Source organism: Thiococcus pfennigii (assembly GCF_016583835.1).
Lineage (GTDB): Bacteria > Pseudomonadota > Gammaproteobacteria > Chromatiales > Chromatiaceae > Thiococcus > Thiococcus pfennigii.
The window spans coordinates 114401-170440 of the sequence record NZ_NRRW01000001.1 but is presented as its reverse complement, the minus strand read 5'-3'; the positions used below and the strand labels follow the sequence as shown (position 1 = coordinate 170440).

49 protein-coding genes and 1 pseudogene (2 of these 50 only partly in view) are annotated in these 56040 nt (G+C 69.8%); 28 read left to right on the top strand and 22 right to left on the bottom strand.

What is annotated here, in order from left to right:
* From CKO41_RS00730 to CKO41_RS00715, 4 genes are all read right to left on the bottom strand, one after another.
* Window positions 1-642, bottom strand: the 5' portion of a protein-coding gene (locus CKO41_RS00730; RefSeq protein ID WP_200251119.1) for a protoporphyrinogen/coproporphyrinogen oxidase. The gene continues 552 nt to the left of window position 1, outside the view; only the first 642 of its 1194 coding nucleotides appear in the window; it begins with the start codon at window positions 640-642; the stop codon falls past the left edge of the window.
* 167 nt (window positions 643-809) lie between these two features.
* On the bottom strand, window positions 810-1337 hold the full coding sequence (locus tag CKO41_RS00725; RefSeq protein WP_200251122.1) for a hypothetical protein: 528 nt from the start codon (window positions 1335-1337) through the stop codon (window positions 810-812).
* A 44-nt stretch (window positions 1338-1381) separates the two neighbouring features.
* Window positions 1382-1960, bottom strand: a complete 579-nt coding sequence (locus tag CKO41_RS00720; RefSeq protein ID WP_200251125.1) for a Tll0287-like domain-containing protein — start codon at window positions 1958-1960, stop codon at window positions 1382-1384.
* A gap of 289 nt (window positions 1961-2249) precedes the next feature.
* Window positions 2250-3026 (bottom strand): DUF2189 domain-containing protein, encoded by a 777-nt coding sequence (locus CKO41_RS00715; RefSeq protein ID WP_200251127.1) that lies wholly within the window; start codon window positions 3024-3026, stop codon window positions 2250-2252.
* Between the two features lie 107 nt (window positions 3027-3133).
* Between CKO41_RS00715 and CKO41_RS00710 the strand changes: the two genes are divergently transcribed.
* The 6 genes from CKO41_RS00710 (at window position 3134) to CKO41_RS00685 (ending at window position 7054) form a co-directional block, all read left to right on the top strand.
* The gene (locus CKO41_RS00710) at window positions 3134-3898 is read left to right on the top strand and encodes a YwaF family protein (protein WP_200251129.1); all 765 of its coding nucleotides are present in this window, start codon (window positions 3134-3136) and stop codon (window positions 3896-3898) included.
* A gap of 75 nt (window positions 3899-3973) precedes the next feature.
* A complete protein-coding gene (locus CKO41_RS00705; RefSeq protein ID WP_242463841.1) occupies window positions 3974-4453 on the top strand; it encodes a Tat pathway signal sequence domain protein in 480 nt (159 codons plus the stop codon).
* A gap of 307 nt (window positions 4454-4760) precedes the next feature.
* Window positions 4761-5450, top strand: coding sequence for a MotA/TolQ/ExbB proton channel family protein (locus CKO41_RS00700; protein ID WP_242463853.1), 690 nt, complete (start codon window positions 4761-4763; stop codon window positions 5448-5450).
* Window positions 5440-5832: an ExbD/TolR family protein gene (locus CKO41_RS00695; protein WP_200251133.1), complete on the top strand. Its 393-nt coding sequence runs from the start codon at window positions 5440-5442 to the stop codon at window positions 5830-5832. The genes CKO41_RS00700 and CKO41_RS00695 overlap by 11 nt, the downstream gene beginning before the upstream one ends.
* Entirely contained in the window at window positions 5829-6251 is a 423-nt protein-coding gene (locus CKO41_RS00690; RefSeq protein WP_200251134.1) for an ExbD/TolR family protein, read from the top strand. The genes CKO41_RS00695 and CKO41_RS00690 overlap by 4 nt, the downstream gene beginning before the upstream one ends.
* Window positions 6251-7054 carry an energy transducer TonB gene (locus CKO41_RS00685; protein WP_200380955.1) on the top strand — a complete coding sequence of 268 codons (804 nt, stop codon included), beginning with the start codon at window positions 6251-6253 and terminating at the stop codon, window positions 7052-7054. Before CKO41_RS00690 ends, CKO41_RS00685 begins: the two co-directional genes overlap by 1 nt.
* Here the strand turns inward: CKO41_RS00685 and CKO41_RS00680 are convergent.
* The gene (locus CKO41_RS00680) at window positions 7041-7499 is read right to left on the bottom strand and encodes a hypothetical protein (protein WP_200251137.1); all 459 of its coding nucleotides are present in this window, start codon (window positions 7497-7499) and stop codon (window positions 7041-7043) included. The genes CKO41_RS00685 and CKO41_RS00680 overlap by 14 nt on opposite strands.
* 9 nt (window positions 7500-7508) lie before the next feature.
* Window positions 7509-8375 (bottom strand): diacylglycerol/lipid kinase family protein, encoded by an 867-nt coding sequence (locus CKO41_RS00675; RefSeq protein ID WP_200380954.1) that lies wholly within the window; start codon window positions 8373-8375, stop codon window positions 7509-7511.
* Between the two features lie 508 nt (window positions 8376-8883).
* Here CKO41_RS00675 and CKO41_RS00670 point away from each other — a divergent pair.
* A complete protein-coding gene (locus CKO41_RS00670; RefSeq protein ID WP_200251062.1) occupies window positions 8884-9582 on the top strand; it encodes a response regulator transcription factor in 699 nt (232 codons plus the stop codon).
* Between the two features lie 191 nt (window positions 9583-9773).
* Window positions 9774-10229, top strand: coding sequence for a DUF1842 domain-containing protein (locus CKO41_RS00665; protein WP_200251064.1), 456 nt, complete (start codon window positions 9774-9776; stop codon window positions 10227-10229).
* A gap of 27 nt (window positions 10230-10256) precedes the next feature.
* Here CKO41_RS00665 and CKO41_RS00660 read toward each other — a convergent pair whose 3' ends face one another.
* The 5 genes from CKO41_RS00660 to mutS form a co-directional block, all read right to left on the bottom strand.
* On the bottom strand, window positions 10257-11366 hold the full coding sequence (locus CKO41_RS00660) for an ATP-grasp domain-containing protein (RefSeq protein ID WP_200251066.1): 1110 nt from the start codon (window positions 11364-11366) through the stop codon (window positions 10257-10259).
* Window positions 11367-11661: 295 nt separating this feature from the next.
* Complete coding sequence (ppsA, locus tag CKO41_RS00655; RefSeq protein ID WP_200251067.1) at window positions 11662-14034, bottom strand: phosphoenolpyruvate synthase; 2373 nt, start codon at window positions 14032-14034, stop codon at window positions 11662-11664.
* Window positions 14035-14325: 291 nt separating this feature from the next.
* Window positions 14326-15687: a TrpB-like pyridoxal phosphate-dependent enzyme gene (locus CKO41_RS00650; RefSeq protein ID WP_200251068.1), complete on the bottom strand. Its 1362-nt coding sequence runs from the start codon at window positions 15685-15687 to the stop codon at window positions 14326-14328.
* 147 nt (window positions 15688-15834) lie between these two features.
* Window positions 15835-16638: a PGAP1-like alpha/beta domain-containing protein gene (locus CKO41_RS00645; protein WP_200251069.1), complete on the bottom strand. Its 804-nt coding sequence runs from the start codon at window positions 16636-16638 to the stop codon at window positions 15835-15837.
* A gap of 216 nt (window positions 16639-16854) precedes the next feature.
* Window positions 16855-19422, bottom strand: a complete 2568-nt coding sequence (gene mutS, locus CKO41_RS00640; RefSeq protein ID WP_200251070.1) for a DNA mismatch repair protein MutS — start codon at window positions 19420-19422, stop codon at window positions 16855-16857.
* 224 nt (window positions 19423-19646) lie between these two features.
* On the opposite strand from mutS, the gene CKO41_RS00635 reads away from it, so the two are divergent.
* The 5 genes from CKO41_RS00635 to CKO41_RS00615 all read left to right on the top strand — a co-directional run bounded on the left by CKO41_RS00635 (window position 19647) and on the right by CKO41_RS00615 (window position 25375).
* Window positions 19647-22244, top strand: a complete 2598-nt coding sequence (locus CKO41_RS00635) for an ATP-binding protein (RefSeq protein ID WP_200380953.1) — start codon at window positions 19647-19649, stop codon at window positions 22242-22244.
* The gene (locus tag CKO41_RS00630; protein WP_200251072.1) at window positions 22241-22534 is read left to right on the top strand and encodes a J domain-containing protein; all 294 of its coding nucleotides are present in this window, start codon (window positions 22241-22243) and stop codon (window positions 22532-22534) included. Before CKO41_RS00635 ends, CKO41_RS00630 begins: the two co-directional genes overlap by 4 nt.
* On the top strand, window positions 22534-23193 hold the full coding sequence (gene grpE, locus CKO41_RS00625; protein WP_200380952.1) for a nucleotide exchange factor GrpE: 660 nt from the start codon (window positions 22534-22536) through the stop codon (window positions 23191-23193). Before CKO41_RS00630 ends, grpE begins: the two co-directional genes overlap by 1 nt.
* A 104-nt stretch (window positions 23194-23297) precedes the next feature.
* On the top strand, window positions 23298-25028 hold the full coding sequence (locus CKO41_RS00620; protein ID WP_200380951.1) for an Hsp70 family protein: 1731 nt from the start codon (window positions 23298-23300) through the stop codon (window positions 25026-25028).
* On the top strand, window positions 25028-25375 hold the full coding sequence (locus CKO41_RS00615) for a hypothetical protein (RefSeq protein ID WP_200380950.1): 348 nt from the start codon (window positions 25028-25030) through the stop codon (window positions 25373-25375). The genes CKO41_RS00620 and CKO41_RS00615 overlap by 1 nt, the downstream gene beginning before the upstream one ends.
* A gap of 161 nt (window positions 25376-25536) precedes the next feature.
* Here CKO41_RS00615 and CKO41_RS00610 read toward each other — a convergent pair whose 3' ends face one another.
* Window positions 25537-26550, bottom strand: a complete 1014-nt coding sequence (locus CKO41_RS00610; protein WP_200380949.1) for an MlaD family protein — start codon at window positions 26548-26550, stop codon at window positions 25537-25539.
* A gap of 389 nt (window positions 26551-26939) precedes the next feature.
* On the bottom strand, window positions 26940-27356 hold the full coding sequence (locus CKO41_RS00605) for a calponin homology domain-containing protein (protein ID WP_200251083.1): 417 nt from the start codon (window positions 27354-27356) through the stop codon (window positions 26940-26942).
* 239 nt (window positions 27357-27595) lie between these two features.
* Here CKO41_RS00605 and CKO41_RS00600 point away from each other — a divergent pair, with 239 nt between their 5' ends.
* From CKO41_RS00600 to CKO41_RS00590, 3 genes are all read left to right on the top strand, one after another.
* Window positions 27596-27928 carry a 4a-hydroxytetrahydrobiopterin dehydratase gene (locus CKO41_RS00600; RefSeq protein WP_200380948.1) on the top strand — a complete coding sequence of 111 codons (333 nt, stop codon included), beginning with the start codon at window positions 27596-27598 and terminating at the stop codon, window positions 27926-27928.
* A 118-nt stretch (window positions 27929-28046) separates the two neighbouring features.
* On the top strand, window positions 28047-28637 hold the full coding sequence (locus tag CKO41_RS00595; RefSeq protein WP_200380947.1) for a hypothetical protein: 591 nt from the start codon (window positions 28047-28049) through the stop codon (window positions 28635-28637).
* Window positions 28638-28886: 249 nt separating this feature from the next.
* Window positions 28887-29696, top strand: a complete 810-nt coding sequence (locus tag CKO41_RS00590) for an SDR family oxidoreductase (protein ID WP_200380946.1) — start codon at window positions 28887-28889, stop codon at window positions 29694-29696.
* A 33-nt stretch (window positions 29697-29729) separates the two neighbouring features.
* Here the strand turns inward: CKO41_RS00590 and CKO41_RS19075 are convergent, their stop codons facing one another.
* Window positions 29730-30254, bottom strand: coding sequence for a ChaB family protein (locus tag CKO41_RS19075; protein WP_242463840.1), 525 nt, complete (start codon window positions 30252-30254; stop codon window positions 29730-29732).
* Between the two features lie 273 nt (window positions 30255-30527).
* Here CKO41_RS19075 and polX point away from each other — a divergent pair, with 273 nt between their 5' ends.
* Complete coding sequence (gene polX / locus CKO41_RS00580; RefSeq protein ID WP_200380945.1) at window positions 30528-32264, top strand: DNA polymerase/3'-5' exonuclease PolX; 1737 nt, start codon at window positions 30528-30530, stop codon at window positions 32262-32264.
* Between the two features lie 14 nt (window positions 32265-32278).
* On the opposite strand, the gene gpmA is transcribed toward polX, so the two are convergent.
* Window positions 32279-32983 carry a 2,3-diphosphoglycerate-dependent phosphoglycerate mutase gene (gene gpmA, locus CKO41_RS00575; RefSeq protein ID WP_242463851.1) on the bottom strand — a complete coding sequence of 235 codons (705 nt, stop codon included), beginning with the start codon at window positions 32981-32983 and terminating at the stop codon, window positions 32279-32281.
* A gap of 412 nt (window positions 32984-33395) precedes the next feature.
* Here gpmA and CKO41_RS00570 point away from each other — a divergent pair, with 412 nt between their 5' ends.
* The 4 genes from CKO41_RS00570 to CKO41_RS00555 all read left to right on the top strand — a co-directional run bounded on the left by CKO41_RS00570 (window position 33396) and on the right by CKO41_RS00555 (window position 36302).
* Complete coding sequence (locus CKO41_RS00570) at window positions 33396-33797, top strand: encapsulin-associated ferritin-like protein (RefSeq protein WP_200252334.1); 402 nt, start codon at window positions 33396-33398, stop codon at window positions 33795-33797.
* A complete protein-coding gene (locus tag CKO41_RS00565; RefSeq protein ID WP_200252332.1) occupies window positions 33797-34597 on the top strand; it encodes a family 1 encapsulin nanocompartment shell protein in 801 nt (266 codons plus the stop codon). Before CKO41_RS00570 ends, CKO41_RS00565 begins: the two co-directional genes overlap by 1 nt.
* A 254-nt stretch (window positions 34598-34851) precedes the next feature.
* Complete coding sequence (locus CKO41_RS00560; RefSeq protein WP_200252330.1) at window positions 34852-35526, top strand: DUF4396 domain-containing protein; 675 nt, start codon at window positions 34852-34854, stop codon at window positions 35524-35526.
* Complete coding sequence (locus CKO41_RS00555) at window positions 35523-36302, top strand: TrkA C-terminal domain-containing protein (RefSeq protein WP_200252328.1); 780 nt, start codon at window positions 35523-35525, stop codon at window positions 36300-36302. Before CKO41_RS00560 ends, CKO41_RS00555 begins: the two co-directional genes overlap by 4 nt.
* A 17-nt stretch (window positions 36303-36319) precedes the next feature.
* On the opposite strand, the gene CKO41_RS00550 is transcribed toward CKO41_RS00555, so the two are convergent.
* Window positions 36320-36763 carry a hypothetical protein gene (locus CKO41_RS00550; RefSeq protein WP_200252326.1) on the bottom strand — a complete coding sequence of 148 codons (444 nt, stop codon included), beginning with the start codon at window positions 36761-36763 and terminating at the stop codon, window positions 36320-36322.
* 86 nt (window positions 36764-36849) lie between these two features.
* On the opposite strand from CKO41_RS00550, the gene CKO41_RS00545 reads away from it, so the two are divergent.
* Window positions 36850-38217: an MgtC/SapB family protein gene (locus CKO41_RS00545; RefSeq protein ID WP_242463839.1), complete on the top strand. Its 1368-nt coding sequence runs from the start codon at window positions 36850-36852 to the stop codon at window positions 38215-38217.
* A gap of 115 nt (window positions 38218-38332) precedes the next feature.
* On the opposite strand, the gene CKO41_RS00540 is transcribed toward CKO41_RS00545, so the two are convergent.
* Entirely contained in the window at window positions 38333-39382 is a 1050-nt protein-coding gene (locus CKO41_RS00540) for a sodium:calcium antiporter (RefSeq protein ID WP_200252325.1), read from the bottom strand.
* Window positions 39383-39728: 346 nt separating this feature from the next.
* Here CKO41_RS00540 and CKO41_RS00535 point away from each other — a divergent pair, with 346 nt between their 5' ends.
* A complete protein-coding gene (locus tag CKO41_RS00535; protein WP_200380944.1) occupies window positions 39729-41192 on the top strand; it encodes a glutamate synthase subunit beta in 1464 nt (487 codons plus the stop codon).
* Between the two features lie 190 nt (window positions 41193-41382).
* On the opposite strand, the gene CKO41_RS00530 is transcribed toward CKO41_RS00535, so the two are convergent.
* Together CKO41_RS00530 and CKO41_RS00525 are read right to left on the bottom strand one after the other, a co-directional pair.
* Window positions 41383-41574: a hypothetical protein gene (locus tag CKO41_RS00530; protein ID WP_200380943.1), complete on the bottom strand. Its 192-nt coding sequence runs from the start codon at window positions 41572-41574 to the stop codon at window positions 41383-41385.
* Between the two features lie 173 nt (window positions 41575-41747).
* Window positions 41748-42647 (bottom strand): EamA family transporter, encoded by a 900-nt coding sequence (locus CKO41_RS00525; protein WP_200380968.1) that lies wholly within the window; start codon window positions 42645-42647, stop codon window positions 41748-41750.
* Window positions 42648-43220: 573 nt separating this feature from the next.
* Between CKO41_RS00525 and CKO41_RS00520 the strand changes: the two genes are divergently transcribed.
* The 3 genes from CKO41_RS00520 to CKO41_RS00510 all read left to right on the top strand — a co-directional run bounded on the left by CKO41_RS00520 (window position 43221) and on the right by CKO41_RS00510 (window position 46536).
* Window positions 43221-43562, top strand: a complete 342-nt coding sequence (locus CKO41_RS00520; RefSeq protein WP_200380942.1) for a lysozyme inhibitor LprI family protein — start codon at window positions 43221-43223, stop codon at window positions 43560-43562.
* Between the two features lie 308 nt (window positions 43563-43870).
* Window positions 43871-44617, top strand: coding sequence for a glycosyl hydrolase 108 family protein (locus CKO41_RS00515; protein WP_200252317.1), 747 nt, complete (start codon window positions 43871-43873; stop codon window positions 44615-44617).
* Between the two features lie 329 nt (window positions 44618-44946).
* The gene (locus tag CKO41_RS00510; protein ID WP_242463838.1) at window positions 44947-46536 is read left to right on the top strand and encodes a choice-of-anchor I family protein; all 1590 of its coding nucleotides are present in this window, start codon (window positions 44947-44949) and stop codon (window positions 46534-46536) included.
* A 549-nt stretch (window positions 46537-47085) separates the two neighbouring features.
* On the opposite strand, the pseudogene CKO41_RS19230 reads toward CKO41_RS00510, so the two are convergent.
* Window positions 47086-47451 (bottom strand): annotated as a pseudogene (locus tag CKO41_RS19230) (hypothetical protein); the annotation flags it as partial.
* 279 nt (window positions 47452-47730) lie between these two features.
* Here CKO41_RS19230 and CKO41_RS00500 point away from each other — a divergent pair.
* Both CKO41_RS00500 and CKO41_RS00495 read left to right on the top strand, forming a co-directional pair.
* A complete protein-coding gene (locus CKO41_RS00500; RefSeq protein WP_420826415.1) occupies window positions 47731-48936 on the top strand; it encodes an efflux RND transporter periplasmic adaptor subunit in 1206 nt (401 codons plus the stop codon).
* Window positions 48933-52070, top strand: coding sequence for an efflux RND transporter permease subunit (locus tag CKO41_RS00495; protein ID WP_200380940.1), 3138 nt, complete (start codon window positions 48933-48935; stop codon window positions 52068-52070). The genes CKO41_RS00500 and CKO41_RS00495 overlap by 4 nt, the downstream gene beginning before the upstream one ends.
* Window positions 52071-52155: 85 nt before the next feature.
* Here the strand turns inward: CKO41_RS00495 and CKO41_RS00490 are convergent, their stop codons facing one another.
* Both CKO41_RS00490 and CKO41_RS00485 read right to left on the bottom strand, forming a co-directional pair.
* On the bottom strand, window positions 52156-53076 hold the full coding sequence (locus tag CKO41_RS00490; protein ID WP_200380939.1) for a GGDEF domain-containing response regulator: 921 nt from the start codon (window positions 53074-53076) through the stop codon (window positions 52156-52158).
* Window positions 53069-56040, bottom strand: partial view of a hybrid sensor histidine kinase/response regulator gene (locus CKO41_RS00485; RefSeq protein ID WP_207143564.1) — the 3' portion only. 508 nt of this gene lie beyond the right edge of the window; the window shows 2972 of its 3480 coding nt (coding positions 509-3480); its start codon lies off the right edge, out of view; it ends in the stop codon at window positions 53069-53071. The genes CKO41_RS00490 and CKO41_RS00485 overlap by 8 nt, the downstream gene beginning before the upstream one ends.

Below are 56040 nucleotides of genomic sequence, written 5' to 3'. Positions count from 1 at the left end.
GTAGCCCGGACCATCGCGGACGATGGCGACGACCTCCTGGCCGGTGCGCACCTCGATGTCGGCCTGGCCGGCGAGGGCGGTCGGGATCTCGGAGAGGCCGGTCGGCATCGTGAACTTGCGCAGCACGTCCTTGCGCCGCGGCTTGCGGCGGAACAGGAGCTCGGCTGGGTAGTCGTCGGCCGGCTGGCAGATCAGGGCTTGGAAGGCCGGGCCGAGCAGATCGCGGTAGTTGCGCCGGCCGATCCCGCGACCGTAATACTCGGCGACGCTGGCCCCGGTCTTTCGTGTCGTGAAGAGTCGCGGCAGCGAGACGGCCGCCTCCAGCGGATGCAGGGCCGAGGTGACCTTGGCGAGCCGCCCGTTGCGCCAAAGCCGATAGGGGGCTTCGTCCTTGGCCGTCAGACGAGCCATCTGATCGAGGTCCTCGAGGACCGACAGCAGGGTGCCGTAGCTGTTGAAGCCGGTATGGCTGCCGGCCTCGGTCCAGAAGTCGCCGCAGCGGGCGAATCGGTGACTGTGGATGCAGCCGCCGATGCGCTCGCTGCGCTCGAGGACGAGCGATGGGTGGCCGGCGCGGGCGGCGAAGTGGGCAGCTCCAAGCCCGCTGATGCCGGCGCCGATGACGATGTGGTCGTAGTCCATGGGCGTATCACCGATAAATACAGGTGCGACGGCTGTCGCGATTACTTTCGAGGGGCGCCGCGGCCGCGCGACGGCGTCCGCTCTCGGGAGGCGAGCGCCGAGGCACGGGAGATCCGGCAAGGTGGCCGCGTGTTCATCCCCGGGGTCGAGAAGGGCGTCCTCCGGCGTTAGATGATCGGCTCGTCCGCGGCGGTGTGGCGCGGCTCGATCGCCTCCATTGCCAGGTGGGGAGTCTCCGGTGGGGTTGGCGCGGTCCGCGGCGGGGCACAGTCCGCGAGGTCCCAGTCGTCGCCGGCGACGAGAGTCAGGTGACTGGTGTCGGGCGCCGGCGCGCGGGCGGTGGCGAACCTTGGTACCTCACCGAGGACGGCGCCGGGTGGCGCCAGCGACAGGTGCTGGGCGTTCGGAGCGACATCGGCCTGCGTGGTCGGTGGCTCGGGTTCGGCCGGACCCTCCGGGGTGCTCACCGGGACGATCTGGAGCAGGGCGCCGGCGACGCGGAAGCGCTCGCGATACCGTGCCGCCGTCTCCTCGTCGACGTTGCGTTTGACGGTCACTCGCTGGCCGCTGAAGAGGCGGTAGGAGGTCTCATCGGTCAGCCGGAACAGTTCCTGGAGGCGCTGGCGCGCCTCCTGAAGGTCCGTCCCGGGGACGAGCGCACCACTGAAGAGGAGATCGAATCGCGCGGGGCTCATGGTCTTGGGTCCAGCGGCGGGAGGTCAGGCCGCGCGGTCGGCACTCAGAGCGGCTTGCTCAGGCTGAAGGCCCCACGGACCTCGCCGACCTCGTAGCCGCGGGCCTGATCGTCCGGGTAGGCGGCGTCGAGCGCCTCGGCAACCTTGGGGGCGACGTCCTGGCCATGGCACGCGAGGCAGATCTCGGCGGTCGGGATGGCCTTCATGAACCGGAACCGCTTGCCGTCCTCCCCGTCCACGACCTCGGCATAGGCCATCGTCTGGACATCCTCGCCAGCCGCCTGTCGGGCATCGAAGCGCGCGAGGACCTCGGCCTCCCAGGGATCCGGGCGATTGTGCGCGACATTGCGCGTCTTCAGGCTGGTGCGGCCCACGGTCCAGCCGGTCTGGGCCGACAGTTCCTCGGCGATGCCGGGGGCGCGCTCCTTGCAGACCTCGATGGCCTGGACCGGGCCGCCCTCCTGCATCGCCGCCTGGAGCTCGCCCTGGAGTTCTGTGGCGAACTGCTGGATGATGCCCTTCGCCTCGGCGACGTTCGGGTTGGGTGCCTCGTCCGCGGCGCTCGCGAGGCCGCAACAGAGGGTGAGCAGGGGCAGGCTGCCGATCAGGTGGCGGGTCTTCATCGACTGGGACTCCTCGTCATCGTTGGGTTTCGGGATGGCCGGGCGCAAGATCGTGCGATGGCAAGGCCCCGCGGGTGTCGATCCGGTTCGCCGGGTGCGCCTCGGGATTCCGCCGCGAGGTCTCCGGCATACGGCCGGCCATCGCCGAGTGCGGACGGTGCAGCTCGAAGCCGTCGCCCCCTGGCGAGCCGACGGCTGGCCTGGTCGTCGTTGCCGCCGAAGTCTACCCCAAAGGGCGTGGGCCAAGGAACCGCACGGCGCCCCGCACGGGCCTTGGGCGGGTGTGGGCTCAGGCGATGAGGGCGCGGTAGCTGTGCCAGGTCGCATAGCCGAGGATCGGGAAGATCACGAGCATTGCGGCGAAGGCGGTCGAGATCCCAATCAGGGTCGCGGCCGTGATCAGCGCTGCCCACAGGAGCATCGCACGCCAGTTGCGCATCACCGCCCGGGCGCTGATGACGATGGCCGTCACCGGGCTCTGGTCGCGATCGACGATCAGCGGTACGGCGATGGCGCTGCAGACGAAGACCGTCAGTGCCAGCGCGAAGCCGATGAGGATGAAGAAGCCGAGGACGATCGGGTCGGCGCGGCCGGAGAAGATCCCGAGAAGCCCATCGATCGGCGGCGAGAGGGTCGTGAACATAAAGGCGAAGAGGAGCGAGGAGAGGCGGACCCAGGCGGTCATCACCAGAACGAGGAAGACGGCGAAGAAGGCGAGATTGGTGGCGCGGCTCCGCAACTGCGCGAGGGCCGCGCCGATGCGGATCGGCTGGCCCTGGCGGTGTTGTTCGGCGGCCGGGTAGAGACCGGCAGCCAAGTAGTGGCCGATCAGTAGCAGGCCGGTCACGAAGGTGATCGTCAGCCAGGGCAGCTGGCGAGTCAGCGCGATTGTCCCCAGGCAGGCGAGGGCGAACAGGGCGCCGTAGAGTAGGCTGTAGAGTGGGGCGGCGACGAAGGTGCGCAGGCCGGCTGCGAGCCAGGCGAAGGGCGCGGCGAGGTCGATCTGGCGGATCTCGGGCGGTCCCGGGGACTGGGCCGAGGCGGACGACAGCGGGTGGGTGGCCATGGTGTCCTCCTTATCGTGGTGGCCGGCGGGACGGCCTCTCCGCTTAATCGAGCCTCGGGGCGCGACCTTCAAGGCGCATGGTCTGAACGCACACGAGGGGCAAGGCGATGCATACGGCCGAGGCATTCACCCTGTTCGGGGCCGCCCACCTGGCGACGCTGGCAGGGATCGCCGCCGTCGCCCTCGGCGTGGCGCTGCTCGCGCGACGGGTGCTCACGCCGGGTTGGCAGCAGCGCCTGGGGGTGCTGATCGGGGTCCTCCTAATCGTCCACGAAGGGCTGACGATCTGGCTGCAAATCACCCTCTATGGGCGCGCCTGGAACCATGTGCTGCCGCTGCACCTGTGTGGCATTGCGATCTTCGTGACCGCCTGGATGCTGATCGCGCGCTCCTATCGCGCCTACGAGATCGTCTACTTCTGGGCCTGCGCCGGCACGCTCCAGGCCCTGCTCACGCCGGACCTGACCCTCGGCTTCCCGGCGCCGGCCTACCTCGTCTTCTTCATCGGGCATGGGTTGGTCGTCGTCGGCGTCCTCTATGCGATGCTCGTCTATCGCTTCCGCCCCCATGTCGCTTCGATCGCCTGGTCGGTCGCCGCCGTCCTCGCGCTGATCCCGATCATCGCGCCGCTCAACCTCTGGCTCGACACCAACTACCTCTACCTCTGCGCCAAGCCGTCGCAGGCCTCGCTGATGGACCATCTCGGCCCCTGGCCCTGGTACATCCTAGGCCTGGTCGGCGTCGGTCTCGTCTCCTGCTTCGTCTACTATCTGCCGTTCCTGATCGCGGACCTGATCGCCGGGCGGCCGCTCCTCGCGCGCCGCCCGCCCGAGGGGCCACGGCGCGCTGATCGCCGAGCAGCGGGTCCTTGAAGGACGCGGCCTATCTCTCGTAGAATGGGAATGAGAATTTATCGCGATTGATTCGCCGGATGGATGGCACGGGCAATGCGCAAGGTCTCTTGGTCAAGACGGATCCTCACGAAGCGGCCGGCCCAAGCGGGGCGCCGCGGCCCCATGGTCGCGGCGCTCGCGGTGGCGGCGATCGCAGGGCTCGGGTCGGCGGTGTCGTTGGCCGACGGGCCGCTCGGCATCGAACTGAACAAGCTCGAAGGGCGCGACGGGTCCTGCCTGGCCTATCTGGTCTTCGACAATGCGACCGGGCTCGCCTTCGACGCCTTGCAGCTCGATCTGGTCCTGTTCGACACCGATGGCCTCATCCTGCGGCGCCTGACCCTCGATGCCGCGCCGATCGCCCCCGCCAAGACGACCGTCAAGCTCTTCGAGATCGCCGCGACCCGGTGCGATGCGCTCGGGCGCATACTCGTCAACGATCTGGTGCGCTGCGCCGCCGCCAGCCTGCCCGTGGCGGGCTGCCTCGACAAGATCGCCCTTTCCTCGCGCACACCGGTGGGTCTGTTCAAGTGACCGTGGCCCGGTCGCGCCCGGAGCGGATGCGGCGGGGCAGGCAACGCTTCAACCTGGAAACGGTCCAGCGCCGCCCGACGGCCGACGCGGGCCAGCGCTCATAGCTGGGGCACATCGAATGACCGATCAAGACGATACGACCGTCGCGCCGGTGACGGCGCCCGTCGAGGCCGACCCATCGGTCGCAACGAACGCCGTGTCGCAAGGCGCGGTCCAGCCGGGCGATTCGGCGCTGGCCCCGCCGCCGCTCGATGCGGTTTCGGCCGCGGCGTCGGACGGCGGCGCCGGCTGGCCCGATGCCTTCCTCATGCAACTCGTCGGGGCCTTCGATGCCGGCGGTCCTGTGGTCGTGATCCTGGCCGGGCTGTCGATGGTGGCGCTCGCGATCGTGCTGCTCAAGCTGTGGCAGTTCATGCATCTGCGCCTCGGTGTCGGCCGGCCCGTCGACGAGGCGCTCGCGCTCTGGTATCGCCACGAGGCGACCGCGGCGATCGCCTTGATGGCCGACCAGCCCCAGCCGGTGGCCCGCGTCGTCCACCTGGCGATGACGGGTCTCGGGCGCCCGGGCGTCGATCTCGCGACCCTGCGCGAGGAGTTGGTGCGGGTCGCCGGGGCGCAGCTCGAGCAGCTGCGCAGCTACCTGCGGGCGCTCGAGATCATCGGCACCCTGAGCCCGCTGCTCGGTCTCCTCGGCACCGTGCTCGGGATGATCGAGGCCTTCCGTCAGCTCGAGGCGGTCGGCTCGCAGGTCGACCCGGCGGTCCTCTCCGGCGGCATCTGGGAGGCGCTCCTGACCACCGCGGTCGGCCTCGCCGTCGCCATCCCGGTGGTCCTCGTGCACAGCTGGCTGGAGCGGCGCGTCGAGCGCTGCGGCCACCAGATGGAGGACGCTGTCACTCGGGTCTTCACGCGCGCGCTCGGGGCACCGCCGGGGTACGCGGGCGAGGGGCGGGCGGCGGCGCCGGCGCCGGCGGTCGAGGTCGGCTATGCGACTTGATCTGCCGGCGCGCCCCGCCGGGCGCGCGATCAGCCTGACGCCGCTGATCGACGTCGTCTTCATCCTGCTCCTGTTCTTCCTGCTGGCCTCGCAGTTCCAGCAGTGGCAGGCGTTGACGATGAACGCCCCGACCCTCGCCCAGGGCGAGCGGCGGGCCGAGTCGTCGGCCGTGCTCGTGCGCGTGCACGGGGACGGGCAGGTCGACCTCAACGGCGAGCCGATCGATGTCCCCGGCCTGGAGCGCGCCATCGGCGAGCGCCTCGCCGACGACCCGGAACTTGCCGTCGTCGTCCAGCCGGCCGCCGACGCGACGCTCCAACCCATCATCTCGGTCATCGACCGGCTCGTAGCAGCCGGCGTCGAGGAGCTGAACCTGCAATGAAGCTCATCTCGCCGGTGGCGCGTCGCCGCCAGGACGATCATCTAATCCCGCTGATCAACATCATCTTCCTGATGCTGATCTTCTTCATGGTCGTCGGCCGCGTCGCGCCGAGTGACCCCTTCCCGGTCGAGCCGCCGGCCTCGCGTCACGGCGACGGCGCGTCCACAGAGGAGCGGGTGCTCCTGATCGGCGCCGACGGGCGCCTCGCCCTCGATGGCGAGGTCCTCGACCCGGCGACCCTCGGCGCCCGCCTGGCCGCCTGGTCGGCGGAGAACCGGGCGGCGGACCGCGAGTCGCCCGGTCGCGTGACGATCAAGGCCGATGCCGGCGTGCGCTCGGGCCACCTGCGCCAGACCCTCGATACCCTGCGGGCCGCCGGTGTCGCCCGGGTCACGCTGTTGACCGCACGGGCCGGCTGATGGAGATCCGTCCCCGCCACTGGCTGGTCGCGCTGATGCTGGCTGGGCTGTGCCACGCCGCCTTGGTGATGGCCTTCACGTCCCGGCCGTCGACGCCGGTGCTCGCGGTGCCGATCACGATCGAACTCGGGCCGCCCGGCGGGTCGGCCGGCGGCGGGCCGTCGCCCACCGAGGTCGCCGCGTCTGTCGCGGCCCCGGCCGAGGCGGCGACGGTGCTCGAACCTCTAGCGCCGGAACCGATCGTCGAGACGCTCGAGACCGTCGCCGCGCAGGAGGTCGAGCCGCCGGCGCCGACGGTCGCCCGCACCCTGCCGAGGTCCGACCCGAAACCCAAGCCCAAGCCCCAACCGGTGAAGAAGACGACCCCCAAGCCGTCGACCAAGGCCGGCGCCGAGGCCCCCTCGCGGCGCAGCGTCCAGGCCGCGAGTGCCGGGGACGGCCAGACCGGTCAGGTCGGTCGGGGCGGCAGCGGCGCGCGTGGTGGCCAGGGGGCCGGCGGCGACAGCGGCTCGGCGGCGACCGGAAACTACTACGGTCGGCTCGCCGCCTGGCTCAACCGTCACAAGCGCTACCCGAGCCATGCCCGGCGGCGCCATCAGGAGGGGACCGTCAAGGTCGTCTTCACGATCGACCGCCGCGGCCACCTGGTCTCGCACCGGATCCTCGAGAGCTCCGGCCACCCGCTCCTCGACGAGGAGGTCGAGGCCCTGCTGCGCCGAGCGGCGCCGCTGCCGGCGATCCCGCCGGAGATGCGCCAGGCCCAGCTCACCGTCACCGTGCCGATCGACTTCAGGCTGCGCTGATCCCGGCGGGGATGCGTAGCGCCCCGGCCAGGTCGGCGACCCGCTCGGCCAGGTCCTGCAACGTATCGGCGACATCCGGCGGCAGCGCGAATCGCCGGGCGGCTGCGATCTCGGCGGCGAGGGCGTCGGACTCGCTCAATAGGGCACGGGCGAGGGCGGCGGTGCCGGAACCGTCCCCGAAGAGGCTCTTGAGGCGCAGGCCGAGCGAATGCCACTGGGCCTGCTCCAGGTCGCCGGCGACTGGCAATTCTCCGGTCTGCTGGCGGGCGGCGGTGAGCCGCTCGAGCGCGCTGGCGACCTTCGTCCGCTCGCAGGCCAGTCGCGCACCAGGGACCTCTTCGGGAAGCTGATCGACCAGCATGCCGCAGGCCTCGAGCAACGCGCAGGCGCGCCGGGCGACCTCGTCCAGGGCAATCGTCTCTTCAGGCTTGATGAACTCGTGCATCGGGTCCTCTCAGGGGACATAGACGGCCACGGCCTGCGGGAGAACCCGCAGCTTCGCCGGGGTCGTCGTGCGGATCTCGCCGTCGACGGCGACGGCCTGCGGCGGGTGGGCGCGGAGCGTCAGGCGGCGGGTGCGCCCGCAGGCCACCGGCGCGCCGGGGCGGAAGCGCCCGGAGCGGAAGGCGAAGACGTGGCGGACGTAGGTCAGCAGCGAGCGTGGCCGCACGACGAGGACGGTCAGCATGGCATCGTCGATGCGGGCTTCGTCGTGCACCGTCATGCCGCCGCCATAATGCCGGCCGTTGGCGATCGTGACCTGTACGATCCGCCCACGCAGCCTCAGCCCGTCGCCGTCGATCCGGACCTGGAAGCCCTCGCCGCGACCGAGGAGCCGCCACAGGTGTTTGGCGTAGGCCACGACTCCGAGCCGCGACTTCTCTTCCTGTGACAGCTGCTCGCCGATTGCGACGCTGAGTCCGCTGCCGGCGGCGTTGAAGAACAGGCAGTCGTTGGCCTGACCGACATCGATGCGGCGCGTGCGCCCGGCGAGTACGAGCCGACCGGCCTGCAGGGGGTCGCTCGGGAGGTCGAGCGTACGCGCTAGATCGTTGGCGGTGCCGAGGGGGATGACCCCGAGGGGCAGGTCGTGGCGCAGGATCGGGGCGATGAAATGATTGATGGTGCCGTCCCCACCACCGATGGCCACGGCATCGGCATCCGCGAAGGCCCGATCGACCGCGGCCGTGTCGCGCAGGGCGTCGATCCCGTAGCGGGTGACCGACGCGCCCGCGCTCCCGAGGCGCTGCTCAAGGAGGTCGACCGACAGATCGCCGGCCCCGGCGCGAGGATTGACGATGAGGGCGATGCGTCGCGACATAGCGATCGGGTAGCCAATGGCATCAGCCGTTTCTTATTGAACCCAGGGGGCACCTTGAAAAATTGCCATCAGGGCGATCTTTCAAGACGCGAAGCGGAAGCGGCCTTCGCCGAGCGGGTGAGCAGGACTCACGTAAAGCCCCTTCGCGATTTCAACGATTTGAATCCATGATGAACCGGTCGCCTGCCGTTTTTAGGTTGAAGGACTACGGCGCTAATTCAAGGGGCGGGCCTGGCCGCGAGGTCGACACGACGCAGCCGCCGGCCCGAATCGGGACGAGGTGGTCAGCGCCGGCCGATTCTGCGAACTCGCCGACGTCCCGCGCGCCGCGGTGGTGCTATACGTGAGGTAACGACGGAAAACGGCGGGGCACCCCTGCCCCGCGCGTGCACCTTGAATCCTTCAAGGTGCCCTGATGTGCGGCCGGCGGGTGATCGGTCGGGCCAGGCCGCATCGGACGACGCCGGCTTCGCGCCGGAAGAGATCCGGAACAGATAGGGAGATTGCGATGACGGAGCCCGTCTGCGTGATCCTCGTCGAGCGCGATACTGCCGTGCGGGCGCGCCTCGTCGAGCACCTCTGCCAAGCTGGCTACGCAGTCACGGCCGTGTCCGACGGCCATGCCTATCGCCGGCATCTGAGCGACAGGCATTACGCGGTCGCGCTGATCGCCGTCGAGTTGCCCGATCCGCCGGGGCAGGTCCTCATCGATCACACAAGGCGCAACAGCGCGAGCGCTATCATCGGCATCGCCACCGAGGACACCGTCGAGTTGCGAGTCGGCTGCTATCGTGCCGGTGCCGACCTCTTCCTTAGGGCGCCCGTCGACGACTTGGAGCTTGCCGCCGCGATCGCCAGCCTGGCGCGACGCTACGAGAGGCTGCGGGCCGTGAGCCGCTCCCCGGGGCGGTGGCGGCTTTCGGCGCGACGGCGCGCCCTCGCGACACCCGATGGCGATTTGCTCGAACTCAGCCCAAAGGAGTGCCGCCTCCTCGAGTTGCTCGCGCTCGGCGATGGGCGGGCCGTCGCGCGTGGTGTGCTGCTCGAAGGGCTTTACGCCCGCGATGACGAGAGCGCCGCGCGCGCGCTGGAGACGCTCGTGCGGCGCACACGACGCAAGCTCGCTGCTCGCTGGCCCGGGCCGAGCCCGATCCTGACCGAGCATGGCGTTGGCTACGCCTTCTCGGTGCCGCTGGCGTGGGACTGATGCGCGCCAGCGGGTCGCTGGCCGTCAGATACGGTCAGATGTGGTCAGATGCCGTGGGTTGATCGGGCACCCGTGTCGAGTGGATCTTGGGGTTGACCGTCGCCCGCCGTCCGCCGTCGTCCCGGTGGCCAAGCGGCGGACGGAGATGGCGGTCTTGTCCTCGCAAACCGCTCATGGGAGGAAACCCAGAGATGAAAGGCATCTTCGGTGGCACGGCGGCCTTGGCGGCCGCGTTCTTGATGGCCAGCGGCGCGACGCTGGCCTCCGATCCGGCGGGTGATGGTGTCGAGTCGTTCCGAGCCTGCTATGCGACCTCAGTCCCGGCAGGCATGACGGGCGCACCGGAGCTGACGATCGATTTGGTCGTCGCCGTTCAACCAGAGAAGACGGCCAACGGCACGGGTACCGTGACGTGGGGCGCGGTCGGGCCGGCCTTCGACCCGATCGAGGTCGAGATCGAAGGTCCCTGGTACTACATGTGCACGATGGACTCCTGTGCGATGCGCCTCGATTTCGCGAGTGCACCTGGCGCGAAGGGGCTCCACGGCATGTTGGTCGCACCGAACTGGGGCTCGCCTGGCAAGTTCAAATACGAGTTCGAGGGCGGCACCGGCGAGGTTGAGCAGGACGCAGTCGTCTGCGACTGACCGCGGCCATTCCGCGCGGCCCTCTCGTCAGGGTGGGAGGGTCGCGAGCGTCCCGTCCCAAACGTGGCGAGCGGCGGCCGGCACCCTGTCCGAGGTGTCCGCCGTCTCGACCTCGTCGCCGATGCGGCAGACGTTCGCCACCTCCAGCAGCCGCGCCCCGACCGCGACGGCCGGCGGCGGCCCCGCGGCGAAGCCGTGGATCAGGCCGTCGAGCGCGAGGAAGGGGAGGTTCACGCCGGCGAGCGCGCCGTAGCCGATGCCGCCGGAGAAGCGCGGATTGATCTCCAAGAGTCGCAGCCCGTCGCGCCCCTCCCGAAATTGGATATTGAACAGCCCGCGCAGCGCGAAGGCCGCGGTCATCTCGGCCACCGCCTGCTCCAGGGCCGGGCGCGCGACGATCCGCTGGCCATAGGTGCCGGCGCCGCCCTTCTCGCGCTGGACCAGGGCGATCAGCCGCTGGCCGTCGCCGACCGCGTCGACGCTGTATTCGGGACCATCCAGGTACTCCATCAGCAGGAGTGGCGGGAACTCTCCCGCCTCCCCCAGCAGTTGGCGCAGCCCGGCCAGGTGGATCGCGTGGAGGGCGCCCTGGAGGAGGATCTGCACGCCGTTGCGGCCCTCGTCGATGACGCGGAAGCCAGTGCCGTTGACGCCCTCGGCCGGCTTGATGCAGAGGACCGGATGGCGGGCGCGCAGCTCCGCATAGGCGGCCTCGAATTCGGCCGCGGTGTGGATCGCCCGGTAGTCGGGTGGCGGGATCGCGGCACCCCGCATCCGCTTGCCGAAGCGGTCCTTGTCGCGCAGCAGCGCGAGCGTCTCGGGCGCGGCCACGTTCAGGACCTCGACGCCGGCCGCGGCGAAGCGCGGCCGCTCGGCGGCAAGCCGCTCGGCCTCCTTGCCGGGCCAGAGATGATCGATGCCCCGCGTCGCGCAGGTCGCGAGGCAGTAGTCGATATAGTCGTCGCCCTTCAGTTGGACGGGTTCGAGGAAGGCCTCGTGCGCGGCGAGGAAGCCGGGGAAACCGGGCTGGGTGTGGCTGCACAGGAGCTCGTGCTCGCCGGCCGAGTCGCCTCGACGGATGAGCTCGAGGAGGGCGCGGACATTGGAAAAGGTCCGGTTGAACCAGACGCGGGCCATCGTGGCGTGACCATTGGAAAAAGCACCGCCGGGCTGGCGGCCGCCGCCGAGCGGGCCGGGCCGCCTGCTGGGGCGGTGGTCGTCGGCGATTGCCTCGGGAGAAGCTGATTGATTGGCCGTCCTGGCCAAGAATCAGCACGGGGCGTAAGCCCCGCACGGGAAGCGCTGAATACTTGAGCGCCTCCCTGAGAGGATCTGGGGGCGATTCGGGCAGAAGTCGCCCCGCGCAGGCGCCTGCCGGCGGATCGCACGCCGGCAGGGGGCGCGTTGGGCCTTTCGCGTCGGCCCAACCGGGTCAGCGGCCCTTGCGCTGTTCGGCGAGGTACAGCCAGGTGTCGATGACGGTGTCGGGGTTCAGCGAGACGCTGCCGATCCCCTGGTCGACCAGCCACTCGGCGAAGTCCTTGTGATCCGACGGGCCCTGGCCGCAGATGCCGACGTACTTGCCCTGCTTGCGGCAGGCGGCGATCGACATCTCCAACATCCGCTTGACGGCCGGATCGCGCTCGTCGAAGTCGGCGGCGATCAGGCCCGAGTCGCGGTCGAGGCCGAGGGTCAGCTGGGTCATGTCGTTCGAGCCGATCGAGAAGCCGTCGAAGTACTCGAGGAACTCCTCGGCCAGCACGGCGTTCGACGGCAGCTCGCACATCATGATGAGCCGCAGGCCGTTCTTGCCCCGCTCCAGCCCCTGGGCGGCGAGGGCCTCGGTCACGGCCTTGGCCTGACCGAGGGTGCGCACGAACGGGATCATGATCTCCAGGTTGGTCAGGCCCATGTCGTCGCGCACGCGCTTGAGGGCGTCGCACTCCATCTCGAAGCAGGCGCGGAAGTCCTCGGCGATGTACCGGCCGGCGCCGCGGAACCCGATCATCGGGTTCTCCTCGTCGGGCTCGTAGCGCGGTCCGCCGACCAGGTTCGCGTACTCGTTGGACTTGAAGTCCGACATCCGCACGATGACCGGATTGGGCGCGAAGGCCGCGGCCAGGGTCGAGATGCCCTCGGCCAGCTTGGTCACGTAGAACTCGCGCGGGCTCGGGTAGGCGGCGATGCGCGGGGCGATCTGGGCGCGCAGGTCGGCGGGCAGGGCGTCGTATTCGAGCAGGGCCTTGGGGTGGATGCCGATCGTGTTGTTGATGATGAACTCCAGGCGTGCCAGACCGACGCCGGCGTTCGGGGTCGCCGCGAAGGCGAAGGCTCGGTCCGGGTTGCCGACGTTCATCATGACCTTGACCGGCACCTCCGGCATGTGCGAGAGCTCGATCGTCTTGTGTTCGAACGGGATCTCGCCGTCGTAGATGAAGCCGGTGTCGCCCTCGGCGCAGGAGACGGTGACCGGCTGGCCGTCGCGAATGCGGTCGGTGGCGTCGCCGCAGCCGACGACGGCGGGCACGCCGAGCTCGCGGGCGATGATGGCCGCGTGGCAGGTGCGCCCGCCGCGGTTCGTGACGATGGCCGCGGCGCGCTTCATGATCGGCTCCCAGTCGGGGTCGGTCATGTCGGTGACCAGCACGTCGCCGGGCTGGACCTTGTGCATGTCGTTGACCGAGGCCACGACCTTGGCGACGCCGCTGCCGATGCGATGGCCGATGCTGCGCCCGGTCGCGAGCACGGGGCCGCGGCCGCGCAGGTGGTAGCGCTCGATGCAGCTGCCCGAGCGGCTCTGGACCGTCTCGGGGCGCGCCTGGACGATGTAGAGCCGGCCGTCGAGCCCGTCCTTGGCCCACTCGATGTCCATCGGGCGGCCGTAGTGCTGCTCGATGAGCACGGCCTGGCGGGCCAGGGCCTCGACCTCGGCGTCGGTCAGGCTGAAGCGAACCTGATCGGCCTCCGGGACCGGCTCGGTGCGCACTGGGCTGGAGGCATCGGGCTCGGCGTAGACCATGCGGATGGCCTTGCTGCCGACGGTGCGGCGCAGGATCGCCGGGCGGCCGGCCGCGAGCGTCGGCTTGTGCACATAGAATTCGTCTGGGTTGACGGCGCCCTGCACGACCATCTCGCCGAGGCCGTAGCTGGCCGTGACGAAGACGGCGTCGCGAAAGCCCGATTCGGTGTCGAGCGTGAACATGACGCCCGAGGCGGCGAGATCGCTGCGGACCATGCGCTGGATGCCGGCCGACAGGGCGACGTGGCGGTGCTCGAAGCCCTGGTGGACGCGGTAGGCGATGGCGCGGTCGTTGAAGAGGGAGGCGAAGACCTCGTGGATCGCGTGCTTGATCTGGGCGAGCCCACGCACGTTGAGGAAGGTCTCCTGCTGGCCGGCGAAGGAGGCGTCGGGCAGGTCCTCGGCGGTCGCCGAGGAGCGCACGGCCCAGGAGACCTCGCCGCCGGCCTCCCGGGTCAGGCGTGCGTAGGCCTCTTCGATGGCGGCGTCGAGGGCCGGCTGGAAGGGCTGGTTCATGATCCAACCGCGGATCCGCGGACCGGTCTGGGCCAGGCGGGCGACGTCGTCGACGTCGAGGCTATCGAGTTCGGCCTGGATGCGGCCGGCGAGATCGTCCTGCGCGAGGAAGTCACGATAGGCATCCGCGGTCGTCGCGAACCCACCCGGGACCTGGACGCCGACCGCCGTGAGGTGACGGATCATCTCGCCTAGCGAGGCATTCTTGCCACCTACAACGGGGACATCGTCCATCCCCAAGTCGCTCAACCAGCGGACGTAATCAGTCATCGCACACTCTCTCTAGGTTCGGAACAGGATTGACGGCGGGGTCCGAGCCGACCAGGGGCGGGTAGCGCATGGCGCGGCGAGGCGGTCACGCGAACGGTCCGCGCCGGCGGCGGCAACGGTCGCACAATAACCCCAAAGTAAATCCGCAAGATAACCGAACGCGCGGTCGTCGGCATCCGCGTATATCAATGCAAAAGATTACATGGGTCAAAAGGGGTCAGAGCCCTTTTTGACCGGGGATTAAAAAGGGCTCTGACCCCTTTTCTCTTTTTGACCCCTTTTCTCTTTTCGTCAGGCGACCGATGGGAGGCCGGCCAGGGCCATCGCGACCTCGGATTCGTCGTAGACGAGGTCCTTGAGCTTGCCGCCCAGGTAGTCCGTGTAGGCCTGCATGTCGAAGTGGCCGTGGCCGGAGAGGTTGAAGAGGATGGTCTTCGCCTCGCCGGCCTCGCGGCAGCGCTCGGCCTCGTGGATGGCGGCGCGGATCGCGTGGGTCGCCTCCGGGGCCGGCATGATCCCCTCCGCCTTCGCGAACTGGATGCCGGCTGCGAAGCATTCGAGCTGGTTGTAGGAGCGTGGGTCGATGAGCCCGAGGTCGGCCAGGTGGCTGACCTGTGGCGCCATGCCGTGGTAGCGCAGGCCGCCGGCGTGGAAGCCCGGCGGGACGAAGCCGGAGCCGAGCGTGAACATCTTGACCAGCGGCGTCAGGTGGGCGGTGTCACCGTAGTCGTAGGCCAACCGGCCCTTGGTCAGGGTCGGGCAGGCGGAGGGCTCGACGGCGATGCACTCGACCCGGCGGCCCCCGCGCAGCTGCTCGCCGAGGAACGGGAAGGCGAGGCCGGCGAAGTTGCTGCCGCCGCCGGTGCAGCCGATGATCATGTCGGGGTAGTCGCCGGCCATCTCCATCTGCCGCATCGCCTCCTGGCCGATCACGGTCTGGTGCAGCAGGACGTGGTTGAGCACGCTGCCGAGCGCATAGCAGGTGTCGTCGTTCTTCGCGGCGACCTCGACCGCCTCGCTGATCGCGATGCCGAGGCTGCCGCTGCTGTCGGGGTGCTCGGCGAGGACGGCGCGGCCGGATTCGGTCGTGTCGCTCGGGCTGGCGATGCAGCGGGCGCCGAAGGTCTCCATCATGGCGCGGCGGTAGGGCTTCTGCTGGAAGCTCACCTTGACCATGTAGACCTCGACCTCGATGTCGAACAGCGCCCCGGCGAGGGCCAGCGACGAGCCCCACTGGCCGGCGCCTGTCTCGGTCGCGATGCGCCGTACCCCCTCCTGCTTGTTGTAGAAGGCCTGGGCGATCGCCGAGTTCACCTTGTGGCTGCCCGCCGGGCTCACCCCTTCGTACTTGTAGTAGATCTTGGCCGGGGTGCCGAGTACCCGTTCCAGGCGCCTGGCGCGGAACAGCGGCGATGGGCGCCACTGGCGGTAGACGTCGCGCACCGGGGTCGGGATCTCGATCTCGCGCTCCTGGCTCATCTCCTGCTCGATGACGGCGCGCGGGAAGATGACGGCCAGGTCGTCGGGGCCGATCGGCTGCTTGGTCCCGGGGTGCAGGACCGGCGGTAGGGGCGTCGGCAGATCGGCGGTGATGTTGTACCAGGACTTGGGGATGTCCTGCTCGGGGAGCAGGAACTTGACGGTATCGCTCATGGGCCTGTGGAGCCTCCTGTGCAATGGGTGATCGCGGTCTTTGTCGTGCTGTGCGCGCCCCGGGCGGTGCCGGGCTCGGGCGCGGCTATTGTCCGCCTTCGAGTCGTCCGGCGCGAGCATCGCGCTACTCAATGATTCACTAAGGATTCACCAAGGCGCCGCCGGGGTGCGCGCGCGGCGCGGATCCGGGTAGAGCAGGGCCCGCCAGCCGCGCCGCTCGAACGGGCGCCAGGCGCCTTCGGGCTGGGCCAGGCGCTCGGCGATCGCGTACCAGGCGAGCGGATGCGCCCCGAGCCCGAGGTGGCTCGACTCGACCTCGATGTTCTCGCTCTGAGGTCCCTCGCGCTCGCGGCTGCATGGCCAGGGGACGATGCCGTCGCTGCGGCTGTAGATCGACGTGGTCGGCACCGGCGGCGGCCGATCGAGCGGGCCGTGGTGCTCGGGCAGGCCCATCGGCTCACCGGTGAGGCGCTCGTAGAGCCGCCAGAGGTCGGCCGGGCGGGGCGCGCCGGTGAAGGGCGTGCCGAGCGTGATGACGAGGCGCACCGCCTCCGGCGCCTCCTTGGCGAGCTCGCGGGCATAGAGGCCGCCCAGGCTCCAGCCGATCAGGCTGACACGCCGCCCGTGGCGGTGGTGCAGGTCGTGCAGTCGTGCGAGGCAGCGGGCCAGCAGGTCGCCGCGTGGCCCGAGGTTGATGCCGAGTCCCCAGGGGTAAGGGGCATAGCCGCGCCCCGCGAGATAGACGCGCAGCGGCTGCATCGGCAGATCGTTGCCGAGCATCAGCGGCAGCGTGAGGACCGGGTGGCCGTCGCCGCGCGGGGCGCGCGCGAGCAGGGGCTGGGCGGCGAGCGTCGCGCCGTGCTCCCAGCCCGCGCGGCCCTCCAGCGCGAGGCGCAGTGGGGCGGTGGCGTGGAGCAGCCAGCGGTCGTCGCAGGACGGGGTCTTGGGCATCGTGACTCCTTGATGGCGGCGGTGCGGTGGCGCGGGCCTTAGGAACGGTGCCGAAACAACCTACACGGGCCCGTGGAAGAAAAGAAACTACGAAATACCCGAAAGTCGCGAAAAACAGCGGATAACAATTTGTTCATTCAGCCTTTTCGCGTGTTTCGCGTGTTTCGCGTGTTTCGTAGTTCGAAGAAGATGTGCCGGTTGCCCTTGCATCGTGCATTAGGCCCGCTCGAAGGCCAGGGCCTTGAGGCGATAGAGGGCATCGAGGGCGGCGCGTGGCGAGAGACTGTCCGGGTCGAGGGCCGCGAGGGCCTCGACGGCCGGGTTGCGCGGGGCGTCGAGCGGCAGCGAGAGCTGGGTCGCGCCGCGCTCGGAGTGTGCCCGCGCCGTGCGTTCAAGCTCGCGCAGGCGCTCGCGGGCCCGCCCGATGACGTCCCGCGGCACGCCGGCAAGGGCGGCGACCTGGAGGCCGTAGCTCTGGTTGGCCGGGCCCTCGCGCACCTCGTGGAGGAAGACGATCGTCTCGCCGTGCTCGACGGCGTCGAGGTGCAGGTTGACGATGCCTGGATATTCGTCGGGCAGGGTCGTGAGCTCGAAGTAGTGGGTCGCGAAGAGCGTGAAGGCCCGCAGGCGGGTCGCGAGTTCCACGGCGCAGGCCCAGGCCAGCGATAGGCCGTCGAAGGTGCTGGTGCCGCGCCCGACCTCGTCCATCAGGACCAGGCTTCGGTCGGTCGCATTGTGCAGGATGTTGGCCGTCTCCTCCATCTCGACCATGAAGGTGGAGCGCCCGCCGGCGAGGTCGTCGGCGGCGCCGATGCGCGAGAAGATCCGGTCGATCGGGCCGAGGCGGGCGCGGCGCGCCGGGACGAAGCTGCCGGCATGGGCGAGCAGAACGATCAGCGCGGTCTGGCGCATGAAGGTCGACTTGCCGCCCATGTTCGGCCCGGTGACCACGGCCAGACGGCGCTGATCGTCGAGCCGACAGTCGTTGGCGACGAAGGGCGCATCGAGGACCTGCTCGACGACCGGGTGGCGCCCGCCCTCGATCGCGATGACGGGCTCCTCGACCAGCTCGGGGCGCTGCCAGCCGAGGCGCCGGGCGCACTCGGCGAGGTCGGCGAGCACATCGAGGGTCGCGATCGCGGTGGCTGCCAGCTGGAGCGGTCCGAGCCCTTCGCGCAGCCGCTCGAGAAGCGCCTCGTAGAGGGCCTTCTCGCGGGCCAGGGCGCGTTCGCGGCTGCTCAGCACCTCGTCCTCGAAGCGCTTGAGCTCGGGAGTGATGTAGCGTTCGGCGCCCTTGAGCGTCTGGCGGCGCACGTACTCGGTCGGGACGCGCTCGGCCTGGCTGCGGCCGAGTTCGATGTAGTAGCCGTGGACGCGGTTGTAGCCGACCTTGAGGCCGGCGATGCCGGTACGCGCACGCTCGCGCGCCTCCAGGTCGAGGAGGAACTGGTCGGCATTCGCCGAGAGGTCGCGCAGGGCGTCGAGGTCCGGGTCGTAGCCGGGGGCGATGACGCCGCCGTCGCGAATCAGGAGGGGCGGGCTCGCGATGATGGCCCGCTCGAGGAGCGCGACCGTCGCGCCCTGGTCGCCGAGGTCGTCGCTCAGGCCGACCAGGAGGGCGTCGTCGATGGCGGCGAGCGGGGCGCGCAGCGCCGGCAGGCTCGCCAGCGAGTCGCGCAGCACCGCGAGGTCGCGCGGCCGAGCCGAGCCGAGCGCGACGCGCGCGAGGATCCGCTCCAGATCGCCGATGCCGGCCAGGACCTCGCGCAGGTCGGCCTCCAGGCCGCCTGCGAGCAGGGTCGCGAGCGCCTCGTGACGGGCCGCCACGGCGGCGCGCTCGCGCAGCGGTCGCCCGAGCCAGCGGCGCAGGAGCCGCGCCCCCATCGCGGTGCGGGTGCGGTCCATGACGCCGGCGAGCGTGTGCTCGGGGCGGCCCGAGAGGCTCGCGGTGATCTCCAGGTTGCGGCGCGTCGCCGCATCGAGGAGGACGGCCTCGTCGCGCCGCTCGGTCGTGAGCCCGCGCAGGTGGGGCAGGGCGGCGCGCTGGGTGTGCTGGACGTACTGGAGCAGGCAGCCGGCGGCGCCGATCGCGAGCGATAAGTCGGCGCAGCCGAAGCCGGTCAGGTCGCGGGTGCCGAACTGCTCGCAGAGCAGGCGCCGGGCGCTGTCGGGGTCGAAGTGCCAGGCCGGGCGGTGGGTGATGCCGCGCGCGAGCGACAGGGCATCGGGCAGCGGGCTGTCCTCGGCGATCAAGATCTCGGCCGGGCGCAGCCGCTCCAGCTCGCCGACCAGGGCCTCGCGGCCGGCCAACTCCTGCACCGCGAAGCGCCCGCTGGAGAGCTCCAACACGGCCAGTCCGACGCCCTCGGGGCCCGCGTGGATCGCCGCCAACAGGTTCTCCTGGCGGTCATCGAGCAGGGCCTCGTCGGTCAGGGTGCCGGGTGTCACGACGCGCACGACGGCCCGCTCGACCGGCCCCTTGGACTTGGCCGGGTCGCCGATCTGCTCGCAGATCGCCACCGCCACGCCCTGGCGCACCAGCTTCGCGAGGTAGCCCTCGGCGGCATGGTAGGGGACCCCGGCCATCGGGATCGGGCGCCCGGCCGACTGGCCGCGCTTGGTCAGCGTGATGTCGAGCAGCCGCGCGGCGCGCTCGGCGTCCTCGTAGAAGAGCTCGTAGAAGTCCCCCATTCGGTAGAACAGCAGCATGTCCGGGTACTCCGCCTTCATTCGGAGGTACTGCTGCATGACGGGGGTGTGGGAAGGGGTGTCTGTCTTGCTCATTGGGAAACGGGAGTCGGTGACCTGCCGAGGCGGTGGCCGCCGGGGCGTCGGGGACCCGCCGCGGCGGGTCTCGATTCGGCGCGTCGGCGGCTGGGCCGGGTGCGCGGGGCGGCGAGCGATCCACCATTGTGCCGGAGAAGGCCGCTCGGCACATCTGCGCGCCGGCCAGTCGGATGGGCCGAGCCCCTGGCGACGGTGCCTAGGTTTCAGGATAATTTGGACGGATGAAAGCGAAGAAGAGATCCAAACAGCCGTCGAACCCACGGGAGTCTGGCCGCGACCTCGCCGAGGGCGCCCGCCGGCATCTGGCCGACCGGCGCTTCCGCGAGGCGATCGCCGCCTTCAAGGATCTGCTCAAACGGGAGCCGTCCGCGGAGGTGCGCGAGGGGCTCGCGGCCGCCTACGCCGGGCGTGCCCAGCAACTCAGCGACAAGGGGCTCCTCAAGGAGGCCCTGGTGATGTGGGAGAATCGCCGCCTGCTTGGCGAGGATGTGGCCTTCGACCCGCGTCAGATCGCGTTGCTGCTGCGGGTCGGTGACCTCCGTGCGGTCCTCGCCCTCTATCGCGACGAGGCCGAGCGCTTGCCGGCCGAAATGGCCGCCGACTTGCGGTCCCATTTGGCGGCGCACTGGCTAGCCGGCACCGAGGACATCGGCCGCGATCTCCCGCCCGACGATCCGATTCTGGCCCACGGGCAGGCTGCCCGTGAGGCGTTGGCCGCCTACTGTCGCGGCGACGAGGCCGGCTTGACTGCGGCGCTCGGCGTGATCCCGTTTCGCTCGCCTTATCGCGATCTGGTCCAGATCCTCAAGGCCCTGCAGCGTCTGCCGGAGCGCCCCGAGGAGGCCGCCGCACAGCTCGGGCGCGCCAAGGTCGCGGCCGGCTTCGCCGACTTGCACCGGGCCGCCGTCCTCGCGACGCTGCCGGAGGCCGAGCTCGCCGAGCAGTTGTACGCCGTCGGCGAGTCGGCGCAGCGCTTTGCGCTCACGCTGCGGGGTTGGAGCCCGGCTCGGCAGGCCCTGTGGCTGGAGCTCGCCCGACTCGGCCCGGACCCGGCCCCGGCGGAGCTGCTGCGCCTGATGATCCGCCACCGGGGGGAGCTTGGGCCGGATTGGGTGCGACGTCGCGGGCTGCGGCTGCTGAAGGACGATTTTCCGAAGAGCCTGCAATGGGCGGCCAAACAGGGTCTGGGTCGCCTCTCGGAGGCTGAAAGCCACCTGGTCGCGGCCTGGCACGCCGAGCGCAGGCCAGACGCCTGGGCCATCCTCCATGCCTGGCGGTCCTGGGCCGCGGCGTGCCATGGCGACGCCGCGCCCGCGCCGGGCAGCGACGAGGCAGTCGAGGTCGCGTTGGCCCTGCGTCGCGCGCACAGTCGAAACAAGCTCCTCGAGCACCTGCCGGCTGGGCACGACGACGAACTCGAGGCGGCCGTCGTCGCCGCCCTCGAGGAGAGCCTGCGATACGATCCGGACGATCGCGAGACCCATCTGGGGCTGATCCGCTTCTATCTGGCCCGCCGGTCGCTCAAGGGCGCGCGCCGGCTGCTCGATCTGGCCCAGGGGCGCTGGCCGGAGGATGTGCGGCTGCTGACGGCGGCACTGGATACGGCGATCGCCGGGGGTGCCTTCAAGAAGGCCGCTGGTCTCGCCCGGCAGATCTTGGCCCTGGACCCGATCAACGGCGGGGTCCGCGAGCGGTTGGTCAACGCCCATCTCGCCCACGCACGCAAGCAGGCCCGTGGTGGGCGGCGCGATCTCGCGCGCCGCGAGCTGGCCCAGGCCGAGGGTTGGGCGAACAGCGAGCGGCTGCGCGAGCGTCACGCGCTGACGGCGGCCTTCGTCGACCTCGGCGAGGACGACGCGGCCGGGATCGAGCGGCTGCGCGGGCTCGGCCAGCGCCTGGCCGGCCCCTTGGATGCGGCGCTCGCGATCGTCTTCGAGGCGGCCGCCTTCGGCGACGATCCCAAGGCGACCCTGAAGGCGCTTGGCCTGCCGCCCACGCGCGCCATCGCGCGCGACGACCTGCTCGCCTTCTTCGCCCGGCTGCGTGGCCAGCTCGATGCCGGCGAGCGGCTACCGCGCCTCGTGGGACGCCTGCTCGACAAGTCGCTCAAGGCGGCGGCCGCGGCGAATCTGTCGTTGCAGGAGGTCCATGGCGCCTGCGAGACCCTGCGCCGGGCCGGGCTCGACAATGCGCGGCTGGCCTTCGCGAAGTTGGCGCTCAAGCGCTGGCCCGGTGCCCCGGTCTTCGAGTTGCATGCCTTCGAGGCGACCTACCGCGGCAACTACCGCCGTGTCAGCGACGCGGCGCTGGACCGGCTCGATGTCGCCATCGACCGCGCGTTGCAGGAGGACGATCGGCGGACCGCGCACCGCCTGGAGGAGTTGCTGAAGGAGGCCGATATGCCCTTCTTCGGAGATCCGCTGCCGCCATTCCCGTTCTCCGGCGACTCGCCGCCCGACCCGGCCGATGTGCTACGTACCGTGCTGAACACGATGGGCCTCGATGCGGTGCTCGATCAGACGCCCATGAGCCCGAAGGACAAGGCCGAGTTCAAGCGGCTCGAGCGCGAGATCGGGCGCGAGGCCCTGATCGAGATCATGCTCTCGGTCATCGGGGATGATCTCGAAGGGGGCGCGGGTGGCGGCTTCGGCCCCGGGCCGCTGTTGCCGCCGATCCTCGGTGGCAAGGGATCGGCCAAGGCCAAGGGACCGGCCAAGGCCAAGGGGCCGGCCAAGGCCAAGGGACCGATCGACAAGAATGGCACCAAGGACGGCGCGCGCGATGCGACCGGCTTCATTCAACCCGATCTCTTCGAATGACAGATCCGTACCTCACGCTGGGCATCCCCGAGGGTGCCGACGACGCGGCCGTACACGCCGCCTATGTGGAAGGCATCAAGCGCTTTCCGCCCGAACGCGACCCACAGCGCTTCGAGGCGTTGCGCACCGCCTACGAGGCCCTGCGCACCCGTCGCGACCGCCTGGCCCATGCCCTGTTCGATACCTCAGCGCCGACGCCGCAGGAGATCCTCGACAAGGCGGCGCCGCTCGGCCCGCCCGGCCGTCCGGACGCGGCGCTCTTCGCCGCCCTGTTGCGGGGTGAGGGCTGATGGATCAGAGCGCCCGCGAGCAACTCCTCGAGCGGTTCCGCGCCTACCTCGAGCAGGCCCCTGATGGCCGGGATGGCCAGGTCGCGTCGGCGTCGGAGGCCCCCGACCTCTTCACGCTGCTCAGCGAGCTCGCCGGGCTGAAGAACGAGGTCCGGCACGAATCCCGCCATCTGAAGTCGGCGCTCGAGGAGTTTCGCGCCCTGTTCGAGCGGCTGAGCACCGCCAACGACCGACTCGCCGCCGAGTTGGAGCGGCGCGACCAGGCCGAGCGCGAGATCGCCCAGCAGGTCGACCGCGACCTGCTGCTGGAGCTGCTCGATCTGCGCGACCGCTTGCAGGCCGGTCACGAGCAGGCGGAGCGGTATCGTCCCGGCTGGCTCGCACGGCGCGGTGGGGCGCGCGAGTTCGTCGCGGCGCTCGCCGAGGGCGGTGCCATGACCCTGCGGCGACTCGACGATACCCTGGCGCGGCGTGGGGTGGCGCCGCTGCCGGTCGTCGGCCGGCCCTTCGATCCGCAGACGATGCAGGTCGGCGAGATCGTCCAGGACCCCGCGCGCGACGACGGCGAGGTCGTCGCCGAGCGTCGTCGGGGCTTCCTCCGGCATGATCGGCTACTGCGTCCGGCCGAGGTCATCGTCAACCGGCGCGAGCGCAACTGACCGCGCGTCGCGCCCGGCGCGCCGCCGAATCTCCGATCGAACAGCTTCGCGCGGGCGGCCCGCTCGTCCGCGTTCCCCAATTTTTGCCTCAGCAGGTGAGCATCGTGAGCGACATCATCATCGGAATCGATCTCGGGACGACCAACTCGGAGGTGGCCATCGTCCAGGGCGGACAGGCACGGGTCATCGAGGTCGACGGCAGCCGCATCCTGCCCTCGGTCGTCGGGTTGGCCGACGACGGGCGCCTGTTGGTCGGGCAGGCCGCCCGCAACCAATATCCGCTCTATCCAGAGCGGACCGTGCGCTCGATCAAGCGGCGCATGGGCGAGGACGCCAAGGTCGAGATGGGCGATAAGGCCTACACGCCGCAGGAGATCTCGGCGCTGATCCTGCGCCGCCTCAAGCAGGCCGCCGAGGACGACCTGGGACAGCCGGTCGAGAAGGCCGTGATCACGGTGCCGGCCTACTTCTCCGATGCCCAGCGCCAGGCGACCCGCGACGCCGGCGCCCTGGCCGGGCTGGAGGTCGTGCGCATCATCAACGAGCCGACCGCTGCGGCGTTGGCCTACGAGGTCGATCAAGCCGAGGCCAAGACGATCCTCGTCTACGACCTCGGTGGGGGCACCTTCGACGTCTCGGTCGTGCGCCTCGACCGCGACGTCACCGAGGTCCTCGCGAGCCACGGCAACAACCACCTCGGCGGCGACGATTTCGACGCCAAGCTCGTCGAGCGCCTGGTCGGTTGGCTCGAGGCGGAGAAGGGCGTCGACCCGAGCGGCGACCGCGGTGCCATGGCCCGCCTGGCGCGTGCGGCCGAGACGGCCAAGATCGCGCTGAGCGACGCCCCCTATGCACGCGTCGAGGAGGAGTACCTGCTCGAACACGACGGCAAGCCTGTGCACCTATCGCTCGAGCTCGATCGCAGCGAATACGAGGCGATGATCGCCCCCTTCATCGACGAGACCCTCGAGGCGATGCACATCGCCCTCGAGGGGGCCGGCCTCACGGTCTCCGACCTCGACGAGGTCCTGCTGGTCGGCGGGGCGACGCGCACGCCGCTGATCCAGCAGCGCATCGAGCAGGAACTGGGCATCCAGCCGCGCAGCGAGGTGGACCCGGAGCTGTGCGTCGCGACCGGGGCGGCGATCCAGGCCGCCGTGATCGCCGGCGAGCAGGTCGCGCGCGTGCTCGTCGATGTGACGCCCTACACCTTCGGTACGAGTGCCCTGGGGCTGCTCGACGGCGAGCCCTACCTGTACACCTACATCCCGCTGATCCGCAAGAACACGCCGATCCCGGTGACCAAGAGCGAGGCCTTCTCGACGATCGATGACGGACAGAAGGCGATCGATGTCAAGGTCTACCAGGGCGAGGACCCGGATGCGCTGAACAATACCGAGATCGGCTCCTACCGTATCGAGGGCCTGAGCGATGTGCCGGCCGGCAATGTCATCGTCACGACCTTCTCGCTCGACATCAACGGCATCCTCCATGTCACCTCGCGCGAGAAGCGCACCGGGCTGGAGGCGCGGACCACGATCGACAACGCGACGACGCGCTTCGAGCAGGAGGAATTGACCGAGGCGCGCGAACGGCTGTCGGTGCTGATCGACGGCGAGGCCGAGCGGGTGCCCGAGGAGCGGCGCGAGCGCGTTGCGGCGAAGGCCCTGCTGGAGAAGGCCGAGCGGTTGATGGACGGGGCCAGTCCGCAGGACCGCGAGGACCTCGTCGATCTCGCCGAGGCGCTGCGCGATGCCCTCGCGGGCGGCGATGCGGCGGCCATCGAGGAGGCCGTCAACGCCCTCTCGGACCTCGTCTACTACTTGGAGTCCTGATGGAGCGCTGCCCGACCTGCCGCGCCCGTTGGGACGGCGCCGAGCGCTGCCGGCGCTGCGGTCTGGACCTGTCTCTAGCGTTCGACGCCGAACGGGCCGCCGGGCGGCTCCTGGCGCATGCGATCGAGCGGCTGGCCGCCGCGGACACGGACGCCGCGCTCGTCGCCATCGGGCGGGCCCGCCGCCTCGTCGAGGACCCGCTGATCGATCACCTGCTGGCCTTCGCCAGTGCGCATCGGCAGCGGGAGATCGACGCGCACCTCCAGGCCCTCGCCCGGGCGCTCGGCCGCCCGGGGGTCGAGGGGCCGGGGGGCAGGCCGCTGGGCGAGGTATCGATTGAGCGATGACCGGGCGTTCGTCGGATTGGCTCAGCGCGACCCGACATCGGCGGCCGAGTGGTGCCGCCGATTAGAGACGGTAGTGGACCGCTTCCTCGTGGATGGGGGTCGTCGGAACGGTCGAGAGGCGTGACGTGAGTCCTGTCGGTTGATTCGTTTCCAACCCCGCGTCAGCGCCGCTTGCCCTGGATCAGGGCCTCCGGGTGGCGTTCCAGGTAGTCGGCGAGGACGCGGAAGGAGCGCGCCGCGGAGGTCAACTCGCCGAGCATGGCCTGGATGCGTTGGCGCTCGGGCGAGTGGTCGCCGAGGAGGTGGTCGACCTGGGCCAATGCGGTGCGTGCCTCGGCCAGCGTGCCCTCCGCCGTCTCGGCCGCGCGGGTCAGATTGCGCAGCAGTTCGCCCGCCGGTCCGTCCTCGAGGTCGAGGGCGTCCTGCGCCTGCCCGAGCGCCTGGTTGGCCGCGGCCGCGGCACCGCGCAGATCGGTCATGATCGGATCGAGTTGCTGCTCGATCCCGGTCGCGATCCGCTCGCTCGACTCGGCGGTGCCCTGGGCCGCGGCGAGGATCCTGGGGATCTCCTCGGCGTTGATGACTCGGTCGAGACCGTCGAGGACATTGGTGAACTTCTCGATGATCTGATCGATCGGCAGGGTGTCGATGGTCCGTCCGAGGCGCTGGAGGCCTGTCTCGATCGTCGCGATCTGCGGGTGGTGCGTCGTGATCTCGACCTTCTTGACTGGGCTGTCCGGGAAGAAGTCCAGATTGACGAAGAGTTGCCCGGTCAGCAGGCTCTGCAACGCGAGCTGGGCGCGCACGCCCTGCTGGTCGAAGAAGTCGGCGAGTTCGTCGTCGTTGTAGCTCTCCATGTCGACGAGGGAGGTCTTAGCGGAGCGGATCTGGCCGCGATTGATCTCGATGTCGACGATCATGTTGACGGCCCTGAGCTTGCCGCCGTCGGCGTCGATGACCGGGTTGATCGACGTGACCTGGCCGATCGGCACGCCGCGGAAGGCGACCGGGGCGCCGACGGAGAGGCCGTGCAGGGACTGGTCGAAGACCACGACGAAATGGCGCGATTGCTGGAAGAGCGTGCCGCCGCCCAGCAGGATCACTAGGATCAAGGCGAGAGCCACGGCGCCGATGACGAATGCGCCGATCAGGGTCGGATTGACTCTTTCTCTCATGCCCATGTGCGGTCGATCCCCGGGGTGCGCGCCGGCGCCCAACGGCCGACAGAGGCGCTACGTGGCGCCAAAGGGACTTATTGTGCGGGAGAAAGGCCGGCCCTGGAAGCGCCGCGCTGATGACGGGCACGACGAAACCGTTCTGCAGCCTCTTTCGAGGTGACCTGATCAGCGGGAGGAGGGGCGCCTGCCTTCAGCCCAGGCCACGCGGCGCCTTCGCGACATCCTGCCCGATCGGCGGCTCGCCCATCGGCGAAGGGGGAAGGGGCGACGAGCCAAGTATGAACGGGGCGACAGGCTCTTTGCTGACGGCTGACGGCACCATTGTGATTCGAGCCCTCGCGAAAGGCGCTCGGGAGCCGGATCGTCTTGCCGTCGCGTCAGGCCCGTCAGGCTGCGCCATAGCGCGTCTTCGAGCCGGTTAGATCCCAGGCGAATGTGCAGTCGAGGTGCGACAGGACGGCGATGAAGCCGCTCTCGCCGTCCTCGAGCATGACCGCGAGCGGCGTGCGGCGACCGAAGCGGCGGTTGCCGCGCAGGATCCAGAGGTCGCGCATCTCGGGGCTGCGCGGGAACGAGGTGCGCAACGCATCCTCGATGCGCAGCAGATAGTGGAGGCGGCGGTTGACTTCGGCCTCGTCCGGCAGGGCCTCGCCATCGCGGAATCGCCCGATCGCGCGCGACCTGATCCCGTCCGGCAGGTCGAGGAGGGCGGCGATCTGGGGAGGCGGGAGGCGCCAGCCGTCGAGGAGGCTCATCGCGCGCTGCGTCAGGGCGCGTCGCTCGTCCGGGGTTAGGTCGCTCATGTCGCACTCGCCTCGTCGCTCGGTGGATACCCGCGATGTGGCGGTCGCTGGGCGCCGAAACAAGTCACTGCGGGCCGAGGGGCGTGCGCTGCGACGCGTCGTGATTCGCCTGCTCTCGGCGGTGCGCGAGACTGTCGCGGCGAGGTTGAAGTCTTCAGGAAACAGACCCAAACCCAGGGAAAGAGGGCCGTCGCTTGCGCATCGCGGCCTGGTGTCCACATCGATCGAGGAGCTAGCCGATGACCGAACTGACTCGACAACGATGCGAGGCCTGCCGCGCCGATGCGCCGCAGGTGACCGGCGAGGAGCTCGAGGCCCTGCGCCGGGAGGTCCCGGAGTGGTCCGTCGAGACCCGTGACGGTGTCGCGCAGCTGGAGCGACGGTTCGATTTCCCGGATTTCGCCCGGGCTCTGGCCTTCACCAACCGGGTTGGCGAGATCGCCGAGGCCGAGGGCCATCACCCCAAGCTCACGACCGAGTGGGGCAGCGTCGTAGTTACCTGGTGGTCTCACAAGATCCGGGGGTTGCACCGCAACGACTTCGTGATGGCGGCCAAAACGGATGCCCTCTAGACGGAGGGTCTCGCGTGGCTCCTGAACCCGTCGATCGGGCTACCCGGGGTCCTTCGCGGCGAGCGGACGACCTGGCCGCCGGCGTCATCGGTCTCGCGCGGCCGGGCCGAGGAATCGCATGCCGAGGATCGACGTGACGGACTTCGCGCCACGATGGTGGCCGACCGGTGGCGTGGGGCGGCTATCTTGGTCGTCCCTGGGCGCGCCGCTGCTGCTTGGGCTGGCGCTCATCGCCCAGCCGGCGGCTGCCGAGTCCTGGAGCGGCACCCTGCGGGGTGGCGGCCAGGTCCAGATCGACCCTTGGACGAACCGCCCGACCGTCACCATCGACGGCGAGGAGACCCAACTCTGGGATGGCGTCCACCGGCTCGACGACGGGCGCGAGCTGACCGTCGAGTCCGGTCGCGTCGTGCCGAACCAGGAGATCCTCGAGTCGCGCCGGCCATTGCCGCCGTCGACGCCGCTGCCGGAGGTGGCCGGGGGCGCGCCCATCCTCGGTCGTTCGCCCTGCGAGGTGTTGGTCGGGCAGGTCTGCGGCGCCGACGGTGCCTGTGCCGCGGCCGAGGCCTGTGGGCCAGCCCGGCAGCTCCTCGAGATGGAGCGCGAGGAGCAGCGCGAGGCCGGCACGCCGGGCCGCACGACCTACACGAGCGACAAGTGCCTCGAGGCGCAACGGGACGACTTCTTCGCGCCCTGTCCCGGCAGCTAGTGCAAGACTGCGCGATTCCCGAGACCGCGCGTCGCTGCCTGCAATCCCCGCGTGGCGCGTAGTAGGAGCCCGCTTGCGGGCGTTCTTTGCAGCGGCGAGCGCGTCGTAGTCGCCCGCAAGCGGGCTCCTACGGCGCTCGCATCATAGAGCGACATGAAAGCGGCCTCGGTATTTCTGGAGCGAGGCACTAGGGTACATACCTCGTAGCCCACGAGCAGTCGATCAACTGAGGGAGTCGGTTTCCTGACCATGGCTGGAGATTCTTTCCCGCGCTCGCCCGTCGTAGTCATCACCGGGGGCACGAAGGGGCTGGGCCTCGGTATGGCACAGGCCTTTCTGCGCCACGATTGCCACGTCGTCGTGAACGGCCGCGATCCCGAACGGCTGGCCCAGGCCGTCGCCGTCCTGGCTGGCGAAGCGGGCGGCGATCGGGTGCTCGGCCGGGCCGGCGACGTAGCTGACGCGGACGAGGCCCAGGCCCTCTGGCAGGCGGCCGTCGAGCGCTTCCAGGGTGTCGACATCTGGATCAACAATGCGGCGATCGGTTCGATCGAGCAGGATTTCTGGGAGCACGATCCGGCAACGATCCGCTCGCTGATCGAGACCAACCTCCTCGGCACCCTCTACGGCACCCGCGTCGCGGCGCGGGGCATGCTGGCTCAGGGGCACGGTCAGATCTTCAACCTGGAGGGCTGGGGCAGCGGCAACGAGCGCCGGCCTGGCAGCGCCCTCTACGGCACGAGCAAGGCGGCGGTTAGCTATTTCACCCGATCGCTCGTCGCCGAGCTGCGCGGTACGCCCGTGCGACTCGGGCGGATCAATCCGGGCATCGTCGTCACCGACCTGTTGGCCCTGAGTATCCGGCCCGGGCAGGAGGCTCGCATCGCGCGCTTCATCGACCTGTTCGGCGATCGGGTCGAGACGGTCGCCCCGGTGCTCGCCGCGCGCGTGCTCGCGAATCGGCGCCATGGCGTGCGCATCGCCTGGCTGACGCCTCGGCGCGTGCTGGGCCGCCTCTTGTCGGCCCCGTTTCGCAGGCGCCGCGTGATGGAACGTTGAGTGACGATTCAAGAACAACCGGCGCATCTTCTCTTAAACTACGAAACACGTGAAATACACGAAAAGGCAGAATATACGCGGGAGAATTCGGTGTTTGTCGCGACTTTCGCGCGTTTCGTAGTTTCTTGTCTTCCATGTGCTTGTATCGGTTGTTTCCGCACCGTTCCTAAGGTACGCATGACGTAGCATGCGGTAGCCTGGTGCGATGTGTGGGTTGGATCTTCCGCGGCTATCCGCTCCGGTGCGGGGTCGATTCTCCGCGGCCGTCGGACCGCCGGTGGGGCTATCGGCCTGGGGTGCTGAGCGGCACGTAGCCTGCGCGGGGTGAGCCCAATCCTTCTTCCGCCAGTGACCATCTCGCTTCTCGTAAGAGCCTTTTACGGCCGACCAGGCGACTCGGTGGGCGGTCTCTTCGCGCGACGCGTCGCCGCGGCGATCCGCGGGATCTTCGTATTGCTCCCAGGCGCTGTTGAATGCCTTGCGGTAGATGGTCTGGGCCGCGTCTGGGAGGTTGTCGCGGACCGACGGGGGCAGGTCCGCGTTCGTGTCGTAGGGCATGGTTCGGCCTCGTCGGGTCGGGGGTCGGTCTGCTGTTGCCGGGGCTGCCGTTGCACGATGACCGCTTCGTCACGCCAGCGCGCGTTGCCGACACCCGACGGGCGCCGCGTGCGACCTGCATCGGGCGCCGTAGCGGCCTTTACCGAGCGGGTGGGCAGGGCTCGGGTAAGGCATCTTGGCGATTTCAACGACTCGAGTCCATGATGGAGCGGTCAACAGCCGCTATTGGGTTGAATCGCTCCTGAGATGAACGATGGCAGGAGGAGGTCGGTGATGACCATCCAGAACCGCGAGATCGCGGCGATCTTCGAGGAGATCGCCGATCTGCTCGAGATCGAGGGCGCCGAGGCCTTTCGGGTCCGCGCCTACCGCGAGGCTGCCGGGGTGATCCCGGGCCTCGGCGAGGACCTGGCCGACCTGGTCGCGGCCGGTGCCGACCTGACCGAGCTGCCGAGCGTCGGCGAGGCGATCGCGAAGAAGATCGAGGTCATCGTCGAGACCGGTCAGTTGCCGCAGCTCGAGGCCGTACGCCAACGCGTGCCCCCGTCGCTGCGCGAGCTCCTGCATCTGGGCGGCCTCGGACCGAAGCGGGTCTGGGCCTTGCACGAGGGGCTCGGCGTCGCCTCGCTGGCCGATCTGCGCGGCGCCGTCGAGGCCGGCCGGGTCCACGAGCTGCCCGGCTTCGGCGAGAAGACCGAGGCACAGCTCCGCGAGCGCCTCGCCCGCTGGCAGGGGCCGTCGTCGCGCACGCCGCTGATCGAGGCCGAGGGGCTGGTCCGGCCGCTGCTCGAGTACCTGCGCGGCGCGCCGGGCATCGCCGACCTGACCGTCGCCGGCAGCTTTCGGCGCCGCCGCGAGACGGTCGGCGACCTCGACATCCTGGTCGCCTGCGACGACGGTGGTGCCGTCGCCGAGCGCTTCGTCGGCTACGGGGCGGTCGCCGAGGTCCTCGCGCACGGCGAGACGCGTGCGAGCGTCCGGTTGCGCTCGGGCATTCAGGTCGACCTGCGCGTCGTGCCGACGGCGAGCTGGGGGGCGGCGCTGCACTACTTCACCGGCTCGAAGGCGCACAATGTCGCGGTGCGCCGCCGCGGCGTCGAACGCGGGCTCAAGATCAGCGAGTACGGCGTCTACCGCGGCGACGAGGCAATCGCCGGGCGCACCGAGGAGTCCATCTACGCCGCCGTCGGCCTGCCCTTCATCGCCCCGGAGCTGCGCGAGGACCGCGGCGAGATCGAGGCGGCGGAGCGGGGCGCCCTGCCGGCGCTCGTCACGCCCGATGACATCCGCGGCGACCTGCACGCCCACACGGACGCGACCGACGGCCAGGACAGCCTCGCGGCGATGGCCGAGGCGGCCGCCGCGCTCGGCTACGAGTACCTCGCGATCACCGACCATACCAAGCACCTCGGCGTCGTCCACGGGCTCGACGCGACGCGCCTGGCGGCGCAGATCGACGCGATCGACCGGCTCAACGAGCGGCTCGCCGAGCAGTATCAGGGGCGATTCCAGATCCTCAAGGCGAGCGAGGTCGACATCCTGGAGGACGGCTCGCTCGACCTGCCCGACGAGATCCTCGCCCGCCTCGACCTGCGCGTCGCCTCGATCCACTACAAGTTCGATCTGCCCGAGCACCGCCAGACCGAGCGGGTGATCCGGGCGATGGACAACCGCCATTTCAACATCCTCGCCCATCCGACCGGGCGCCTGATCGGGGCCCGCGAGCCCTATGCGATCGACCTGGAGCGGGTCATGCGGGCGGCCCTCGAACGCGGCTGCTTCCTCGAGCTGAACGCCCAGCCGAGCCGCCTCGACCTGACCGAGCTGGCCTGCAAGCAGGCCAAGGAGCTCGGCCTGAAGGTCGCGATCTCGACCGATGCGCACAGCCGCGCCGGCCTGGAGATGATGCGCTTCGGCATCGGCCAGGCCCGGCGCGGCTGGCTCGCGGCGGACGATGTGATCAACACCCGTCCGCTGGCCGCGCTGCGCCGACTCCTGCGGCGCGACTGACGAAGACGCGGCCCTCAGGCGGGCGGCGCCGCGGCGCGGGTCTCGAGGTAGTAGTGGCGCAGCGGGCGCAGCCCATCGTCGAGTTCGTAGACGAGCGGCACGCCGGTCGGGATCTCGACCTTCTCGATCTCCTCGTCGCCGATCCGGTCGATGAGCTTGATCAGGGCCCGCAGGCTGTTGCCGTGGGCGGCGATCAGGATCCGCCCACCGTCGTGCAGGCGCGGCGCGAGCGTGTCGTCCCAGCACTCGGCGACCCGCGCGACCGTGTCCTCCAGCGACTCGGCGCGCGGCAGCCGCGCGTGCGGCACGTCGGCGTAACGGGGCTGGCCGGCCGGGTCGTAGGGGCTGTCCTCGGCGACGGCCGGTGGCCGGATGCGGAAGCCGCGCCGCCAAAGCCGCACCTGTTCCTCGCCGTACTCGGCGGCCGTCTCGGCCTTGTCGAGCCCCTGGAGGGCACCGTAGTGGCGCTCGTTGAGGCGCCAGTCGCGCACGACCGGCAGCCACATCTGATCGAGCTCATCGAGGGCGATCCAGAGGGTGCGGATGGCCCGCTTGAGCACCGACGTGTAGGCGATGTCGAACTGGAAGCCGGCCTCGCGCAGTGCGCGGCCGGCCCGGTGGGCCTCGCTCAGGCCCTCCTCGGCCAGGTCCACGTCGTGCCAGCCGGTGAAGCGGTTCTGGCGGTTCCACTCGCTCTTGCCATGTCGCAACAGGACCAGTCGATGCTGCATGCGCTGCCTCCGTCGGGATTGGATGCCTAGGCCGTTCGGGGACGGCAGGGAACAATGGCCTGAAATTGAGGCGCTTGCCGCCCGAGCAAGAGGTCTGGATCGCGTGCGGCCTCGATTGCCCGAGCCTCGGTGCTGGAAATGTGCTGGAGCGTGCGCATATTCACCAGTCGTAGACGGCGCTATTCTGTAAACGATCTTCGCCCGACATGGGCCCCCGAACGCTCGAGGGCCGTTGCCGTGCAGGGTGGCGGATCCGACGCGCCATGCCCCCGGCCCGAGGTGGTCCGGGGTGCTCTGGCATGGCCGTTGCCGCCGTTGCCGATGCGGGCCGCCGAGCGGCGGTCCGACCAAGTTCCATGCCTGATCGCCAGAGACAGGTCCAGCACAGAGGAGGAGAGCGATGGGAGGCTCATCGACCACGCTTCACGAGGACCCCGCCGACCTCAGCACGATGACCCGCGATGTCCACCGCGCGCTCGTCTCGTTGCAGGAGGAGCTGGAGGCCGTCGACTGGTATCGCCAGCGCGCCGACGCCTGCCGCGATGCCGAGCTGCGCGAGATCCTCCTGCACAATATGCGCGAGGAGATCGAGCACGCGGCCATGGTGCTCGAATGGCTGCGCCGGCGCGATCCGGACTTCCAGGAACACCTGAGCACCTATCTGTTCGCCGAGGGTTCGATCCTCGAGGCCGAGGAGGCCGCGACGAGCGGCACGGCCGACGGCGAGGCGCCGCCCGCCGAGACCCCGGCCGCCGAGACCTCGGCGGGCCTGACCCTGGGCAGTCTGAAGGGGGACCACTGATGAGCTACCTGAATCGCGATGCCGCCAGCTTTCCGGCCGAGCTCTGGACGCGGATCGATGCCGCGGCGATCGGTGCGGCCCGGGATCGCCTGACCGCCCGACGCTTTCTCGATCTGGAGGGACCGTTCGGGATCGGTCTGACGAGTGTCGAGATCGGCGACGAGGCCGTCGTCAACGAGCCCGATGGCGAGCTGGCCGGGACCGTCGGCAGCCGCTCGATCCCGGTGCCGATGCTCCAGCAACCGCTGGCCCTCAGCATCCGGCGCGTCGAAGGCCACCTGCGGCTCGGCCTGCCGCTCGACCTGCGGCCGGTCGAGGCCGCCGCGGAGGCCATCGCCCGGCGCGAGGAGCAGGTGATCTACCAGGGCATCCCTGAACTCGGCCTCGAGGGGCTGATGACGGCCAACGGCCGCTCGAGCGTGCCGTGCGGGGACTGGAGCGAGGTCGAGCAGGCGATCGGCGACGTCCTCGCCGCCGTCAACCGCCTCGACGCCAACGGCTATGTAGGACCCTATGCGCTGGCCCTGTCGCCGGTGCGCTACAACGCGCTGTTCCGACGCTATCAGTGTTCGGACATGCTGCAGCTCGACCACCTGCAGCGGCTCTGCGAGGCCGGCCTGTTCAAGGCCCCGATCGACGGTGCGGTACTGGTCGACGCGCGCGTCGGCGACATCAAGATCGGTCAGGACATCCAGGTCGGCTATTCGTCGAACGATGGCACCTACTTCCGGTTGGTCGTCTCCGAGAGCCTGGTCTTCATGCTCGACGAGCCGGAGGCGATCTGTACGCTGGAGGAGTGAGAGAGCCAGCCCCGAGGTTCCTCGGGGCGGCCCCATGAGGAGGGCCGGCTCGGCCGGCCTTTCAGCCGCTTGTCTGGGATCGTCGTCGCTCGCGAGCGAACTCCTAGGACAGGCTTTACTCGGGTCTGCGGTCGTTGCGCGCGGCCGTCGGGCCTCTCTTCCCGGACACGCTCGCTGCCACTCGTCGGCGTCGTTGTCGCTCCATCTCGTGGTCTGGCGTCCACGAATCCAGTCACGCCAACCAGGTCTTCGCCATGATCGCCTTGCTTTCCCATCCGCTGACCATCACCGTTTGGGCCGGCATCGCCGCCGTCTCGGTCGCGGTCCTGCTCTGGGACCTGTGCCGCAACAACCCCGAGAGCGCCGGCCTGATGAGGTGGGCTTGGACCCTGACGGTGGCCTACTCGGGGCCGTTCGGGCTGGCCATCTATTTCTACTCCGGGCGCAAGCAGATTCCGCGCGACGACCTCTGGCGGCGCGCCTGCCGCTCGACCGCCCATTGCTACTCGGGGGGCTGCGGCGGCGGTGAGATCGCCGGGGTCTTCATCGCCGCCAGGCTTCTCGGGCTCGGCAACTGGTGGATCGCCGGGATCAGCGTCGCGCTCGCCTATGTCGCCGGGTTCGCGCTGACGGTCGGGCCGCTGATCCAGGAGGGCGTCTCGACCGGGCGCGCCCTCACCGACGCCTTCTACAGCGAGACCGCGAGCATCACGGTCATGGAGGTCAGCGCCATCGGCATGGATCTGGCGATCGCCGGCAAGGCCGGCATGGGCGAGCCGCTCTTCTGGTCGTCGCTCGTGTTCTCGTTGACGGTTGGCTTCGTCGCGGCCTATCCAGTCAACGACCTGTTGATCCGCTGGGGCGTCGAAGAGGGTATGCACGATCCGCCGCCCATGGCGGCGGGCCAACAGGGGAGGGCGGCGACGTGACGGCGATCCTCTCGCTGCTGTTGGTCGTGACCCTGTCGATCCTGCTGACCCGGGTCGCCGCGATCGTTCTGACCTACACCGGCCTGTCGCGCCAGACGGCGCGCTTCCAGGCGCGTTCGGCCTTTTCCGGGGCGGGCTTCACCACCGCCGAGTCCGAACAGGTCGTCAATCACCCGGTGCGACGCCGCGTCGTCCTGCTGCTGATGCTGCTCGGCAATGCCGGCATCGTCACCGCCGTCTCGTCGCTGATCCTGGCCTTCGTGCGCACCGGCGACAACGGCCTGGGTCTGGAGATCAAGATCCCGCTCCTGATCGGTGGCGTCGTCGGTCTTTGGGCGCTGTCGGCGAGCACACTGTTCGATCGCCTGCTGTCGCGCCTCGTCGAACGGCTCCTCGCGCGCTACACGCAACTCGACGTGCGCGACTACGCGGGTCTACTGCGGCTCGGGGGTGACTACCGGATCGTCGAACTCGCCGTCGAGGCCGACGGTTGGCTCGACGGGCGCACGCTCGCCGAGGCACGACCGGCGGCCGAGGGGGTGCTGGTCCTCGGCGTCTCATCGCCGGGCGGGGAGTGGCTCGGCACGCCCGGTGGCGAGACCCGGGTCGTCGCCGGGGATACCCTCGTCGTCTATGGTCGCACCGAGGCGATCGAATCTCTCCAGCAGCGTCGCAAGGGCGCCCGCGCCGAGCGCGAGCACGCCGAGGCGGTCGGCAAGCAGGGTGAGGTCGCGGCCCGCGAACGGCGCGAGCGGGAGGTCGAGACCGGCCGTTGATCCGCAGGTCGGCTCGCTCAGGCTGGCGGCAGGACTGCGGCGGCCGTCGTCGCGTCGATCAGGTGCAGGTGGAGTCGTGCGTCGCCGATCGGGCGGGCTGCTTCGAACGCTCTCCCAAGCGCGGCCTGCAACGCTGGATGGGTCCCATCGAGGACGACGACGATCCGCAATCGGTTCATCCCCGCCGCGTCGCGTTCGGCGAGGCCGGCCGCGACCCAGCCACGCATCAGCGCCGCTGCCGAGCTTGGTCTGTCGTCGCGCGGCGCCCGCACCAAATAGACGAGCAGCCGCCCGCCGATCGCGATCCGCCGAACGACCCCGGCGTTGTGCGACTGCTCCCTCGGCGACTCGTCGACATGCCAGAAGACCTCGGCCGGGCAGGTGCAACCGAGCGTCTTGCGGACGAAACCCTCGAGCTCGGGTGTCGCGGGCCCGATCGGCGCCTCATCTTGGTTCGTCATCGCTTCTCGGCCTCCTGTGCGCTGGCGGTTTCGTACGCGAGGATAGCGGAAAGAGGGCGTGCGGCGCGTGATGGAGCGACTGTTGCATGGCATCCGGCATGGGTGCGGCGATCACGAACGGCGAATGGCAGGCCCTCGTCGGGCTCGCGGTGGCCTTGGCGATCGGGCTCTTGTTCGGGCTCGAGCGCGGCTGGCACGGGCAGTTCGACCGCGACACCGAGTGGCCGGCCGGGGTGCGCACCTTCGGCCTGATCGGGCTCCTCGGCGGGGTCGCCGGCCTCCTCGCGCTCGCGCTCGGGCCCGGCGTGTTCGGGCTCATGTTTCTCGCCGTCGTCGCCGTGGTCGTCACCGCCTATCTGGTCGATGCCCGGGCGACCGGGCATACCGGCATCACGAGCCTGGTCGCGGCGCTTCTGGCCTTCGTGCTGGCGACCCTGGCGGTGCTCGGCCAGCGCACGACGGCGGCCTCGGCGGCGGTCGTCGCGACCCTGCTGCTCGGTTTCAAGCCGCAACTGCACACCTGGGTCGCGAAGCTCGACCGCCGCGAACTGCAGGCGACGCTGAAGCTCCTGGTCATCTCGGTCGTGCTACTGCCGGTGTTGCCGGACCGCGATCTGGGGCCGCTCGGGGCGCTCAACCCGTACCAGCTCTGGTGGATGGTGGTCCTGATCGCCGGCATCTCGTACCTGGGCTACTTCGCGGTGCGGATCGCCGGGCCGCGCAAGGGTCTGGTCATGACCAGTCTGCTCGGGGGGCTCGCCTCGTCGACGGCCCTGACACTCCAGATGGCGCGGCTGGCCCGCACGGGCCGCGGCGAGCCACGCGGGGGCGCCGACCCGCTTGCGGCCGGCATCCTGATGGCCAACGCGACCCTCTTCCCGCGAATCCTCGTCATCGTCGCCGCGGTCCAGCCGGCGCTGGTCGCCCCGCTGCTCCCGCCGCTGTTGGTGATGACGCTCGTCACGGCCGCCCCGGCGTTCCTCCTCTGGTGGTGGCGCGGCCGCGCCGACGCCGGCACGGCGCCGCACGTCGGGAATCCACTGTCGCTCGGACTGGCACTGCGTTTCGGCCTCCTGCTCGCGCTCGTGATGTTGCTCGGACGGCTCGCCGTCGAGTCCTTCGGCGACGCCGGGGTCCTGGTCCTCGCCGTGGTCTCGGGCGTCGCCGACCTCAATGCGATCACCCTCTCGGTCGCCGAGATGGACTCGGCGACGCTCGCGCCGTCGGTCGCGGTGCTCGCGATCGTCGCCGCGACGACGGCCAATGCCCTGTTCAAGACCGCGGTCTGCGCATCGATCGGGGGGCTGAGGCTCGGTGGGCGGGTCGGCCTGCCGCTGGTCGGTGCCGGCTGCGCCGGCCTCGCCCTAGTGTGGCTCGGCGGCAGCGACGCTGCCCGGCTGACGGCGCCGCTGGCGCGGTTCCTGACCGGGCTCATCGGCGCCGACGGAGGCTGAGGCGCCCTGGCTCCGTCCCTGGTGGGTCGGGTGCGCACGGTGGATGCCGGGCAAGGCGGCCGCCCTCCGGGGGCGGCGCCGTCCATCGGCCGCCGGCGCCTGACCGGCGTCGAAGTCACGGGTCGCCCGGTCCCCAGAAGACCAGCGCGGCGACCCCGATGAAGTAGAAGGCCAGCACGGCGACGCTCTCGAAGCCGATGTTCGCGACCCCGCGCCGCTCGCGGCGGATGAGCCCGAGCAGCAGGACCGCCGTCAGCAGGATCGTCAGGCTGATGACGAACAGTGGCTGGGCGCTGACGGCATGGTAGATCGAACCATCGCGGTAGGCGATGTCGGCGAAGACGAGGAACAGGACATCGAAGGTGTTGCCGCCGATGATGGCCCCGACGGCCAGCGTCAGGGCGCCGTGACGCACCGCCGCGACCGCGGTCACGAGTTCCGGCAGCGAGGTGGAGACCGCCGTGAGCAGGGTGCCGACCAGGGTCTCGGAGAGGCCGGTGTGGCGCACCAGGGCGATCCCGGAGAGTCCGACCAGCCAGCCGGCGATCGCGACGACGGCGACGCTGGCGGCGAAGGCGAACCACAGCCGGCCCGGTCGGGTCGCGTGGCCGGGCGCATCGATCGGCACGTCGACGAGGGTGTCGCCCGTCTGCACCGGCCGCCAGGCCGGCGCGTCGCGGGTCTGCGAGGCGAGCCGCAGGCCGAAGACGTAGACGGCGACGAGCAAGGGCGAGGCGGGATGGACCTGCCAGAGGGTCAGCTCCGGGCCGGTCGCGGCGAGCAGCGGTAGCGCGAGCAGGGCGCAGAGCAGGGCGCCGTGGATCAGGTTCGGTACCGACGCGGCGGCGTGCTCGAGGTTGGCGCGGCGGTAGGCCATGTCGGCGATCGCGAGGAAGGCGGTCTGCGCCGCGATCCCGCCGACGGCGTTGCCGACGGCCAGGTCGGCCCGCCCCGCACCGGCCATGATCGTCGAGGCGACGACACCCGGGATCGAGGTGCTGGCCCCGAGCAGGACGGCGCCGAAGACCGCCTCGCCGAGCCCGGTCACATCCGCGAGGCGGTCGGCGAGGCGCGCCAGATGCGTGCCGACGGCGGCGATCGCCAGCGTGCCGACGGCGAAGAGGGCGAGGGTGAGAGTCAGGGAGAGGGATTCGGTGTCGATCATGCGACGGGCCTTCTGCTGGTCGTCCGCGGTCGTGCGTGACGGGCGCTCGGACCGCGATGGGTCCTTCGGCTGGAGTCGCCGGCCGGCGCTGGCGCGCGGCCGGTCGAACGCGCTGACATGCAAGGATGTGGCCACCGGTCGGCGGCGGTGCTGGCGCAGTCGGGCCCGGTCCAGTGGGGCATTTGCCCCGATGCGGCGGGCAAATGGCCCGACCGAGTGCCGCACGCGACCTGACATCGCACCACATCGGCGATCGGTCGGGAGCTGTGGTCCGCTCCTTGCGGTCGAAACCAGCAGGCCTTCAACCACCGTCGGGCCTGCCCGAGTGCCCTACGGGAGAGATGCCATGACCGACCTCTGGGCCTTCCTCCGTCGTCCCCGCGTCGCGCCCCCGAAGCAGACGCCAGTGCGACGCCTGCGTCACTGGCACGAGTACGAGCGGGTCGCCGACGATGCCGGCTGCCGCGCCCAGGCCGAGCGCTGCATGGAGTGCGCGATCCCCTGGTGCCATAGTCATTGCCCGGTCCACAACCTGATCCCGGACTGGAACGCGCTCGTCACCGACGGGGACTGGCGCACCGCCTGGGAGCAGCTCGAGTCGACGAACAACTTCCCCGAGCTGACCGGGCGGCTCTGCCCGGCGCCCTGCGAGGACGCCTGCACGCTGCGCCTCGCCGACGCGCCGGTGACGATCCGTGCGATCGAGCTGGCGATCGCCGAGCGCGCCTTCGCCGCCGGCTGGGTCCAGCCGCAGCCCCCGGCGGCGACCGACGACGGCGGCAACGAGCGCCGTCGCCGGCAGGTGGCCGTCGTCGGCTCGGGGCCGGCCGGGCTCGCCTGCGCCCAGCAACTCGCCCGTGCCGGCTACCGGGTCACCGTCTACGAGCGCGACGCCAGGCCCGGCGGCCTGCTGCGCTACGGCATCCCGGACTTCCGGCTGGAGAAGGGCGTGATCGACCGGCGCGTCGCGCAGATGCAGGCGGAGGGGGTGCGGTTCCGCACCGGCGTGGCGGTCGGCACCGATCTCGACGCCGAGGCGCTGCGTCGCTCGGTCGACGCCCTGGTGCTGGCCAACGGCTGCACCGAGCCGCGCGACGTTGCGCCGCCCGGCCGCGCGCTCGGCGGCATCCACTTCGCGCTCGATTACCTGACCCAACAGAACCGCCGGCTCGGCGGCGAGGCCGTGCCGGCCGCCGGGCGCATCGATGCGCACGGCCGCGATGTCGTCGTCATCGGCGGCGGTGACACCGGCGGCGATTGCGTCGGCACCGCGATCCGCCAGGGGGCGCGTAGCGTCGTGCAGATCCAGTATCACGCCGCGCCGCCCCATCGCGGCGACGTCCTCCGGCACTGGCCGCGGCCGGTGCCGGAGCTCGAGCCGAACGACCACGACGCCGAGGGCAACCGCCGCCTCTGGGGCTGGGAGACGGTCGGCTTCGAGGGCCAAGAAGGCCGGGTCGCCGGCGTGCGGCTGCAACGGCTGTGCTGGCGCACCGGCGACGACGGTCGGCCGCGGCGCCAGCCGGTCGCGGGCCAGGATCGCACGCTGCCGGCCCAACTCGTCCTGATCGCGATCGGCTACTGCCACCCGGAGCACGCGGGCGCGCTCGCCGAGCTGCGCCCGGCCCTCACCGGTCGCGGCCTGATTGCCGCCGACGACCACGACTACCGCACCAGCCGGGCCAAGGTCTTCGCCTGCGGCGATGCGCGCCGCGGCCAGTCGCTGATCGTCTGGGCGATCCGCGAGGGCCGCCAATGCGCCGCCGTCGACCGCTGGCTCGCCGGCGGCACGGACCTACCGTGGGTGTAGCGGGGGCGACGCTTCCCAGCCATTGCCGCCGGCGCCCGTCCCGTCAACTGCAACGGCACGATGTCCAAACCGTCGCGGCGACGGGCTGGGCCGGAATCGAGAACGGCGCTTTGGCTTATACAGCGGCTTGTGCGGCGGCGAAGATGTCGATGGGTACGCTGGGCTCTGCGCTTTGCCCATCCAACGACCTCTACTGTTCGGCGATGAGCCGCCGCCGTTCGCGGACCTGTTCGAGCGCGGCCGTTCGGCCGAGCTTCGCGAGGGCCGCCTCGGCCTCGTCCAGCACTGCCAGCGCCTCGTCCCTGTGCCCGCCGATCGCGAGGACCTGGGCCAGCAGCAGGCCGACCGCGCCGATGCCGTCTGGGCGGCCGAGCCGCCGCATCGCAGGTGCACAGGTGCAGCGAGAAGCCGCGGCTGCGCACGATGCCGCGGCGCAGGGCGCTGAAGGCGGCGCCGGCCTCCGCGACGGGGTTATCGGCGGCGGAAGCGATCAAGGGTTCGCAGCACCGGGTTGACCTCGTACCAGATGTCGCCGTTCATGTATTCGAACACGAATCAGGGCGTGGTCAAGTCGGCGGGTGGCGGTACGGACCGCGAGTGCACGCTCAGCGCGGTGACTGTGACCAAGATCAGACCCATGCCCAGAATCTGTGGGCCAACCAGGCTCTCGTGCAAGACCATCACGCCGAACAGCGACGCGGTGACAGGTTCGACCATCGCCACGATCGAGGCGACGGCCGGGGCTGTGTGCCTCAGGCCGATGATGTAGAGGACGAACGACAACCCGGCGCCGAGCACGCCGAGTGCCACGAATAGGGGCCAATGGGGCGTAGTCAGGACGGTCGCCATCTGGTCGGCATCTCCTGGCCAGAACAGGACGGCCGCGAGCACCGCGAACGCGATCGAGAGGATTGCCTGCGGGCTGCCATGCGGCGCGGCATACTTGAAGCCGAAGATGAAGACCGCGTAGGACAGCCCGGCCAGCAATCCGGCGCCTACGCCGATCGGCGTGACGCCACTCGCCCCGATGTCGTAAATCTGCGTCAGCAGCGCGATGCCGAGCATCACCACGGCGATGGCGGCCCACTTGGGGGCCGTGGGGCTTTCCAACTTTAGCGCGAACGACACGAGATAGACGAAGACGGGCGCGCAGTACATCAAGGTCGCCGCGACCGCGACGCTCCCCTGCGCGATGCTCGCGAAATAGAATGCGAAGTTGCCTGCAACGCCGAGGCCGGCGATCGTCGACCAGAACCACAATTGGGGGCTCGCCAGGCCGCTGCCGCGCGGGCGCCACATCAGCCAGGCGAGGACGACCAGCAGTCCGATCAGGCCGCGGTAGAACGAAACGACGAATGCATCCCAGCCGTCGGCCATGAGAATACCGCCGATCCCGCCCGATAGGCCCCAGCAGAGGGCGGCCAACGCGACGAAGGCCGTGCTCGCGCCAACCATCTGATCTCGTCGTCTTTTCATAGCGGAATGAGAACCACGCGCGGCGGGGGGCGGCAACGTCGTGCGAGTCGACGACGGTTCGCCGTCATCGAATGCCCGTTCGAGTGGACCAGTGCAGGCACCGGGTCGGCGCGACGGAACCCGACATCGAAGGTCGAGTCCTGGCCTGTTTCCATCGTACCGCAACGGCAGGTGCCCAGGTACCCGGCCCATGCCGCAGGCAGCGAGTTCATCCGGTCGGCAGTACAGCGGAACCGCAGGGCACGGGTCGCCTTGGCGCCTCGTCTGACCAACCTGGTCCAGGCCGAACGGGCACGGCGTGCCGTGCGGCGATGACCCGCCGCAGGGGCGGGTACGCTTGGGCGCGGCGGCCCCGAGGCGCGCCCGTGACCTCAGTGTCGACGGCATCACGGGGTCGGCCGTGCGGATCTGCCGGGGCGATGGATTGCAATCTTCCGGGTTCCGGCTAGTCTCAGGTAGACGACCCCAGGGCCGGTCGACCGTTTCAGTCCCGTTGATCGGTGGCGCGGGGCCGCGGCCCGATGGTCGCACCGGATGGGGGAGAGCGCCTGGATGAAGCCGTATCGCCAGCAGGTGGCCTGGGCCGCCGCGGTCCTTGTGTCGTGTGCCCTCGCCGTCGTCAGCGCACCGGCGCTGGCGGCGGGCTGCGAGGACGCGATGACCTCCGCCGAGATGCTGAACTGCGCGTCCCGGCAGTACCAGACCGCGCAGGCCCGGCTCGAGCTTGCCTACCAGCACCTCGCCGCCCGCCTGCCGGCGCCGCGCCGCACGCAGCTCGAGGCCGCCCAGGAAGCGTGGAGGACGTATCGGGATGCGCAGGCCACCTTCGTGGCCGGTGCGGCCGAGGAGGGGACCCTGTATCGATCCTGGGGACCACGGAGCGGACGGCCCTGACCGAGGCACGTATCGAAGCGCTGCGGCAGGCCCCCGAGTGACCCGCCGCGGGCCGCGCCCCGGCGGGCGTCCGTTCTCCGTGACCATCAACGGCTCGAAGGGCACCTGGATAAGGTCAGGGTGCCCGCGCGGGGCAAGGATACCCCGCCGTTTTCGGTCGCCTGAGCGGCTGGAAATCAAGCGAAGCGGAAAGCGCATCGTCGCTTCGCGCCTTGCTAGGATTGCCCGGATGGCGATCTTTCGAGGGCCTCCGAAGCAGGCCGCGGGGGCCGGCGAGCGCCAATGCCCGTGATCCCGGGGAGATCGATATGAAAGACAACTTCGAGAAGTCGTTGCAACTCGTGCTCGTGCACGAGGGTGGATTCGCCGACCATCCGGACGACCCGGGCGGTGCGACCATGAAGGGCGTGACCCTGGCCACCTTCCGGCGCTACTTCGGCACCGACAAGACCAAAGACGACCTTCGCGAGATCACCGACGCCCAACTGAAACAGATCTACCGCGCCGGCTATTGGGACAAATGTCGCTGCGACCAGTTGCCCTCCGGCGTCGACTATTGCGTGTTCGACGCGGCGGTGAACTCGGGGCCGGGCCGCGCGGCGATTTGGTTGCAGGCGGCGGTGGGCGCGGTGCGCGACGGCGGCATCGGCCCCGAGACGCTGACCAAGGTAGCTGTCCACGAGCCCAGGGCCATTGTCGACGCCATCTGCGACTGGCGCATGGCCTTCCTGCGCGGTCTGCGAACCTTCGCCGTCTTCGGACGCGGCTGGACGCGTCGCGTCGCGCAGGTGCGGCTCGCGGCGCTGGAGATGGCCAGCGCGGGCGTCCAGGCCGAGCCGCAAGAGATGCCACCCGCGGTCGACTTTCCGGTGCTGCGCCGCGGCGCCAAGGGCGCATGGGTCGTCAAGCTGCAAGAGGCCCTGGACATCCCCGTCGATGGCGACTTCGGGCCCAAGACCGAGGCAGCGCTCAAGGCGTTTCAGGAGGCCGATGGGCTGGAGCCCGATGGCATTGCCGGACCTGTCACCTATCGTGCCTTGGGGTTGATCGCCTAGCGCGGAGGACTCCTGGACCGCCCGGGTCGCCGGGCGGACTGGTCTCGCCGCGCGCGGCGGGGCTCCCGACCCCGCCAGATCAGGCGGCGGCGGGCCGTCCTGGTCGCCCGCCTCGACCCGATGACGCGCCTGCCGTGTTCCGCCAGCGCGGCGGAGCGGGGCCAAACCCGTCCCCGCGACGGCCAGGCGCGGTCGGGATGCGCCCGACCCGGCGGGCGGACGGCACAGCGATGACACGGGGCCTTCACAGTTCTCCGATAGAGTGCTCGTTTCCTGTCACGAGGAAGGACCATTCCCGGAGAAGCATCATGAGATTAAGCGTCCTCGCTATGGCGGTCGGACTGGCCGTCTCGACCGGTGTCCAGGCACATCGAGTCGTCTCGCCCGGCCTGTCGTTGGAGGTGATCGGCCAACATCGCACCGGCCTGTTCGACGAAGGTGCGGCAGAGATCGTGGCACATGATCCGTCCAACCAGCGCCTCTTCAAGGTCAACGCGGCTGCGGCGAGCGTGGAGGTGCTGGATATCCATGACCCCACGGATCCGACCCTGATCGATACCATCGATGCCACCGCGCTCGGCGCAAGCGCCAATAGCGTGGCCGTCCACGGCGGCATCGTCGCAGTCGCCATCGAGGCCGTCGACGCACAGGCCCCCGGGGTCGTCGCCTTCTACGATGCCGCCGATCTGTCGCTCCTCGACAGCGTGACGGTTGGCGCGCTACCCGACATGGTGACCTTCACGCCGAATGGTCGTTACGTCCTGGTGGCCAACGAGGGCGAGCCCAACGACGACTACACCGTCGACCCGGAAGGTTCGGTCAGCATCATCGACCTGCGTCGCGGTGTGACCAAGGCCGACGTGCGCACCGCTGATTTCAAGGCGTTCAATGGCATGGAGAACGAATTGCGCGCACGGGGTGTGCGCATCTTCGGTCCGGGTGCCAGCGCAGCGCAGGATCTGGAGCCTGAATACATCACGGTCTCGCGCGACTCGCGCACCGCCTGGGCCAGCCTGCAGGAGGCCAATGCGTTGGCCGTCATAGACATCGAGCGGGCCGAGGTTACGGATATCCTCCCGTTGGGCACCAAGGACCACAGCCTGCCGGGTAACGCGTTGGATGCCAGCAACCGGGACGACGCCATCGAGATCGCCAACTGGCCGGTCAAGGGCCTGTACATGCCCGATGCCATCGACAGCTATACCTTTCGGGGGCGCACCTACATCGTCACGGCCAACGAAGGCGACAGCCGGGACTACGCCGGTTTCAGCGAAGAAGCCCGGATCAAGGATCTCCCCTTGGACCCTGTCGTCTTTCCGGATGCAGCCGTCTTGCAGGCCGATGAGAATCTTGGTCGGTTGAATGTCACGACCGCCAATGGCGACATCGATGGCGACGGCAATTTCGAGGAACTGTACAGCTTCGGCGCACGCTCCTTTTCGATCTGGACCGCGGACGGTGACCTGGTGTTCGACTCCGGGTCGGACTTCGAAGCGATCACCGCGGCAAGATTGCCGGACGACTTCAACAGCAACAATGACGAGAACGGCTCGTTCGATAGCCGTTCCGACGACAAGGGGCCGGAGCCCGAGGGCGTGGTGCTCGGGAGGATCCTCGGGCGAACCTACGCCTTCGTCGGTCTGGAGCGCGTCGGCGGAATCATGGTCTACGACGTCACCAACCCGTACCGAGCGCGCTTCGTCGAGTACGTCAACAACCGCGATTTCGCGGTCGATGCGCAGTTGCCGGACGGCTCGGTGAATCCGCTGGTGGGCGATCTGGGTCCGGAAGGGCTGGACTTCATCCCTTGGTACCAGAGCCCGAACTGGCGCCCCCTGTTGGTGGTCGGCAATGAAGTCAGCGGGACGACGACGGTGTTCCAGATCGACACTGGATCACCGCCGTCCGGCAATCGGTAGTCAGCTGGGCGTGGCATGCAGCCATGGTCCCCCTGCGCCGTCAGGAGGGACCATGGGACGAAGGCAGGCTCGATCGAGTCGCAAGCGGCGGAGAGATGGGGATATGGTCTCGCTTCCTCGCATTTCCCCCGCGCCGGGCGAGAGCAGGTATCGACGATCCGAGCTAACGGGGGCCGCCCCTTCGCCAAGAACCTGAAGGGTGACCCCCGACGGATACGGGCCATGACCGTCAATCGCGACAAGGCGGCACAGACCTTCGGGGTATGTCGATCCCGATCGATGTTGGTGGTCGAGCCTTGTCTGGCCCCGTCCCAGGGGGCCGCCAAATGAACGCGCCCGGTGACGCGGTTACAGATACCGCAGAGCCGCGATGACCAGGGCCGCGCTGGAGGCGATGAAACCGACCAGCCAGAGAAAATGCTGGTCGTGGCGCTTGAGCATCTCCTCGAAGCGTCTGTCGATCTGCTCGAAGCGCTTGTCGATCTGTTCGAAGCGTCTGTCGATCTGTTCGAAGCGCTTGTCGATCTGTTCGAGGCGCTTGTCCACCTGTTCAAAGCGCCTTTCCACCTGTTCGAAACGCTTGTCCACCTGCTCGAAGCGTTTGTCCACCTGCTCGAAGCGTTTGTCCACCTGCTCGAAGCGCTTGTTCATGTCCGCACGCATGGCTTCGAAGCGCGCGTCCATGTCCGTGCGCAGCGCCGCGAAGCGTTCGTCCGCCTGCGCGAAGCGCTCGTCCATCCGCGCGAAACCTTCGCGCATGAGCTCCCGCTGGTGCTTCAGCTCTTCCTCCACCCGCACCATGCGCTCGCGCAGCTCGATTTCATAGACGAGCGGTGGCTTGCCGAGGCTCTGTTCGGCCAGCCATTCGCCGAGATGGGCTTTGATGAAGGCGATGTCTTCCTCGGCCAGGGCCATGTTGGGCGCTCCTCGCGTGGTCGATCGGGCAAATCGTCAAGGCATTTTAGCGGAGGGCAGCAACGGTTGTAGGGCGACGCGGGCCACCCGGCCGCGCCTGGGTGAGACCTCGGATTGCCCAGCCGGGGATGTGGGTCCCCTTGCGTCCGCGATCTGTCTGGCTGGGCAGCTATAGTGTACTGTCAAGAGAGTTCGGCTTAGTCGCCCGGTCAACGCCGTCGCGGGAGCGTGTGCGCGATGTCGGGCGGTACGCAGGTGCAACATCCGTTGGGGGCGCAGATGGAGAAGATGCAGGGCGTTACTGGCGCGGTAGCGACCGGGCCGGATCGGCACGCGGTCGCTTCGTGCCGATCTCGGTGGTCGAGGTTCTGGCTGGTCCTCACGCTGGCGATGCTCGCCGGCTGCGACGGCGGTCCGCCCCCACAGGCGACGGCGCCGCCCCCGCCATCGGTGGTCGCGGTGGCGGCGACGATGCGGCCCATCCGGGAGGAGGCCCAGTTCGTCGGGCGGGTCGCGGCGATCGAGCGGGTCGAACTGCGCGCCCGGGTCGAGGGCTTTCTGCAGGAGCGCTTGTTCACCGAGGGTCAGCCGGTCGCGGTCGGGGATGTGCTGTTCCGGATCGAACCGGACCGGTACGCGGCCGTCGTCGCCCAGCGTGAGGCTGACCTGGAGAAGGCCAAGGCCGACGCCCAGAACGCCGACGCCCAGCTCGCCCGCGCCTTGGAACTCGTCGCGAAAAACAACATCGCCCAGGCCAGGGTCGACGAGCTCGAGGCGGCGGCCCTGGTCGCCAAGGCGAGCGTCGCCCAGGCCGAGGCGGCGCTGGGGGCCGCCCAGCTCGACCTCGACTACACGCGGATCCGTGCCCCGGTGGCTGGTCGGATCGGCCTGTCCGAGTACACGGTCGGCAACCTCGTCGGTCCCTCCTCGGGCGTGCTGGCGACCATCGTCAGCCGCGATCCGATCCACGTCGAGTTCCCGGTGACCCAGCGGGAGCTCCTCGAGGCGCGGCGCGCCATCGCGGCCAAGGGTGGCGATCCGAACCGGATCAGGGTACGGGCCCGCCTGCCCGACGACAGCCTCTACGAGCAGCCGGGGCATCTGGACTTCGTCGACGTCACGACGAATCAGAGCACCGACTCGGTGACGCTGCGCGCCGAGCTGCCGAATCCGAACGGCCTGCTGGTCGATGGTCAGTACGTCGGCATCGTCGTCGAGGCGGCCGAGGCCGAAGAGGCGATCCTGATCCCGCAGTCGGCCCTTCAGGTCGACCAGCAGGGCACCTTCGTCCTGGTCGTCGATGCCGACGGCAAGGCCCAGACCCGCCGTATCGAGACGGGCCCGGACCTCGGTGCCGACACCCTGGTGCGCAGCGGTCTGCGGGAGGGCGAACTGGTCATCACCGAGGGCGTTCAGAAGGTGCGGCCCGGCCAGCCGGTCGCCGTCGCGCCGGCCCGCCAACCGGGCGGGGGGGCGGCGCCATGATCTCGGCCACCTTCATCGACCGCCCGCGGCTCTCCATCGTGATCTCGGTGGTGCTGACGCTGGCGGGCCTCATCGCCATCACCCAGATCCCGGTCGCGCAGTTCCCGGACATCGTCCCGCCGCAGGTGTCGGTGACGACGGCTTATCCCGGGGCGTCGGCGGCCGTCGTCGAGTCGACGGTGGCCCAGCCGCTGGAGTCGAAGGTCAACGGTGTCGACGACATGCTCTACATGAAGTCGAGCAGCGCCAACGACGGCAGCTATTCGTTGACCGTCTCATTCGCCCTCGGCACCGATCCGGACCTGAACACGGTCAACGTCCAGAACCGCGTCAATCAGGCCCTTGCGCAGCTGCCCGAGGAGGTCAAGCGCACCGGGGTGACGGTGCAGAAGCAGTCGAGCGCCCTGTTGCAGGTGATCGCGCTGACCTCGCCGGGGGGCTCCTACGACGCGCTGTTCCTCAGCAACTACGCGACGATCAACGTCACCGATACGCTCGCGCGTGTGGACGGCGTCGGCAAGGCCGCGCTCTTCGCCCCGCGCGATTACAGCATGCGGGTCTGGCTGTCGTCGGATCGGCTGACCTCGCTCGGACTGACGCCATCGGACGTGATCGCCGCGATCCAGAGCCAGAACGTCCAGGCCGCCGTCGGGCGCATCGGCGCCCAGCCGATGACGGCCGATCAGCAGTTCCAGATCACGTTGCAGACCAAGGGGCGGCTGAGCGACGTGGCCGAGTTCGAGCGGATCGTCGTGCGCGCCAACCCGGACGGCTCGACGGTGCGGGTCAAGGACGTCGGCACCGTCGAGCTGGCCGCCAAGTCGGCCGATGCGACCATGCGTCTGAACGGTCTGCCGACCGCGGCGATCGGCATCTACCAGGCCCCGGGGGCGAACGCGGTGGCGGTCGCCGCGGCCGTCGAGGCGGCGATGGACGAGCTGGCCGAGCGCTTCCCGGACGATCTCCAGTACGGCGTGATGTACGACACGACCGACTTCGTCAACGCCAGCATCGAGAAGGTCATCCACACCCTCTTCGAGGCCTTCGTCCTCGTGATCCTGGTCGTCTTCCTGTTCCTCGGCAGTTGGCGGGCGACGCTGATCCCGCTGATCGCAGTGCCGGTCGCCCTGGTTGGGACCTTCGCCTTCCTGCTCGCGATCGGCTTCTCGGCCAACACCATCTCGCTGCTCGCGGTGGTCCTGGCGATCGGTATCGTCGTCGACGACGCGATCATCGTCGTCGAGAATGTCGAGCGGATCATGGAGGAGGAGGGCCTGGGGCCGCGCGAGGCGGCCAAGAAGGCGATGGAGCAGATCAGCGGGCCGATCATCGCGATCTCGCTGGTGCTGCTGTCGGTGTTCCTGCCGGTCGCCTTCATACCCGGCATCACCGGCCAGTTGTTCCAGCAGTTCGCCGCCGTCGTCGCCTTCTCGATGCTGATCTCGGCGATCAATGCGTTGACCCTGTCGCCGGCCCTTTGCGCGATCCTCCTCAAGCCGACGTCGCATCGACGCGGGCCGCTGGCGGCGATCATGCGCGGCATCGATGGGGTGCGCGACGGCTACGCCTTCGTCGTCGCCCGGCTGGTGCGGGTCTCGCTGCTGGTGCTCGTGCTGATCGCGGTCACCGGGCTCGCGACCGGCTGGCTGTTCAAGGTGACGCCGACCGGCTTCTTGCCGGAGGAGGATCAGGGGGCCTTCATGGCCGAGGTCCAACTGCCGCAGGGCGCCTCGCTGACCCGCACGCTCGAGGTGATCGAGCAGGTCGAGCAGATCGTCCTGGCCGACCCGGCGGTCGAGCAGGTCCTCACCGTGCCCGGCTACAGCCTCCTCGACGGCGCCGTCGAGTCGAACGCCGCGCTGCTGATCGGGCGGCTCAAACCGTTCGAGGAGCGCGAGACGCCGGATCTCAAGGTCCAGGCGGTCATCGCGCGGATCGCGGCGCAGACCGCGGGGATCCCCTCATCGCTGGTCATGCCGTTCAATCTGCCGCCGATCATGGGCCTGGGCACGGGTGGTGGCTTCGAGTACCAGCTCCAGGACCTGCAGGGGCGCGAGCCGCAGGAGCTCGCGGCCGTCATGCGCAGCCTGATCCTGGCGGCCAATCAGGAGCCGGGGTTGCAACGGGTCTTCTCGACCTGGGCGACCAACAATCCCCAGGTCTTCCTCGAGATCGACCGCGAGAAGGCCCAGACCCTGGGGGTGCAGATCCGCGATGTCTTCACCGCCCTGCAGGCCACGCTCGGCGGCTACTACGTCAACGACTTCAACAAGTTCGGCCGAACCTGGCAGGTCCAGCTCCAGGGCCGCGAGGGCGATCGCGCGCGCTTCGCCGACGTCTACCGCATCCATGTGCGCAACGACCAGGGCGAGATGGTCCCGATCCGCGCCTTCATGACCCCGCAGCTGATCCTCGGACCCCAGCTCATCGCGCGCTACAACAACTATCGCAGCGTGACCGTCCAGGGTGCGCCGGCCCCGGGCTACAGCTCCGGCGATGCGCTGGCCGCGATGGCGGCAGTGAGCGAGCAGACCCTGCCGGCCGGCTACGGCTACGAATGGACCGGCACCGCGTTGCAGGAAAAGGAGGCCGGCGGCAAGACGCCGATCGTCCTGGGCCTGGCCGCGCTGTTCGCGTATCTCTTCCTCGTCGCCCTCTACGAGAGCTGGTCGATGCCGGTCGCGGTGCTGCTGTCGGTCACGGTCGGCCTCCTCGGGGCCATGCTGGCCCTCTGGGTGGCGGGACTGCCGAACGACCTCTATGCCCAGGTCGGCATCGTCGTCCTGATCGGGCTGGCCAGCAAGAACGCGATCCTGATCGTCGAGTTCGCGATGGAGGAGCGCAGCAAGGGGCTAGCGATCCGGCAGGCGGCGATCGAGGGGGCGCGGATGCGGATCCGGGCGGTCCTGATGACGAGCTTCGCCTTCATCCTCGGCCTGGTGCCGCTGATCATCGCGAGCGGTGCCGGCGAGGCGAGCCAGCGTGGCGTCGGCACCGCGGTCTTCGGCGGCATGCTGGCCGCCTCTCTCGTCGGCGTCTTCCTGATCCCGATGCTCTACGTGGTCTTCCAGCAGTTGCGCGAGCGGATCCACGGCGGCGCGGCCCGCCGCGGCGGGCCGCAGGCCGCGGCTTGATGGTGGCGGGAGCCTCGTCCATCGCGGCCGGGATGCCGATTGCCGATTGCCGGCCCGTGGCCATGGGAGATCGGGCGTCGTCCGGTCAGACCTCGGTCGTCTCGATGCGGTGGCGGCCGCTGCGTTTGGCGGCGTAGAGGGAGCGGTCGGCGGCCTCGACGATCGCGCGGCTCGTGGCCGTGGCACGCTCGGGTGCCACGGTCGCGATGCCCATGCTGACGGTCACGTGGGGGGCGCTCGGGGCCGTCGGGTGTTCGATGGCCAAGGCATCGACGACCCGGTTGAGTTGTTCGGCGATGTGCCGCGCCTGCGCCGCGTCCGTGTAGGGCAGGAGGATCATGAATTCCTCGCCGCCGTAGCGGGCGATGAAGTCGCCCGAGCGATTCAGCGCCTCCGACAGGGCCTTGGCCAGGCGGCGCAGGCAGTCGTCGCCGGCACCGTGGCCATAGGTGTCATTGAAGAGCTTGAAGTGATCGACATCCAAATAGATCAGTGACAGCGGGCGTTGCGAACGGCCGGCGCGGTTGAGTTCGTCGTCGAGGACCTGGTCGAAGCGGCGCCGATTGGCGATCTCGGTCAGGGCGTCGAGGAAGGCGTAGGATTCCAGCAGTTCGTACTTGCGTTTGAGCTCCAGATGGAGCTTGACCCGCGCCTTCACGACCGGCGGGTGGAACGGTTTGGTGATGTAGTCGACGGCGCCGGCGGCGAAGCCACGTGCGGCATCCATGACCTCGGAGACGGCCGTGACGAAGACCACCGGGGTGTTCCGGGTCGCCTCGTCGCCCTTGAGCGCCGCGCAGACCTGGTAGCCGTCCATCTCCGGCATCAGGATGTCGAGCAGGATGATGTCCGGCGGGCTCTCGGCGCGGGCGAGCTTCAGGGCGCGTTCGGGCCGGGTTGCCGCACTGACCCTGTATTCGTCGCGGAACATCTCCATCAGCAGGTCGATGTTCTCCTTGTTGTCGTCGACGATCAGGATCTTGGGTCTTTGGTCCCGGTCAGTCATGGCGTGCCAGCTCCTCCAGCATGGCCTTCAGGGTCGCGATGGCGGCATCGATGTCGAAGTCGTCGATCTGCGCGATGAGCGCCCGCAGCGGCGCGCTGCCGAGGTGGGCGGCGAGGGGCGGACGCAGGGCCTGCAGCGCGGTGCGCGCCGCGTCGAGATCGTCGTCGAGCTGTTCGATCAGCCTGGCGAGGGACTCGCGCAGTTCCGCCTTGGTTGGGGCTGCGGTGCCAGCCGGGGTCGTTGGCGCCTCCGGCGCCTCGTCGGCAGGCAGGTCGGCGAGGCCCCGCTGGACCTCGGCGAGCGCGGTGGCGAAGTCGCGCCAGGCGCTTGCGTCGGGGCGCCAGGCACCGTCGCCGATGAGGTGCTCGGCCGCGGCGGCCCGCTCATAGAGGCGGGTGGCCCCGAGATTGCCGGCGATGCCCTTGATCGAGTGTACCGCCCGGCGGGCCTCCTCGATCTGCCCCTGGGCCAGGTGCGCCTCGACTCGCTCGACGACGTCGGCCCAGGTGCGCTGGAAGCCGCGCAGCATCTTGAGGTACAGGGCCGTATTGCGGTTGGCCCGGGCGAGGCCGTCGTTGACGTCGATGCCGGGGAGCCTGAGCCCCGCGAGCCGCTCGGCGTCCGGCACGCCGGCCGTGGCGCCGGGCCCAGGCCCCGGCGCGGCGGAGCCGGTGGTCGCAGTGTCGGTCGGCGCCTGGTCCGCGGGCGCGATCCAGCGGCCGAGCGCCGCGAAGAGGCGTGCCGGATCGATCGGCTTGGGGACATAATCGTTCATGCCGGCGGCCAGACAGCGCTCCAGATCGCCCTTCAGCGCGTGGGCGGTCATCGCGATGATCGGCAGGGTCTCCAAACCCGGCGTGGCCCGCATCTGTCGCGTCGCCTCCAGGCCGTCCATGACGGGCATCTGGATGTCCATCAGCACGGCGTCGTGGCGGGTCGGATCGACCCGTGCCAGGGCCTCGGCACCGTTTTCGGCGATGTCGACCGAGAGGCCGAGCGAGGCCAGCCACTCGGTCGCCACGAGCCGGTTGAGATCGATGTCCTCGACGAGCAAGATGCGCCGGCCGGTGAGCTCGGGTCGAGCCTCCGGCGCGGATGCGGCCTGTGCGGCGGCCCCGGTCATCTGGTGGCCGAACAGGCCGAGGATGGTGTCGAAGAGGAAGGATTGGTTGATCGGCTTGTGCAGGAAGGCGTCGAGCAGGGTCCGCTCGGCGCGTTGCATCAGGTCTTCGCGGGCGTAGGCCGAGACCATGCAGACCAGCGGCACGCGGGCAAGATCGAGATCGGTGCGGATGCGCCGCGCCGTCTCCAGCCCATTGAGACCGGGCATCTTCCAGTCGAGCAGCACCAGATCGAAGGTCCGCGTCGGGTCGGCGAGGATGGCCAGCGCCTCCTCGCCGGAGGCCGCCGCCGTGGCCTCCATCTGGAAGGACTCGATCTGGCTGACGAGGATCTCGCGGGCGGTGGCATTGTCGTCGACGATCAGTACCGCGAGGCCACGCAGGTCGCGTGGCGTGACCGGCTGGACGGCGCCACGCTCGGTCTGGCGGCGCAGCAGGACGCGGGCCGTAAAGGTGCTGCCGGCGCCGGGTCGGCTCTCGACCCGCAGTTCGCCGCCCATCTGCTCGGCGAGCTGACGCGAGATGGGCAGCCCAAGCCCGGTGCCGCCGTGGTGGCGGGTGATCGAGTCGTCGGCCTGGGTGAAGGGCTCGAAGATGGCGTCCAGACGATCCTCGGGGATGCCGGTGCCCGTGTCTTGGACCTGGAAGCGGACCATGATCCGGTCGTCGCCGCAGGCCGTCGGCGCCTCCTCGAGCGCAACGCTCACGACGACCTCGCCGTGCGCGGTGAACTTGATGGCGTTGCTGGTCAGGTTGAGCAGAATCTGGCCGAGCCGCACCGGATCGCCGACCAGGGCCCGCGGCACCTGCGGGTCGATCGAGACGATGAGCTCGATGTCGCGTTCGTGGGCGCGGTAGGCGAGCATCTCGGTCAGGTTCGCCATGACCTCCTCGAGCGAAAACGGGGTGTCTTCGAGTTCGAGGCGGCCGGATTCGATCTTCGAGAGGTCGAGGATGTCGTTGATGACCGCGAGCAGCGACGCCGATGAGGTCTTGATCTTGGTCAGGTAGTCGCGCTGGCGTTCGTCGAGATCGGTGCGCAGCAAGAGGTCCGTCAGCCCCATGATCGCGTTCATCGGGGTGCGGATCTCGTGACTCATGTTGGCGAGGAAGCTGCTCTTCGCCTCATTGGCGGCACGCGCCGTGGCGCTCTCGCGCTCGGCCTGTTGGCGGCGGTGACGATCCGTCGCGTCGAGCAGCATTCCCTCGAGGATCGGTCGGCCGTCACGGTCGGTGGTGCGGTGCAGCGCGAGCTCGGCCCAGAAGCTGGTGCCGTCGCGGCGCCGCAGCTGGGTCTCGAAACCGTCGACGCGCCCGCGGGCGCGCAGTTCGGCGAGCATCGTCTCGCGGTCCCGCGGGTCGACGTAGACCTGCGCGCCGAGGTCCTCGATCTCGGCCTGCATTTGCGCGAGTTCATGAAAGCCGAGCAGCCCGAGCAGGGCCTGGTTGGCGCTCACCACCTCGCCGGCGGGTGTCGTCTGGAAGATCCCCTCGCTGGCGTTGTCGAAGATCGCCTGGTACTTGGCGGCGACCGCCTCGATCTCGCGGCGGCTCGCCGCCAGGTTGGCGGCCATGCGGTCGAACGACTCGCCGAGGGTACCGATCTCGTCGCGGCGGGCCAGGGCCAACCGCACGTCCAGATCCCCTTCGGCAATCCGCAAGGCCCCCTCGTTGAGCTGCGCGATGGGTCGCGCGATCGTGCGTCCGATGAGCCAGCCGAGCGGGAGGATCAGGGCCAGGGTCGCGACGAGCACGGCACCGGCAATCAGCAGGACCCTGTGTTCGTAGGCCTGCACGGTGGCGGCCGAGATATCGATGCCGAGGACGCCGACCAGGGTCCCGT

Excerpts from the sequence above, each read along its gene's own strand:
- CKO41_RS00725 (WP_200251122.1), bottom strand. The coding sequence starts at position 1,337 with ATGAGCCCCGCGCGATTCGATCTCCTCTTCAGTGGTGCGCTCGTCCCC.
- CKO41_RS00720 (WP_200251125.1), bottom strand. The coding sequence starts at position 1,960 with ATGAAGACCCGCCACCTGATCGGCAGCCTGCCCCTGCTCACCCTCTGT.
- CKO41_RS00715 (WP_200251127.1), bottom strand. The coding sequence starts at position 3,026 with ATGGCCACCCACCCGCTGTCGTCCGCCTCGGCCCAGTCCCCGGGACCG.
- CKO41_RS00710 (WP_200251129.1), top strand. The coding sequence starts at position 3,134 with ATGCATACGGCCGAGGCATTCACCCTGTTCGGGGCCGCCCACCTGGCG.
- CKO41_RS00705 (WP_242463841.1), top strand. The coding sequence starts at position 3,974 with ATGCGCAAGGTCTCTTGGTCAAGACGGATCCTCACGAAGCGGCCGGCC.
- CKO41_RS00700 (WP_242463853.1), top strand. The coding sequence starts at position 4,761 with ATGCAACTCGTCGGGGCCTTCGATGCCGGCGGTCCTGTGGTCGTGATC.
- CKO41_RS00695 (WP_200251133.1), top strand. The coding sequence starts at position 5,440 with ATGCGACTTGATCTGCCGGCGCGCCCCGCCGGGCGCGCGATCAGCCTG.
- CKO41_RS00690 (WP_200251134.1), top strand. The coding sequence starts at position 5,829 with ATGAAGCTCATCTCGCCGGTGGCGCGTCGCCGCCAGGACGATCATCTA.
- CKO41_RS00685 (WP_200380955.1), top strand. The coding sequence starts at position 6,251 with ATGGAGATCCGTCCCCGCCACTGGCTGGTCGCGCTGATGCTGGCTGGG.
- CKO41_RS00680 (WP_200251137.1), bottom strand. The coding sequence starts at position 7,499 with ATGCACGAGTTCATCAAGCCTGAAGAGACGATTGCCCTGGACGAGGTC.
- CKO41_RS00675 (WP_200380954.1), bottom strand. The coding sequence starts at position 8,375 with ATGTCGCGACGCATCGCCCTCATCGTCAATCCTCGCGCCGGGGCCGGC.
- CKO41_RS00670 (WP_200251062.1), top strand. The coding sequence starts at position 8,884 with ATGACGGAGCCCGTCTGCGTGATCCTCGTCGAGCGCGATACTGCCGTG.
- CKO41_RS00665 (WP_200251064.1), top strand. The coding sequence starts at position 9,774 with ATGAAAGGCATCTTCGGTGGCACGGCGGCCTTGGCGGCCGCGTTCTTG.
- CKO41_RS00660 (WP_200251066.1), bottom strand. The coding sequence starts at position 11,366 with ATGGCCCGCGTCTGGTTCAACCGGACCTTTTCCAATGTCCGCGCCCTC.
- ppsA (WP_200251067.1), bottom strand. The coding sequence starts at position 14,034 with ATGACTGATTACGTCCGCTGGTTGAGCGACTTGGGGATGGACGATGTC.
- CKO41_RS00650 (WP_200251068.1), bottom strand. The coding sequence starts at position 15,687 with ATGAGCGATACCGTCAAGTTCCTGCTCCCCGAGCAGGACATCCCCAAG.
- CKO41_RS00645 (WP_200251069.1), bottom strand. The coding sequence starts at position 16,638 with ATGCCCAAGACCCCGTCCTGCGACGACCGCTGGCTGCTCCACGCCACC.
- mutS (WP_200251070.1), bottom strand. The coding sequence starts at position 19,422 with ATGAGCAAGACAGACACCCCTTCCCACACCCCCGTCATGCAGCAGTAC.
- CKO41_RS00635 (WP_200380953.1), top strand. The coding sequence starts at position 19,647 with ATGAAAGCGAAGAAGAGATCCAAACAGCCGTCGAACCCACGGGAGTCT.
- CKO41_RS00630 (WP_200251072.1), top strand. The coding sequence starts at position 22,241 with ATGACAGATCCGTACCTCACGCTGGGCATCCCCGAGGGTGCCGACGAC.
- grpE (WP_200380952.1), top strand. The coding sequence starts at position 22,534 with ATGGATCAGAGCGCCCGCGAGCAACTCCTCGAGCGGTTCCGCGCCTAC.
- CKO41_RS00615 (WP_200380950.1), top strand. The coding sequence starts at position 25,028 with ATGGAGCGCTGCCCGACCTGCCGCGCCCGTTGGGACGGCGCCGAGCGC.
- CKO41_RS00610 (WP_200380949.1), bottom strand. The coding sequence starts at position 26,550 with ATGAGAGAAAGAGTCAATCCGACCCTGATCGGCGCATTCGTCATCGGC.
- CKO41_RS00605 (WP_200251083.1), bottom strand. The coding sequence starts at position 27,356 with ATGAGCGACCTAACCCCGGACGAGCGACGCGCCCTGACGCAGCGCGCG.
- CKO41_RS00600 (WP_200380948.1), top strand. The coding sequence starts at position 27,596 with ATGACCGAACTGACTCGACAACGATGCGAGGCCTGCCGCGCCGATGCG.
- CKO41_RS00595 (WP_200380947.1), top strand. The coding sequence starts at position 28,047 with ATGCCGAGGATCGACGTGACGGACTTCGCGCCACGATGGTGGCCGACC.
- CKO41_RS00590 (WP_200380946.1), top strand. The coding sequence starts at position 28,887 with ATGGCTGGAGATTCTTTCCCGCGCTCGCCCGTCGTAGTCATCACCGGG.
- CKO41_RS19075 (WP_242463840.1), bottom strand. The coding sequence starts at position 30,254 with ATGCCCTACGACACGAACGCGGACCTGCCCCCGTCGGTCCGCGACAAC.
- polX (WP_200380945.1), top strand. The coding sequence starts at position 30,528 with ATGACCATCCAGAACCGCGAGATCGCGGCGATCTTCGAGGAGATCGCC.
- CKO41_RS00570 (WP_200252334.1), top strand. The coding sequence starts at position 33,396 with ATGGGAGGCTCATCGACCACGCTTCACGAGGACCCCGCCGACCTCAGC.
- CKO41_RS00565 (WP_200252332.1), top strand. The coding sequence starts at position 33,797 with ATGAGCTACCTGAATCGCGATGCCGCCAGCTTTCCGGCCGAGCTCTGG.
- CKO41_RS00560 (WP_200252330.1), top strand. The coding sequence starts at position 34,852 with ATGATCGCCTTGCTTTCCCATCCGCTGACCATCACCGTTTGGGCCGGC.
- CKO41_RS00550 (WP_200252326.1), bottom strand. The coding sequence starts at position 36,763 with ATGACGAACCAAGATGAGGCGCCGATCGGGCCCGCGACACCCGAGCTC.
- CKO41_RS00545 (WP_242463839.1), top strand. The coding sequence starts at position 36,850 with ATGGCATCCGGCATGGGTGCGGCGATCACGAACGGCGAATGGCAGGCC.
- CKO41_RS00540 (WP_200252325.1), bottom strand. The coding sequence starts at position 39,382 with ATGATCGACACCGAATCCCTCTCCCTGACTCTCACCCTCGCCCTCTTC.
- CKO41_RS00535 (WP_200380944.1), top strand. The coding sequence starts at position 39,729 with ATGACCGACCTCTGGGCCTTCCTCCGTCGTCCCCGCGTCGCGCCCCCG.
- CKO41_RS00530 (WP_200380943.1), bottom strand. The coding sequence starts at position 41,574 with ATGCGGCGGCTCGGCCGCCCAGACGGCATCGGCGCGGTCGGCCTGCTG.
- CKO41_RS00525 (WP_200380968.1), bottom strand. The coding sequence starts at position 42,647 with ATGGTTGGCGCGAGCACGGCCTTCGTCGCGTTGGCCGCCCTCTGCTGG.
- CKO41_RS00520 (WP_200380942.1), top strand. The coding sequence starts at position 43,221 with ATGAAGCCGTATCGCCAGCAGGTGGCCTGGGCCGCCGCGGTCCTTGTG.
- CKO41_RS00515 (WP_200252317.1), top strand. The coding sequence starts at position 43,871 with ATGAAAGACAACTTCGAGAAGTCGTTGCAACTCGTGCTCGTGCACGAG.
- CKO41_RS00510 (WP_242463838.1), top strand. The coding sequence starts at position 44,947 with ATGGCGGTCGGACTGGCCGTCTCGACCGGTGTCCAGGCACATCGAGTC.
- CKO41_RS00500 (WP_420826415.1), top strand. The coding sequence starts at position 47,731 with ATGGAGAAGATGCAGGGCGTTACTGGCGCGGTAGCGACCGGGCCGGAT.
- CKO41_RS00495 (WP_200380940.1), top strand. The coding sequence starts at position 48,933 with ATGATCTCGGCCACCTTCATCGACCGCCCGCGGCTCTCCATCGTGATC.
- CKO41_RS00490 (WP_200380939.1), bottom strand. The coding sequence starts at position 53,076 with ATGACTGACCGGGACCAAAGACCCAAGATCCTGATCGTCGACGACAAC.